Annotated in this window: 53 protein-coding genes and 3 pseudogenes (1 of these 56 running past the window's edge); 22 read left to right on the top strand and 34 right to left on the bottom strand. The window is 37.3% G+C overall.

All coding sequences use genetic code 11. From position 1 onward, the window contains the following. From C9J51_RS07910 to C9J51_RS07900, 3 genes are all read left to right on the top strand, one after another. A protein-coding gene (locus C9J51_RS07910; protein ID WP_045040499.1) for a 2OG-Fe dioxygenase family protein crosses the window boundary here: on the top strand, positions 1 to 48 show its 3' end. It extends 606 nt beyond the left edge of the window; only the last 48 of its 654 coding nucleotides appear in the window; its start codon lies off the left edge, out of view; its stop codon occupies positions 46 to 48. After that, positions 38 to 1,282, top strand: coding sequence for a cysteine desulfurase-like protein (locus C9J51_RS07905; protein WP_107274955.1), 1,245 nt, complete (start codon positions 38 to 40; stop codon positions 1,280 to 1,282). The genes C9J51_RS07910 and C9J51_RS07905 overlap by 11 nt, the downstream gene beginning before the upstream one ends. 226 nt (positions 1,283 to 1,508) lie before the next feature. Next, the gene (locus tag C9J51_RS07900; protein ID WP_107180367.1) at positions 1,509 to 2,081 is read left to right on the top strand and encodes a DUF2913 family protein; all 573 of its coding nucleotides are present in this window, start codon (positions 1,509 to 1,511) and stop codon (positions 2,079 to 2,081) included. Between the two features lie 142 nt (positions 2,082 to 2,223). Here the strand turns inward: C9J51_RS07900 and C9J51_RS07895 are convergent, their stop codons facing one another. Together C9J51_RS07895 and C9J51_RS07890 are read right to left on the bottom strand one after the other, a co-directional pair. Then, positions 2,224 to 2,574, bottom strand: coding sequence for a hypothetical protein (locus C9J51_RS07895; protein ID WP_045037400.1), 351 nt, complete (start codon positions 2,572 to 2,574; stop codon positions 2,224 to 2,226). Positions 2,575 to 2,685: 111 nt separating this feature from the next. Continuing rightward, on the bottom strand, positions 2,686 to 3,204 hold the full coding sequence (locus C9J51_RS07890; RefSeq protein ID WP_045037401.1) for a ClbS/DfsB family four-helix bundle protein: 519 nt from the start codon (positions 3,202 to 3,204) through the stop codon (positions 2,686 to 2,688). A 504-nt stretch (positions 3,205 to 3,708) separates the two neighbouring features. Here C9J51_RS07890 and C9J51_RS07885 point away from each other — a divergent pair. Both C9J51_RS07885 and C9J51_RS07880 read left to right on the top strand, forming a co-directional pair. Next, the gene (locus tag C9J51_RS07885; RefSeq protein WP_045040500.1) at positions 3,709 to 4,179 is read left to right on the top strand and encodes a cell division inhibitor SulA; all 471 of its coding nucleotides are present in this window, start codon (positions 3,709 to 3,711) and stop codon (positions 4,177 to 4,179) included. A gap of 200 nt (positions 4,180 to 4,379) precedes the next feature. Further along, positions 4,380 to 5,798 carry a basic amino acid/polyamine antiporter gene (locus C9J51_RS07880; protein ID WP_045037403.1) on the top strand — a complete coding sequence of 473 codons (1,419 nt, stop codon included), beginning with the start codon at positions 4,380 to 4,382 and terminating at the stop codon, positions 5,796 to 5,798. A 110-nt stretch (positions 5,799 to 5,908) separates the two neighbouring features. On the opposite strand, the gene C9J51_RS19700 is transcribed toward C9J51_RS07880, so the two are convergent. The 7 genes from C9J51_RS19700 to C9J51_RS07850 all read right to left on the bottom strand — a co-directional run bounded on the left by C9J51_RS19700 (position 5,909) and on the right by C9J51_RS07850 (position 12,782). Next, complete coding sequence (locus C9J51_RS19700; protein ID WP_280124465.1) at positions 5,909 to 6,088, bottom strand: diguanylate cyclase domain-containing protein; 180 nt, start codon at positions 6,086 to 6,088, stop codon at positions 5,909 to 5,911. Between the two features lie 28 nt (positions 6,089 to 6,116). Beyond that, the gene (locus tag C9J51_RS19695) at positions 6,117 to 7,235 is read right to left on the bottom strand and encodes a GGDEF domain-containing protein (RefSeq protein ID WP_280124466.1); all 1,119 of its coding nucleotides are present in this window, start codon (positions 7,233 to 7,235) and stop codon (positions 6,117 to 6,119) included. Between the two features lie 211 nt (positions 7,236 to 7,446). Next, positions 7,447 to 8,727 (bottom strand): DEAD/DEAH box helicase, encoded by a 1,281-nt coding sequence (locus tag C9J51_RS07870; protein WP_045037404.1) that lies wholly within the window; start codon positions 8,725 to 8,727, stop codon positions 7,447 to 7,449. A gap of 149 nt (positions 8,728 to 8,876) precedes the next feature. Next, positions 8,877 to 9,788, bottom strand: a complete 912-nt coding sequence (gene nagK / locus C9J51_RS07865) for an N-acetylglucosamine kinase (protein WP_045037405.1) — start codon at positions 9,786 to 9,788, stop codon at positions 8,877 to 8,879. A gap of 162 nt (positions 9,789 to 9,950) precedes the next feature. Beyond that, positions 9,951 to 10,679, bottom strand: coding sequence for a tRNA-uridine aminocarboxypropyltransferase (locus C9J51_RS07860; RefSeq protein WP_045040501.1), 729 nt, complete (start codon positions 10,677 to 10,679; stop codon positions 9,951 to 9,953). Positions 10,680 to 10,779: 100 nt separating this feature from the next. Then, positions 10,780 to 11,805 (bottom strand): sensor domain-containing diguanylate cyclase, encoded by a 1,026-nt coding sequence (locus tag C9J51_RS07855; RefSeq protein WP_082064205.1) that lies wholly within the window; start codon positions 11,803 to 11,805, stop codon positions 10,780 to 10,782. Then, positions 11,802 to 12,782: a response regulator gene (locus C9J51_RS07850; protein WP_107249825.1), complete on the bottom strand. Its 981-nt coding sequence runs from the start codon at positions 12,780 to 12,782 to the stop codon at positions 11,802 to 11,804. Before C9J51_RS07850 ends, C9J51_RS07855 begins: the two co-directional genes overlap by 4 nt. 233 nt (positions 12,783 to 13,015) lie before the next feature. Here C9J51_RS07850 and C9J51_RS07845 point away from each other — a divergent pair, with 233 nt between their 5' ends. The 4 genes from C9J51_RS07845 to C9J51_RS07830 all read left to right on the top strand — a co-directional run bounded on the left by C9J51_RS07845 (position 13,016) and on the right by C9J51_RS07830 (position 17,390). Further along, entirely contained in the window at positions 13,016 to 13,372 is a 357-nt protein-coding gene (locus C9J51_RS07845) for a glutaredoxin family protein (RefSeq protein WP_045040502.1), read from the top strand. A gap of 170 nt (positions 13,373 to 13,542) precedes the next feature. Beyond that, positions 13,543 to 14,232: a DUF3334 family protein gene (locus C9J51_RS07840; protein ID WP_045037409.1), complete on the top strand. Its 690-nt coding sequence runs from the start codon at positions 13,543 to 13,545 to the stop codon at positions 14,230 to 14,232. Between the two features lie 198 nt (positions 14,233 to 14,430). Further along, a complete protein-coding gene (locus C9J51_RS07835) occupies positions 14,431 to 15,453 on the top strand; it encodes an acyltransferase (RefSeq protein WP_107274954.1) in 1,023 nt (340 codons plus the stop codon). 278 nt (positions 15,454 to 15,731) lie between these two features. Next, positions 15,732 to 17,390 carry a chitinase gene (locus tag C9J51_RS07830; RefSeq protein WP_045040503.1) on the top strand — a complete coding sequence of 553 codons (1,659 nt, stop codon included), beginning with the start codon at positions 15,732 to 15,734 and terminating at the stop codon, positions 17,388 to 17,390. 133 nt (positions 17,391 to 17,523) lie between these two features. Here the strand turns inward: C9J51_RS07830 and C9J51_RS07825 are convergent, their stop codons facing one another. The 6 genes from C9J51_RS07825 to C9J51_RS07800 form a co-directional block, all read right to left on the bottom strand. Next, positions 17,524 to 19,065, bottom strand: coding sequence for a GTPase family protein (locus tag C9J51_RS07825; protein WP_107274953.1), 1,542 nt, complete (start codon positions 19,063 to 19,065; stop codon positions 17,524 to 17,526). Next, positions 19,062 to 20,234 (bottom strand): YcjF family protein, encoded by a 1,173-nt coding sequence (locus C9J51_RS07820; RefSeq protein ID WP_045040504.1) that lies wholly within the window; start codon positions 20,232 to 20,234, stop codon positions 19,062 to 19,064. The genes C9J51_RS07825 and C9J51_RS07820 overlap by 4 nt, the downstream gene beginning before the upstream one ends. Positions 20,235 to 20,394: 160 nt before the next feature. Beyond that, complete coding sequence (locus tag C9J51_RS07815) at positions 20,395 to 21,084, bottom strand: potassium channel family protein (protein ID WP_045037414.1); 690 nt, start codon at positions 21,082 to 21,084, stop codon at positions 20,395 to 20,397. Between the two features lie 13 nt (positions 21,085 to 21,097). Further along, positions 21,098 to 22,207, bottom strand: coding sequence for a lipocalin-like domain-containing protein (locus C9J51_RS07810; protein ID WP_045040505.1), 1,110 nt, complete (start codon positions 22,205 to 22,207; stop codon positions 21,098 to 21,100). Then, positions 22,207 to 24,666, bottom strand: coding sequence for an ABC transporter permease (locus C9J51_RS07805; protein WP_045040506.1), 2,460 nt, complete (start codon positions 24,664 to 24,666; stop codon positions 22,207 to 22,209). Before C9J51_RS07805 ends, C9J51_RS07810 begins: the two co-directional genes overlap by 1 nt. Beyond that, complete coding sequence (locus tag C9J51_RS07800; protein WP_045040507.1) at positions 24,647 to 25,318, bottom strand: ABC transporter ATP-binding protein; 672 nt, start codon at positions 25,316 to 25,318, stop codon at positions 24,647 to 24,649. Before C9J51_RS07800 ends, C9J51_RS07805 begins: the two co-directional genes overlap by 20 nt. Positions 25,319 to 25,870: 552 nt before the next feature. Between C9J51_RS07800 and C9J51_RS07795 the strand changes: the two genes are divergently transcribed. Further along, positions 25,871 to 27,331 (top strand): SDR family oxidoreductase, encoded by a 1,461-nt coding sequence (locus C9J51_RS07795; protein WP_045040508.1) that lies wholly within the window; start codon positions 25,871 to 25,873, stop codon positions 27,329 to 27,331. A gap of 112 nt (positions 27,332 to 27,443) precedes the next feature. Here C9J51_RS07795 and C9J51_RS07790 read toward each other — a convergent pair whose 3' ends face one another. Beyond that, a complete protein-coding gene (locus tag C9J51_RS07790; RefSeq protein ID WP_045037419.1) occupies positions 27,444 to 29,018 on the bottom strand; it encodes a BCCT family transporter in 1,575 nt (524 codons plus the stop codon). Positions 29,019 to 29,407: 389 nt separating this feature from the next. Here C9J51_RS07790 and C9J51_RS07785 point away from each other — a divergent pair, with 389 nt between their 5' ends. Further along, positions 29,408 to 30,877, top strand: a complete 1,470-nt coding sequence (locus C9J51_RS07785; RefSeq protein WP_045037420.1) for a C69 family dipeptidase — start codon at positions 29,408 to 29,410, stop codon at positions 30,875 to 30,877. Between the two features lie 135 nt (positions 30,878 to 31,012). On the opposite strand, the gene C9J51_RS07780 is transcribed toward C9J51_RS07785, so the two are convergent. The 5 genes from C9J51_RS07780 to C9J51_RS07760 form a co-directional block, all read right to left on the bottom strand. Then, on the bottom strand, positions 31,013 to 31,783 hold the full coding sequence (locus C9J51_RS07780) for a class II glutamine amidotransferase (protein WP_107236946.1): 771 nt from the start codon (positions 31,781 to 31,783) through the stop codon (positions 31,013 to 31,015). A 225-nt stretch (positions 31,784 to 32,008) separates the two neighbouring features. Continuing rightward, positions 32,009 to 32,626, bottom strand: coding sequence for an HAD family hydrolase (locus tag C9J51_RS07775; protein WP_045040509.1), 618 nt, complete (start codon positions 32,624 to 32,626; stop codon positions 32,009 to 32,011). Positions 32,627 to 32,772: 146 nt separating this feature from the next. Next, complete coding sequence (locus C9J51_RS07770) at positions 32,773 to 33,387, bottom strand: glutathione S-transferase family protein (RefSeq protein WP_045040510.1); 615 nt, start codon at positions 33,385 to 33,387, stop codon at positions 32,773 to 32,775. 15 nt (positions 33,388 to 33,402) lie between these two features. Next, the gene (locus C9J51_RS07765; protein ID WP_045040511.1) at positions 33,403 to 34,431 is read right to left on the bottom strand and encodes an NADP-dependent oxidoreductase; all 1,029 of its coding nucleotides are present in this window, start codon (positions 34,429 to 34,431) and stop codon (positions 33,403 to 33,405) included. Positions 34,432 to 34,535: 104 nt separating this feature from the next. Next, complete coding sequence (locus tag C9J51_RS07760) at positions 34,536 to 35,126, bottom strand: TetR/AcrR family transcriptional regulator (protein WP_045040512.1); 591 nt, start codon at positions 35,124 to 35,126, stop codon at positions 34,536 to 34,538. 200 nt (positions 35,127 to 35,326) lie between these two features. On the opposite strand from C9J51_RS07760, the gene C9J51_RS07755 reads away from it, so the two are divergent. The 3 genes from C9J51_RS07755 to C9J51_RS07745 all read left to right on the top strand — a co-directional run bounded on the left by C9J51_RS07755 (position 35,327) and on the right by C9J51_RS07745 (position 37,986). Next, positions 35,327 to 35,899, top strand: coding sequence for a hypothetical protein (locus tag C9J51_RS07755; protein ID WP_045037426.1), 573 nt, complete (start codon positions 35,327 to 35,329; stop codon positions 35,897 to 35,899). Positions 35,900 to 36,053: 154 nt separating this feature from the next. Continuing rightward, positions 36,054 to 37,289 (top strand): MFS transporter, encoded by a 1,236-nt coding sequence (locus C9J51_RS07750; protein ID WP_107274952.1) that lies wholly within the window; start codon positions 36,054 to 36,056, stop codon positions 37,287 to 37,289. A 10-nt stretch (positions 37,290 to 37,299) separates the two neighbouring features. Continuing rightward, entirely contained in the window at positions 37,300 to 37,986 is a 687-nt protein-coding gene (locus C9J51_RS07745) for a peptidoglycan DD-metalloendopeptidase family protein (RefSeq protein WP_045040526.1), read from the top strand. Between the two features lie 91 nt (positions 37,987 to 38,077). Here C9J51_RS07745 and C9J51_RS07740 read toward each other — a convergent pair whose 3' ends face one another. Continuing rightward, positions 38,078 to 39,244, bottom strand: coding sequence for a PcfJ domain-containing protein (locus tag C9J51_RS07740; protein ID WP_045040513.1), 1,167 nt, complete (start codon positions 39,242 to 39,244; stop codon positions 38,078 to 38,080). A 281-nt stretch (positions 39,245 to 39,525) separates the two neighbouring features. Continuing rightward, on the bottom strand, positions 39,526 to 40,305 hold the full coding sequence (locus C9J51_RS07735; protein WP_045040514.1) for an AraC family transcriptional regulator: 780 nt from the start codon (positions 40,303 to 40,305) through the stop codon (positions 39,526 to 39,528). 190 nt (positions 40,306 to 40,495) lie between these two features. Here C9J51_RS07735 and C9J51_RS07730 point away from each other — a divergent pair, with 190 nt between their 5' ends. Further along, positions 40,496 to 41,659, top strand: coding sequence for a multidrug effflux MFS transporter (locus C9J51_RS07730; protein ID WP_107274951.1), 1,164 nt, complete (start codon positions 40,496 to 40,498; stop codon positions 41,657 to 41,659). Positions 41,660 to 41,749: 90 nt separating this feature from the next. Here the strand turns inward: C9J51_RS07730 and C9J51_RS07725 are convergent, their stop codons facing one another. From C9J51_RS07725 to rsuA, 3 genes are all read right to left on the bottom strand, one after another. Next, the gene (locus C9J51_RS07725) at positions 41,750 to 42,403 is read right to left on the bottom strand and encodes a DUF2913 family protein (RefSeq protein ID WP_107274950.1); all 654 of its coding nucleotides are present in this window, start codon (positions 42,401 to 42,403) and stop codon (positions 41,750 to 41,752) included. A gap of 45 nt (positions 42,404 to 42,448) precedes the next feature. Continuing rightward, entirely contained in the window at positions 42,449 to 43,639 is a 1,191-nt protein-coding gene (locus C9J51_RS07720) for a Bcr/CflA family multidrug efflux MFS transporter (RefSeq protein WP_045040516.1), read from the bottom strand. A gap of 229 nt (positions 43,640 to 43,868) precedes the next feature. Next, a complete protein-coding gene (gene rsuA, locus C9J51_RS07715; RefSeq protein ID WP_045037433.1) occupies positions 43,869 to 44,567 on the bottom strand; it encodes a 16S rRNA pseudouridine(516) synthase RsuA in 699 nt (232 codons plus the stop codon). A gap of 303 nt (positions 44,568 to 44,870) precedes the next feature. Between rsuA and C9J51_RS07710 the strand changes: the two genes are divergently transcribed. From C9J51_RS07710 to C9J51_RS07700, 3 genes are all read left to right on the top strand, one after another. Beyond that, positions 44,871 to 45,365 (top strand): GNAT family N-acetyltransferase, encoded by a 495-nt coding sequence (locus tag C9J51_RS07710; protein WP_045040517.1) that lies wholly within the window; start codon positions 44,871 to 44,873, stop codon positions 45,363 to 45,365. A 138-nt stretch (positions 45,366 to 45,503) separates the two neighbouring features. Continuing rightward, positions 45,504 to 46,058: a LemA family protein gene (locus tag C9J51_RS07705; RefSeq protein WP_107236936.1), complete on the top strand. Its 555-nt coding sequence runs from the start codon at positions 45,504 to 45,506 to the stop codon at positions 46,056 to 46,058. 13 nt (positions 46,059 to 46,071) lie between these two features. Then, complete coding sequence (locus tag C9J51_RS07700) at positions 46,072 to 47,031, top strand: DUF3137 domain-containing protein (RefSeq protein ID WP_045040518.1); 960 nt, start codon at positions 46,072 to 46,074, stop codon at positions 47,029 to 47,031. A gap of 63 nt (positions 47,032 to 47,094) precedes the next feature. On the opposite strand, the gene C9J51_RS07695 is transcribed toward C9J51_RS07700, so the two are convergent. Then, positions 47,095 to 47,688 carry an NlpC/P60 family protein gene (locus C9J51_RS07695; RefSeq protein ID WP_052668165.1) on the bottom strand — a complete coding sequence of 198 codons (594 nt, stop codon included), beginning with the start codon at positions 47,686 to 47,688 and terminating at the stop codon, positions 47,095 to 47,097. A 282-nt stretch (positions 47,689 to 47,970) separates the two neighbouring features. Here C9J51_RS07695 and C9J51_RS07690 point away from each other — a divergent pair, with 282 nt between their 5' ends. Together C9J51_RS07690 and C9J51_RS19790 are read left to right on the top strand one after the other, a co-directional pair. Then, positions 47,971 to 49,716, top strand: a complete 1,746-nt coding sequence (locus tag C9J51_RS07690; RefSeq protein WP_045040519.1) for a DEAD/DEAH box helicase — start codon at positions 47,971 to 47,973, stop codon at positions 49,714 to 49,716. Between the two features lie 91 nt (positions 49,717 to 49,807). Then, positions 49,808 to 49,978, top strand: a pseudogene (locus C9J51_RS19790) (IS91 family transposase); the annotation flags it as partial. Positions 49,979 to 50,138: 160 nt separating this feature from the next. Here the strand turns inward: C9J51_RS19790 and C9J51_RS07680 are convergent. The 4 genes from C9J51_RS07680 to C9J51_RS07665 form a co-directional block, all read right to left on the bottom strand. Then, complete coding sequence (locus tag C9J51_RS07680) at positions 50,139 to 50,669, bottom strand: GNAT family N-acetyltransferase (RefSeq protein WP_045040520.1); 531 nt, start codon at positions 50,667 to 50,669, stop codon at positions 50,139 to 50,141. Beyond that, positions 50,666 to 50,935, bottom strand: a complete 270-nt coding sequence (locus C9J51_RS07675; protein ID WP_045040521.1) for a type II toxin-antitoxin system TacA family antitoxin — start codon at positions 50,933 to 50,935, stop codon at positions 50,666 to 50,668. Before C9J51_RS07675 ends, C9J51_RS07680 begins: the two co-directional genes overlap by 4 nt. 217 nt (positions 50,936 to 51,152) lie before the next feature. Continuing rightward, positions 51,153 to 52,094 carry a putative phage abortive infection protein gene (locus tag C9J51_RS07670; RefSeq protein WP_107274949.1) on the bottom strand — a complete coding sequence of 314 codons (942 nt, stop codon included), beginning with the start codon at positions 52,092 to 52,094 and terminating at the stop codon, positions 51,153 to 51,155. Positions 52,095 to 52,700: 606 nt separating this feature from the next. Further along, positions 52,701 to 53,615: a hypothetical protein gene (locus C9J51_RS07665; protein ID WP_107274948.1), complete on the bottom strand. Its 915-nt coding sequence runs from the start codon at positions 53,613 to 53,615 to the stop codon at positions 52,701 to 52,703. Positions 53,616 to 54,280: 665 nt separating this feature from the next. Here C9J51_RS07665 and C9J51_RS19750 point away from each other — a divergent pair. Further along, positions 54,281 to 54,379: pseudogene (locus C9J51_RS19750) on the top strand (IS1595 family transposase); the annotation flags it as partial. Between the two features lie 38 nt (positions 54,380 to 54,417). Here C9J51_RS19750 and C9J51_RS07660 read toward each other — a convergent pair. After that, positions 54,418 to 55,308: a LysR family transcriptional regulator gene (locus C9J51_RS07660; RefSeq protein ID WP_045040966.1), complete on the bottom strand. Its 891-nt coding sequence runs from the start codon at positions 55,306 to 55,308 to the stop codon at positions 54,418 to 54,420. 206 nt (positions 55,309 to 55,514) lie between these two features. On the opposite strand from C9J51_RS07660, the gene C9J51_RS07655 reads away from it, so the two are divergent. Next, positions 55,515 to 55,967: a DoxX family protein gene (locus tag C9J51_RS07655; protein WP_045040967.1), complete on the top strand. Its 453-nt coding sequence runs from the start codon at positions 55,515 to 55,517 to the stop codon at positions 55,965 to 55,967. 151 nt (positions 55,968 to 56,118) lie between these two features. Here the strand turns inward: C9J51_RS07655 and lepB are convergent, their stop codons facing one another. Continuing rightward, positions 56,119 to 57,000 carry a signal peptidase I gene (lepB, locus tag C9J51_RS07650; RefSeq protein ID WP_045040968.1) on the bottom strand — a complete coding sequence of 294 codons (882 nt, stop codon included), beginning with the start codon at positions 56,998 to 57,000 and terminating at the stop codon, positions 56,119 to 56,121. Between the two features lie 345 nt (positions 57,001 to 57,345). Continuing rightward, positions 57,346 to 57,671 (bottom strand): annotated as a pseudogene (locus C9J51_RS19490) (hypothetical protein); the annotation flags it as partial.

The raw sequence follows: 57,671 nt of genomic DNA, 5'->3' as shown, positions 1-57,671 counted from the left end.
TGGGATGTCTTTGTATTGACCACTAAGGAGATCCAACATGACGTTTGATCCCATGACCATTCGATCATTATTTCCCGCACTCAATCAATGCATTAATAACCGCCCGGTGTGTTTCTTTGATGGACCCAGTGGCTCGCAAGTTCCTCAATCAGTTTTAAATGCCATGAGTCACTATTTAGGTCATTTCAATTCAAACTTAGGTGGCGCTTTTTTCTCTAGCATTGAAACATCCACATTAATGGCAACAGCGCGTCATGCAGCGCAAACATTAGTCAACGCCCCTTCAATAAACAACATGATCTTTGGCGCGAATATGACCACACTGACCTTTCAATTAAGTCGAGCGATTAGTCGTGATTGGCAAAAAGGTGATGAGGTAATTGTTACGGCACTCGATCATTATTCTAATGTTTCAAGTTGGCAACAGGCCGCAGAAGATAAAGGTGCAACAGTACATCAAGTACGCATCAACCAAACTAATTGTGATTTAGATTATGAGCATTTCAACGCCCTACTCACACCTCGTACTAAGTTAGTGGCAGTAACGTACGCTTCAAACGTGACAGGATCACTTATTGACGTGCAACGCATTATCACCGCAGCTCATGCCGTCGGTGCCAAAGTGTATGTGGATGCTGTGCATTACGCACCACACCGATTAATTGATGTACAAGCATTAGACTGCGACTTTTTAGTCTGCTCAGCTTATAAATTCTTTGGCCCTCACCTTGGTATTGCTTATATCGCACCGCAATGGATTCAATCATTACGCCCTTATAAAGTTGAACCCGCTCCAAATAATGGACCGGCACGATTTGAAACAGGTACGCAAAATTTTGAAAGTTTGGCTGGCTTTATTGCCGCCGTTAATTATTTAGCCGCTTATAGTCGTACCTTAGATACACAAATATTGTCATTACGCCAACATTTAAGTCGAAGTTTTGACTATTACCAAGCCTATGAACAAACACTAAGCCACTACTTTATTAATAAATTACGTCGTTATAATAATGTGCAATTGTTTGGCTTACCGCATGAGCAACATCGCACTCCCACCTTTGCTATTCGTATTAACAATACCCAGCCAGCAGACGTTGCTATCGCATTAGGAAAACAAAACATCTGTGTCTGGCATGGTCATTTTTATGCTCAAGGTTTATGCCAACAATTAAACATTTTAGACACGGGCGGAGTTATCCGTATTGGATGTATGCATTACAATACTTTTAATGAAATTGACACATTATTTAAGACGCTTGATTGTCATTTCTCACTTAAATAATAGCGTCCTTTAACAATCAAAAATAAAAAGGAAAAATACACATAACATTTCATCAAGGATTATTAACAAGATAAAGTATACCTAATAGGATTAAAAGGTGTAATATCATGGGACATAAAAAATGATTGCGCTAATTTCTATAATTTACAATTAACGCATTTATCTATTATCTTACATCAGTAATAGTATGATATTATTATCAAACCCGCTCCAACTCGGTACACCAATGAATCAGTCTCAACAGTTACTCGATATTAGTACGAATGCCTTACTACATCTAGAATTTAAAAAACTTGATAAACGGCTAACACTGACTGAGCAAAACAATCTACTTGTTCAGTACCTAAAAAAAATCATCAAGAATGATAGATATCGTACGGTTAAGAAATCAACCAAAAGTTGGTTATTGCGCGGTAGAAAAGCTGGCGTATGTCTAGAATCTATACTTAATAATGATCGTGAGCGGATATTACAAACTAGCTCAACAGACCTTTACCGTTTTGTTGACCTCATTGAAGACATTGAAGCTCAATTGCATACTCAAGTGCAATATTCATTAGCACATAATATCAATCTGAAAGCGCGCTTTGGTAAAGTATTAGTGTGCGTGGTTGATGAAGACTTAACATCTAGTTTTGATGATGATGGACTGATGATCAAATCAACTCAACTTTTATTTATTGGCAGCACTGAACATAAAGATATATTTTCTGCTGCCATTGACCAAAGTGGCTATTTCCAATCTGTAATTGCATATGAAGATGAAAGTCACCTTCGCGTTGAGTTGTTTAGACTATAAAGTCACATCACATTTTTACATTATAAAAATACCAATGAGTAAGTTATGATAATTTACTCATTGGTTAATGAATTCCTCAAGTCGATCACCATTCAAAAACTATGATCCCTTCTTGATAATAACTATACTTTTCATTTAATGCTTATTTAATCAGCATTTCTCTTGCCGCAACAAAAGACACTTCTTCTAATAAATAATCAACGTTATCACAAGCGTCATTAACCATTAGCTTGGTCGTTATTTGTTTTACAACGTAGCATTTAGCCGGTACTTGAGCTTGTTCATGAGTATCGTTAAAAAAACGCAAATCATTGATAGATAAAGAGACAGCTAGCTGACTAGCAATATCAATTTCCACCGCTAAAACATCACCCACTTTAGGTAAATAAGATAAGCTATCACCTGTAATGTACTTTCTTACTGGTAGAATATTTTGATCTGATTGTAAATCAACAAAATTAACCATTAATGAAATCATTGGATTATTTAACATTGTATTACCTTATTTAATTGTTTTTTTTATTATATCGATTTAAAGATAATACGATGCCCTCTAAAACATAATTATTATTTTCCATAAACTAACGATAACTTACGAATATATTTAGCAGTCAGATACCCTAGCGACTTTAAAACGCCTAACTTTAATACGCATATTTTTCATCGGTGATGATGTATTAAATTGAATCATTCGACCTAATGACCATTTTTCATACCATGGTTGATGATATAATTCCTGATTTGTTAAATTCTGAATCAATAACAATACATTATTTGTGGTTTTTTCTAATTCATTTAATAAATCGTTATACGCCCACTGACGGTATTCATCATGGAAGTGTTGAGCTAACTCTCCAAGTTGATTCCATTTATAGCCCGTCTCAGGAAAATCCACATTCTTACCTTGCGCTTTTAAATCATACCATTTAATAATTAACCGTCCCCAGCCAATTAAATACGCAGCAGTATCACAAACACTAATCATAGTACCTTTGATATTTCCGTCAATACCACACTCACGAGAAAGAGATTCAGGAACCGAGCGATAATCAACCATTAATTTCAAAAAGCTATTATTGATCGCTAACACTAATGCGTCTTTAGAAGCAGGAACTGATGACATCATGTTTTCCTTTTACTTACGATAGCAATAACAATAACAATAATACGTTACTAAACAGAAACATCTCACTGGTAAATTGCATAAATGAGCATTCTGTCGTGAAACTTTAACAGTTATAACACGGCATACTCTTCTCCTATCTTATTAATACCCGCTTAAATAGAGTAAACCGCGCTAATAAAAATCCGATTCACAGTACTGTATAAATCATCAAATACTCAGTAAAACCACTGTATATCTTAAACGTGAGATACTGCATATTTTTATAGTGTAACTTTATTAATTTCTAAAAAACGATAAAAAATCACAGTTTTAAAACACAACAAAAACCAACATACCCATTAAATAACAACATGTTATGCTAAATAGATCACCAAATATCATTTGCTAATAACTATACTTTCAATGACCAAACATCGATAAATAATGCTTGCATCCGAACCTAATTAAAACTACTGTATGTACATACAGCATGTATATATAACCACTGTCGGAGATGGCACCATGAAATCACTAATGCATACTCAAGAATCTACTACTGCTTCTGATGTTTATAAAGCAACATTGACTTCTCATGCGAGTACTTGCCAATCTCCGCCAAGGATCATTCCAATTGAAGTAAGTTATAGCGAACAACAACAAGCCCAATTGGCTTATTTCTTACGCTTACTTAAACAAGCGAATCAAGAAAATCGCTGGATAATGTTTATCGGCCAAGATGCATTATTAGATAAACATTTATTAATAAATGCAGGAATTGATATTAATAAAGTGCTATTGCTTAAAAATATGAAAAACCAAAGTAAACATTTACTAATGATTAAAGCATTAGAAATGGGAAATTGCTCTGCCGTTATTGTTTCTGGTGAAATAGAGACCTTTAACACCCCTTTAATTAGAATGGCGGCTGAACAAAGTAAAACATTAGCTTTTGTGCTAAATCAAAACGTTAAAGTGCAATTAACATTCCATTGAGTTAATTTATAAACGATAATGTTATTGTTAGGTTGCAATAACTTCAACATTACATAAAATTAATAATGATATACAAACAAAAAAAGTATTTTTATTTAAAGTTATATTTAATTAATTATTAAAAATAGTAAAAATAGCTTTTACGCATAATAAAAACACATATAATCAAGGAAATTCAAATTTAAATACTAGGTTTCAGAATGGATAATAAGCTCGGATTTGGTGCATTAACTGCATTTGTAATCGGCTCAATGATAGGCGCGGGAGTATTCAGTTTGCCACAAAATATGGCTGCTGTTGCAAGTCCTGCTGCCGTCATGATTGGCTGGACCATTACGGGTGTTGGCATGATTTTCCTTGCAATGTCTTTTCAAATTTTATCATTATTAAAACCAAATATTAATAGTGGCGTCTTTGGCTACGCGCAAGCCGGTTTTGGTGACTTTGTTGGTTTTTGTTCTGCATGGGGTTATTGGCTAAGTGCAATGCTTGCTAACGTTTCTTACTTAGTTATTGTATTTAGTACTCTTGGTATGTTCTTTGATAAACCAGGCCATGTTATTTTTGGCATGGGTAATACTTGGCAATCGATTGTCGGTGCTTCTGTTTTATTATGGCTAGTCTATGCCTCTGTAAGACGTGGTGTACAAACTGCGGCAACAATTAATGCAATAACGACAGTTGCTAAGTTAATTCCACTCGTACTGTTTATTTTTGTTACTTTAATTGCCTTTAAATGGCATACATTTACATTTGATTTTACTGGTTTAGAATTTGGCCCTCAACATGACCTACTAAGCCAAGTTAAAAGCACGATGCTTATTACTGTGTGGGTATTTATTGGTGTAGAAGGCGCGGTTATCGTCTCCTCTCGTGCACGTAATCGTCGTGACATTGGTCGAGCAACAATTCTAGGTCTATTAACCGCTCTTGTTATTTATGTGTTCGTTACTCTGCTTTCTATGGGTGTTATTTCTACCCCCGAACTCGCTAAATTCCAAAACCCATCTATGGCGATTGTACTAGAGCATGTTATCGGTCCATGGGGCTCAATCATTATTGGTTGTGGTTTATTGGTTTCAGTCAGTGGCGCGTTTTTAAGTTGGACAGTTTTGGCGACAGAAGCACCTTTACTTGCTGCACAAAATAATATGTTTCCAAAATCTTATGCAAAAGAAAACAGTGCTGGCACATCAATTAAAGCACTTAACCTAACCATTATCTGTATTCAGATCTCATTGTTTGCTGTGATTTATGCTGGCGGGACTTATAACTCATTACTGATCATTGCCTCTGAAATGATCTTAGTGCCTTATTTCTTAGTTGCTGCATATACCCTTAAATTAGCGATAAAAAATAAAAATAGAGGTCTATTATTATTTATTGGCTTAGGCGCGACTATTTACGGTATCTGGTTACTTTATGCCTCAGGTTTAAGCCACTTATTACTCGCATCGCTATTATACTTACCGGGGCTTTATTTCTTTATAAAAGCAAAGAAAGAATTAAACCAACCTTATTTTATAGGTAAAGAACGTATTTTTGTTGTTCTATTGGTTATATTAGCTATTTTCGCTATTTATATGGTTGCCACAGGACACATTGTTTTAGAAAGTTAATCACATAAAAACATTATATTTATTATTAATATAACAAAGAGACATGCGTATATATGCTTTTACTCAACAAAAGCATATAACATGCATGGCTCTTTTATTATCCAATACTTCTATTTATACTGTTGACGATCCCAACTAATCTCAATCCGATTTCGCCCCATTTTTTTAGCTTTTAATAATGCTAAATCTGCACGTTTAATCAAATCGTCACAAGACTCATCAGCTAATTCTGCCACACCAAAGCTGCATGTTAAGTTAAACTGTTTATCAAAGCCCCATTCTTTAGTCATAATTGTGTCTCGAATACGTTCAGCAATATCAACGGCAAGCCCCCATATTCGTTTCAGGACAAAAGATAATAAACTCTTCCCCACCCCAACGAGCAAACACATCAGATCGACGAATTAACATCTCAATCGTTGCGGTAAATTTAACTAAAACTTCATCACCAAAACTATGACCATGAGTATCATTAACAACTTTAAAATGATCAATATCGATAAAGATCATCGAAAAAGGAATATTATTCAATTTGGTTTGAATCGTTATTTCTTCTAACCATTCTGTTACCGTATGTCGATTTCGAATACGAGTTAATGAATCAGTACAGGCTAAATATTCAAACTTCATACTTTTATTATAAAGCAACCGATTAGCATCTCGTAAATGCTGGCTATGCGCTTCTGATGTTTTTATTTTTTGATTAAGAAGAAAACGTTCAATAAAAATAACAACAACAGCTGTCGTTACCCATAATAGTAATAATAACTTCACCAAAGCGGATTCAGTTATCCAATTGCCGTAAAATACTAAGCGATTTAATTTAATACCATAAGGCGCTTCTTCAATATAACTTCCAGTTGCAATTTCAATGATTGAAATATTATCAAATTGCCGACTCGATTTATCAACCGGAATGTTATTCTCCGCTATCCACCACGATAAAACTTGGAATGAACGTAATGGGAAAATTTGTAATCCTTGATCCATTCCTGGGGAATATTCAATCGCATTAAATTTTAGGGATATTGGATCTGCAATATTGGCATAAACTGGATCAAAATTACGCAAATAAACACGTACTCTTTCCCCTTCAAGAGGACTTGTATAATCAATATCAAGCCCAACAGAATGGTAAGAACTTAAATCAATGCCATTATCAATAGAGTCTGTTAATGAAACCGCTATTTCACAAAAGGGCCATTTTGCCTTATTGATAATATTACATTCTAATAGCACGCTGTTTTTATTAATATTTAACGTTGTTGTTGTTGCACCATTTTGACCAGAATCATCAATAATTTTATATGTACTATTTGTAGGGGCTACAATATATTCCTTTTGTGCACCACCAAGAATAAACCACCCATATGCGGCAATAGTAAAACAGACTAAGAATAAAACAATGAATCGAAGCCCTTTATTTAACCCTGTCATAAATCCCTCTAACAATATCAGAGCTTATAAAAATAAAAGCGAAATATTACAATCAAGAGCGACAAACTAACAGACAACATTAGGTTAAACAACTAATTTTAATAAGGATTTATAGTTAAAATAAAATATTTTGAGTTTGGTTTCATATCCATAAAAAACACCGCTTTATCAGCGGTGTTTATGATCATTTTGAGTTAATAATAACGCTTATTTAACGGCGGCGTTGAGCATTCTTACCACGATTTTGATGTACTTTATTTTTAGCTTTGGCACGACGTTTTTCTGCCGATGCTCCACGATGAACAGATGTCGTTTCAATTAAACTAGGATCCGGTTCATAACCTTCAAGCCATTGCTGTGGTAAGCGTGTATTTAATAGTTCTTCAATCGCTTTTAATGCCCACTCTTCGTCAAGACTCATTAGCGTGATGGCATTACCAATATTACCCGCGCGACCCGTACGTCCAATGCGGTGTACGTAATCTTCAGCATTGAAGGGTAAATCAAAGTTAACAACATACTCTAATTGCTGAATATCCAAACCACGCGCGGCAACATCCGTTGCGACTAATACCCGTACCTTACCTGCTTTAAAATCATCAAGCGCACGCTGACGAGCACCTTGGCTTTTATCACCATTAATGGAAACCGCTTTAATGCCATCTAAACCTAAGCTTTTAGCTAATTGATCTGAGCCTTGTTTAGTTTTAGTAAACACTAATACTTGTTGCCAATTACGTGAACCAATTAAATAAGCCAATAATTCAGATTTACGCTTTTTATCTACGGGATATACCATTTGTTGAACAGTATCAGCCGCAATATTCTCAGGTGTCACTTCTACCATTTTAGGATCAGTCAAAATAGTAAATGCTAATTTTTTCACCTGCTTTGAAAAAGTAGCAGAAAAGAATAATGTTTGACGTTCAACCGGCATACGTCTCATGATACGGTTAATATCAACAATAAACCCCATATCTAGCATGCGATCCGCTTCATCAAGTACAAATGTTTCTACATTTGCTAATGAAACATTGCCAACAAAAACATGATCAAGTAAGCGTCCAGGCGTCGCAATTAGAATATCGACCCCCGCTCTTAATGCTTTAATTTGAACATTCATACTGGTGCCGCCATAAGCGACAGCAACGTTTAAATCACTGTATTTACCATACGCGATAAAGCTATCATAAACTTGTTGTGCTAATTCTCGGGTCGGCGTAATAACTAAAGCACGAATTTTTGCACCTTGTTGAGGCTTAGCGTCTTCAGTTCCCTGTTCAGCTAATGACGGTAATGTCATTAATCGTTGTAAAATAGGGAGCGCAAATGCTGCTGTTTTTCCGGTACCCGTTTGTGCCCCTGCCATCACATCATCCCCGGCTAATGCTAATGGGATCGCTTGCAATTGAACATCTGTTGGTTGTTCATAACCTAACTCTGTCACAACTTGCAATAATTTAGGGTGAAGGCCGAGCGTTTCAAACGACATAATGTATTCCTAGCAATAAATACGCTTATACCAATAAATTGGCATAAGAAAACAAGCGCGAATTCTAACACAAAAAAAAAGCACTTCGTCATGAAGTGCTTTTTGTTACAACATAAATCTTCGTTATTTATATAATAACCACATAATAACTACTGTTTAATATTCAAGAATGCAGCACCACGAACACCACCAGCATCACCATGTTTGGCTTTTACAATTTTAGGCGCTTGTGAAACGGACAATAAATATTTAGGCAAACGCTTTGGTAGTTCATCATAAATTAATTCAAAATTAGATAAACCACCACCTAATACAACCACATGAGGGTCAATACCAGTGAATAAATTAGCAAGGCACATTGCTAACACTTCCATAAAACGATCAACGTGCTGCTGGGCTTTTTTATCACCCGCAGCATTACGTTCAATTATCTCAACCGCTTTTAGTTTTTCACCATAATAATGTGCATAAAGTTGTTCAAAACCACGGCCTGATAAATAATTATCCATACAGCCTTTTTGACCACAACCGCAATCAAACAATGGGGCTTGTTCACCCATGTATAACCATGCATCTAACGGTAAACGCATATGTCCTAATTCACCACCAACATGATTTAAGCCAGCGAAAACTTTACCATTAAATATCATTCCCCCACCAAAACCAGTGCCTAAAATAAGGCCTAAGACTGAGGGTGCATCCTTGTGTTCATCATCCCACGCTTCAGACAGAGCAAAACAGTTTGCGTCATTATCAAGGCTAACACTACGGCCTAGCTTGGCTTCTAAATCTTTACGTAAAGTGCGGCCTTTTGCGGACGGTATATTTGATGTTAATACAGTGCCGTCTCGTGCATCTTCAATACCGGGAATACCCAGCCCTACTGAACCTTCACAGCCAAATTTTATATCTGCTGCTGTAATAATAGAGACAATACTATCAATCAATTTATCGTAATCATTACTCGGTGTCGGTACACGTTCGGTTGCTACGCGTTCGAGTTTCTCATTAAATGCACCAAATTCAATTTTAGTTCCGCCTACATCAAAGCCGTAGTACATCCTCTTCTCCTACAAATAATGTTTAACCACACCGTGAGCTTATAACTCATTAAATATACTGGAAATTATCCTTATTTTGCTCTGAACTGACTGTGACCCACAGCTCAATTTACCAGTTATTATTCAGATTAATATCAATATTATTCAGCAGAGCTCACATCTTTATAATGATGTTTCATCAACCAACATGAATTGTTTCAACAAAGATAACGATGATTGTTCAGGTAATTGGCGGTTCATTTTACCTGCAATATAATTTTCACGGAAAACATCAAACCATAGGTCTAACAATTCAGCATTATGGTGTTCACCAAATAAATCAATAATACGCGCTGCAACTTCAGCCGTGCCTAATTGATTTTCTTTTGATGCTTCACGCATTTTATAACGAGATGGCTTATCGGGATTAATTGATAATAATGGGAAACGATCAAGATATGGGCTCTTACGAAACATTTTCTTCGCTTCTGCCCAGCTGCCATCTAACATAATAAATAATGGGCGTTTTCCAGCCTCAAGTGTCACCGTCGTAACTTCTCTCTCCGGTGCATATTCAGCAGGAAAAACAACATAGGGTTGCCATTGAGGATCATCTAATAATGCTAGCATTTCAGCATTAGGCTCAGTGCGAGACCAAATATAAGCAAACGTATCTTCAAATACATCGGCAATTAAACGCCCCGTATTACTTGGCTTTAGAATCTCATCATCAAACATAACCAACAAAAAAGCCGCATTTGATGTCGCTAATAGACGATGTTCACAAATACACAAATGCGTACGCAACATGCACTGACGACAGCGTTGGACTTTAGAACCTCGAGCAAGAAAAGGACGAGTTGAACGTGCAAGACGTTCCTCATAGAGAGTATGTATAACATGAATGCGCATAGCGACTGACCTAAAAACAGGAAAACGCCAGCATGTTACCGAAACCCCCACTAAACATACAGTCATTATCAGTATTATCAGATTGGCAGCTAACTATTGCCTATTTTATGGGCATATGTTCCTTGTTATTCGATAAAATAAACTCGCCTTTACTGTTTTTATAGCAATTATCACTACTAATAATCGTGGTCGTATTACGGCCTCTTTTCTTTGATTCATATAAAGCTAAATCAGATTTCTCTAACCAAGATTTATAATCAGTTAAGGTCGAATCCCACTCACAGACACCTAAGCTGATCGTAACTTTAATAGCGCCACGTTGATCATCAAATACCGTTTCTTTTTCAATACGATTACGTAATCTTTCAGTAAAATACCCCGCCAAATCAGCAGAAGTACCCGGTAAAATAATACTAAATTCTTCACCACCATAACGGCCTGCAATATCCGTTTGACGTTTAGTTCGGCGTAATACATCCGCAATCACTTTAATGACCCCATCGCCAGCCACATGACCGAAAGTATCATTAACACGCTTAAAATGGTCAATATCAAACATCACTAACGTTGCGGTAATTTGGGTTTGTTGGCAATGTTCAAACGCATCGGCTAAACAATTTTCCCAATGTCCACGATTATAGAGTTGGGTTAAACGATCAGTAATACTAAGATGTGTCAGTTGCTTATTAGATTCATGAAGATGATTTTTATTTTTAGCGATATCAGTAACATCAGTGATTGTTAAACAAATATGAGTGTATTCACCAGACAACGATCGTAGTGGCGTTAATGTCATATTCTGATACATAATATCTGAGCTACCAGAGATTGGACAAAAATTTAAGAAACGAAAGACCCACGGGCGATCTTCCCATGCCGAAAATGATCGCATTCGCAATTTAAACGTCGATTGTATTTTACTCTGTAGCCATAATTTAGGTAAATCAGGTACAACCTCAAACAATGATTTTCCCATTATTTGAACACTAGAAATACCACTATAAGCCTGCATAAAGGTATTCCATGCACAAACATTATAATTTTCATCTAATATCACAACACCAACATCAAGATTATCTAATACTTGCATTGTTAAATGAAAATCAGCTAAAGATATTTCGTTCAATGTAATGATTCCATGACTTTATTATTAATAATTGACAGAGAATGATTATCCATAATAAATAACACCTCACACTCAACATCTAATATTTCTGCTTTATAGGTATATTCAATGGTGAAAAAATTTTGGGTATCACAATGGGTATGATGAAGATTCATATACTCTTCTAACACTATTGGCTGTCGCACAGAAAAAGGAATTAAAATTTGTTCTGATAATGCCACTAAAAAAGAAGAAACCATTAAATTAGCAATATCAATCACGACTTCGTTTTTATACTCATCGGTTTGACTAAATCCCAATGTTTCACCAAATAAATGAATATCTTTACCGTGTAATTCAACCAAGGCTTCACCATGAATACCAGCACCAACAAAACGTTGTGTAATGGCAATTAATTCATGATCATTGCGAATATCTGCAATCGCCATCGATAGATCACTGCTTTTCATAAATGAAACACTTGGTAATGGCATTTTAATAAAATCACCAAGGTGATCAGAGATAATGGCAGCTCCGCGCCCTAATGCAATATTGGCTAACTCGCGCATGATCTCAATAGAATTATTTTCCAGATGAGGATCAACACCAGTAGGTTGGATATTATCAAATACTAATCCTAAACCCTGAGACAGTTCAGTCAGCTCATCATGATTAAAGGGTTTTGATAAAAAATAATCAGCGCCTAACGCTAAACTTCTTTCCATTGCGGTTAATTGAATATCTGCTGATAATACAATGATCGTGGTGTTATATTCACATACAGGTAAGGATTTCATTACATCAAAACCATCCATTATCGGCATGGTTAAATCTAAAAACATAATATCAATATCATTGTTTTTTAGGTAATCAAGACCCTCTTGCCCATTTTCAGCATAGAAAAAAGTCGCATTACTGCACGATTGTAATAATCGCGTAATGGATTTATGTACTAAGACTGAATCGTCACAAATGAGAATATTTATATTGTTAATCATCAGACTATCACTTACCCACTGAACCTTAATGCATTATAAAGCAAAGCAACATTGTGCAGCGACTTAAAAGTATGCATTCAGTGACATACATCTAAATATTGATCTTAGTTCCAACCGATTACCGATAACTATCAAACAATAATTGAAATATATACCTTACAAGATAGTTACCCACTGACTTTTTTATAATAGAATCACAACATAATTTTTATAATCAGCCATTGGATAATAATATGAAAGCACTTCGTTGGTTCGTCGGTAAAATCATTCTTATACTTAACTCACTATTTTCTCCGCGTGGTATAGAGCGATCAGCAACGGCGCAACAAGAAATTGATGCCGCTGTCGCTAATATGCAACTTTATCAATTTGAAACCTGTCCGTTTTGTGTAAAAGTACGTCGCCATGCTAAACGTCTAAATATCCCGCTAGCAACACGTAATGCAAAAATTTCACCATGGGCTCAAGAACTAGTAGAACAAGGTGGAAAACGTACCGTACCTTGCTTACGTATTGAAGAAAATGGTCAGGTTACTTGGATGTATGAATCAAACGATATTATTGCGTATTTAGATAAACGTTTCGCATAAATTTATCGACAACTAACATCATAAAGACAAATAACCATTCAAGTCCTTACCGTATAAGCCGATACGCACTTATTACACGTTAGAGTTGTAGTATAAAAGCGACATCACTATCGGCTTTTAACTACTGAATTTTTATTTACTGGTTATAAATACGTTTTACAGGGCTGTATATGCGAAAAAATCATACGATAACTACCGACGATATTTTAATTAAATTATGTCATTCTCTGGCTGATGTGTTATCACGCGCAACAGAAAGCCATATTAAATATTCGCCAATGGTACAAAAAATCAATAAAACAAGTTTAAAACCTGATATTGGTTGTTTTGTTTTATTTGATGGTGGCTTCACTGGATTAGTTGTCACTAATTTCTCCGCATCAGCTGCAATGGAAATCTATCAAAATTATATGTTACGCATGGGATTTCCTGATACTGATATTGCCATTCATCATACAGCGGATGACGTAGCCAATATTTTAGGGGAGTTAATGAATCAAGTCGTTGGTGATTTCACAGGCAAAATTGGTAGAGAACTAAACATATCGATTACTCAAAACCAACCTAAAATGTTGACACTACACAAACAAATAATCCTCTCTGTTGATACTAATCTTGATCGCCCTCAAGTTCGTAGAGTCAGTTTTACAACGGCAAAAAACAATATTTTCTATCTTGAATTAGCGATGGATAAAACTGAATTTATTCAACTAGAAGACTTTGAAGTCGATGAACAAGATCCAGATACTATTTTTGAAACTGCCTATGATGCTCAACAGCAACAATCGTTAATCTCACCTAATAACAACACGACCAACAATAACGATCATCAAGATTTACTTGATCAACTTGGGTTATAAAAACAACATAACTTTAGATAGTTAGGTAACGTTACTATCGTTACCTCTCTGTTTTATCCATACTACTTAATAATTTGCTCTATCTTGATCATAAATTTAATTCTGTGATCAATAACGTAATTCCCTTTCATAATACAATTTACAACATCCTGAAATCCGTATAATTTCAACACCACTTTCAGTTTGTGGATTTTAGTTATGCCTCAACACCGTATAGCCAGTTTTGAATTTGGCCGAATTATCGCAACGATTGCCATTATTGCTTTGCATAGCCAAATATTCATGCAAGCACCTTTATTTAATGATCAGCCATTATTAGGCATGGGGCTTAATCAAGTCAGTCGATTTGCGGTGCCGTTATTCTTTATTATGGCGGGTTATTTTATTCAGCCACGTTTAACAACTGAGCTCATTCCTTATCTATGGCGCTATGCTCGCCCATTACTCATCATGTGGGTATCATGGAGCATTATTTACTTAATTTTACCGTTTAACTTTCATCTTGTGGCAACTGAAGGATATTTTGCTGAACGTCTTTTTTATTGGCAAAGACTGCTGACAACACCATTAAATACCTTATTTGAAGGTGGATTAGTGCATCTTTGGTATATTCCAGGGCTACTCAGCGGCTTAACTATCATTACCGTTTTACTGCGTTTGAAGTTATCTCAGTTGATTATTCCCGTTGCTACTCTGTTATTTATTTTTGGCTTAATGGCAGGTAGCTATGCTCAAATAACAGAATTAAGTTCACCGATATTTACGCGTAATGGCCCTTTTTTTAGTACCTTCATGATCATGCTTGGATTTGAAGTTCGTCGCCGTAATATCAGTATTAGTCTGAAAAACAGCATAATCATGATGCTCGTTGGATTTTGTCTATTTATCGGTGAAGCGAACTACCTTTCACTGCAAGAAAATGGTTCTTTTTTCCATGACTTTCTCTTTGGTACCCCGTTATGGGCATTAGGTATTTTCTTTATTTTATTAGCCAAACCTAACTTAGGTGACTATAAAATCATTCACTCATTAAGCAAAGATGTTCTGGGTATATACCTCTGCCATTTACTTATTGTGATTTATTACCTCAATATCATCAGTATTTTGAATATTAACCCGATTATTGCCAGTCTTTTTGCAGTACCCGTGGTGCTTATTATCTCAACAATCATTGTTAGAGGCTTACGTAAAACGTCCATAGCCCGATTTTTAGTACGATAACTTAACCACTTCACTCACTACTCTTTAAAAAATCCTTATGGTTATTTGATCATAAGGATTTTTTATCTACATCACATCAGTCCCCTCATCGTCAATTCTCAACAGATAGTATTGATAAAGATCGCATAAACATCATTTTCAATGCAAAAAATGTTTAAGACCACATTAAAACTCAACACACCCACACGCTTTTAAAACTCTGTGATTGCACATTATAGCCACATATCGATAACATAATTAGCAACTATCGTGCACTATATTAATAAGGGTATGAATCAATGGCTAAACTACATCCACTCTCTTTCGTGATTGGCAGTATATTCGCTGCTAATAGCTATGCAATGACCCCTCAGCCAGATCCCGATACTGTGGGTGGTTATGTTATTGAACGCTCTGAAGTTGTTGCCGCTGAAAATGCAAAAACAATGGACCCAATGTACGATGTTTGGGCTAAAGCCTTAGCTACCGCTTCAAATACTATCGTAGATATGATTCTTCCGGGGCTAAGCACTAACCCTGACAATGTAAAACGGGTTGAACGTGTATTTCCTGAAACAGAATGGAATTTCCTCACTCAAATGGCAGCACCTGAATATACCTATACCCGCTTTTTACGTGCTATTGGTAAATTCCCTGCTTTTTGTGGCGATTACACTGATGAACGTGATGCTGATGCTATCTGTAAGAAATCTATCGTCACCGCTTTTGCTCACTTTGCCCAAGAAACGGGCGGCCATATTAGTATTGAGAACGTCTCGGATAACCCATTAGGTCTTGAAGAATGGCAACAAGCATTAGTCCATGTGCGTGAAATGGGCTGGGCTGAAGGTCAACCGGGTTACACGACTGGATGTGGTCAAAATGATTGGCAAAATAAACGCTGGCCTTGCGCTGACGGACAAGGTTACTTTGGTCGAGGTGCAAAACAACTATCCTACCACTTTAACTACGGTGCTTTTTCTGAGGTGATGTTTGATGGTGATGCAACGGTACTATTGAACAATCCAGGGTTAGTTGCTGATTCTTGGTTAAATTTAGCTTCTGCTATCTGGTTTTTCTTAACACCACAAGCCCCTAAACCCGCCATGTTACATGTTATAGATCGTACATGGGTTCCTTCTCAACGTGAAACCGACGCTGGCATTGGCTACGGTTTTGGTACTACCATTAATGTCATCAACGGTGGTATTGAATGTGGCGAGCAAAACAAAGATAAAGGTCAACCTGTTAACCGTATTCGTTATTGGGAAGGTTTAGTTGAAAACTATCAAATTCCAGTAAAGAGTGATGAAACCAACACCTGCTGGCAACAAACACCTTATGGTAGTTTGAATCTAAATGGTGCAACCGATGTGCTTTATACTAACTGGGATGCAAATTGGAAGTACTATCCTGATCGTCCGGGTGGTGTTTCATTTGAATGTGAGTTAGTAGGTTTCCAAACCGCCTATTCGGCTTTAGTTGCAGGCGATTATGAAAAATGTGTGACCAATTTCTATGGCTCCCACGCGAACTGGCCGGCGGTGCGTGTGGTTGATAAATTAGACCCTGACACAGGTGGTGGCACAACAGATCCAACCGATCCACCGATTGATGGCGTGGCGAATTGGGACGAAAACAAAGTCTACACTGGCGGTGAGCAAGTGGCTTATAAAGGCGCAATTTATGAAGCGCAATGGTGGACACAAAGCAACCAGCCTGATTTAGGTGGTCCATGGAAGTTAATCAAGGCCGCAACATCCACAGATGGTGCAATAACGCCACCGACAGATGATAATCCATCAACCACTTTGCCAGCAGATGTTACAACATGGAGTACGACTGCCGTTTATGGTGGCAATGATAAAGTCAGCTTCCAAAACAAAATCTATCAAGCTAAATGGTGGAGCCAAGGTAATACACCAACAGCAGGTGAACCGTGGACTTTATTACCTTAAAGATAACCTTACAGATGATATTAAAAGTACCATCCAATAGCACCACTGATTATTAACACCCAATAAAAATGGCTTTGACGGGGAGTTACACCCTATCAAGGCCATTTATTATCACAAACAAGAACAAGAATAACTACTTAGTAGCAGCATCAAACACCAGTTTACCTAAACGATATAACCGTTTTGCTTGCTCACTATAATCAATGGTTTCACCTTGGGCGCGACGACGGTTTAACTGGGTATTTATCCCATCTTGATACACCTGTTGTAACTGTGATTGCAAGCTATCAAGATTATAAGGAATACGATCGCTACTCACGGAAAACGGCAAAATATACTCAGCCTGCATTACCTCTCGGTTATACTTCACTGCATCACTAATAATTTGCCCTTTGTCCGTTTGTGGTGACTCAAGATCATACGGTGGCAACCATTCATCAACCGGTTTAAGTTTATCAACTTGGTTAACCAATAAGATCACTTTTGGTGCTTTTCGATGTTGATTTGCTGGTTGCTTATAAAACGCATCTAACCCAGCTTTCAATGTAACATCTAATTGGCGTGATGATTGATTGGCTTTTAATACCCAAATAACCACATCACTTTCGGTCATTTGTTTCAGTAATTTTTTCTCAGTCTCAGCACTGCCATCAATGCCGGGTAAATCAATCAGATTGATTAAATCGAGCCCTTCAACTTCACATTTATAGGTTGTGGCTTTATCTGTTGATGGTAACGCGCTTACTTCAGCTGCAATCTCACCCAATAACCCATTAATAACCGATGACTTACCCGCACTCACTTGACCAACAACAGCTACCCGCAATGGTTCTACGGCAATGGCGGTTGCTTGCTGATCGTGATCTTGAAGTTGACTATGTGGAACCGCTGCATCATCAAGCTTAAAACGACCACTGTATAAATCAATCGCTACTGATGCAACTTCTTGTAATAACGTCGCTTTTAATTTGCTTTGAACTTCAGCACTAACATCATCAAACAACTTACCAACAACCAAACCGCGTACTTCGGCTAACCAGCCTGTCGGTGTGGCAATACGGAATAATCGATAGACATCATAAGCACTTTTTGCATACCCCATTTTATCTTTAATCGCGTAACCTTGTTTAAGGCTCGTTAACGTGATCTTCTCAGAAAAAGGAACATGTTGTTGTAGAAAGTGACGATAGCGACGACTCACCTCTTCAACCATCATTAAAAATTCAGGTGCAGTAAACGCTAATTTTTGCGAACTCGATTGTTGATGATACTGCGCAGCAACATCAGCCACCAAAACATAAGCATGTGCTTGTAGGCTTTCCCATGCAGAGTCATCTGCTAGCTGCTTATCAATAACTAGTGCCATTTGTTGCCATACTTGCTGATCGTGCTCACTCCACTGAGGGTTAGCTGCCACATGTAATGGTGCAATATCATCCATAACAGCATCCGCCACGACACGTTTACGACGTAACCACCAATAAGGTAAAAAAGCCAATAAACAACCACCAGCAATAATGGCGAAAAATAATAGCCATTGTCCTTGTTGAATCAGATCAACAACACCAAACCCCGCCAATACTATGATGGGCAAACACACCGCCAACATCAATAATGGCAAGAAACCCTCAGAAAGTTGATTAATTAGCTGATAACTTTTATTCACCCGTTTCATTCGTGATCCTTTTTAGGTGTCGATTTACTTAGCTGTTGTCGATCAGCAACCTGCTTTACCGTCTTAAATGCTTGTTGATAAGCCAGCTTAATTTGGTCTTTTGAAATCGACTCACCTTTACTACGATGATATAAATACATACAAGCCGCACGACCAATCGCATAAGTAGATGAAAAACTCATCGCCGCCGCCGTCGCACTCCCAACCGTTTGACCGTATGCCGGAATAAATTTAACTAACTGGTTAAGCCCCAATTTAGATAAATATTGCAACAAAAAGCCAGAACCTAACATACCCACAAATTCTGCGTAATCTTTTTTATTCCAACTAACGCCATATTGATTCGCAAGGCTATGTAGCATCTTGCCTTGAATAGCCGGCACACTGAATAACCCAACCGCAGGAATGGCATCACTCGCCCCCGCAGCCCCTGCATACCAGAGAACCTCTTGACGTAACTGATAAAAATTTTGTTCTTCGCGATTAGTATGAGCTTGTTGATTAGATAACAAACTCAACATTGGAAGCGCATCGGTTAAAGCATGGTGTAAGATATCAACACCAATAAACTGTTGATCCTCAGGAATAAAATCAACCACAATCGGCTGGTAGATAGTTGCCGTTTCTGATTGCCACTGGGCAGGTTTTATACCCCACACATCCATCACTCGCTGATGATTATATTCAACCGCGCGTTGGCGTTCTTGAGTATCCACAATACTGTTCACGGCAGTATGAATAACCAATAAATGTTTAATCGCACCGCTACGTTTAATCTGTTTTAATGCCGTTAATAACCCAGATTGTTCCGGTTCTTCCGCTTTCATTACCACCATTAATGCATGGCTTTTACCACTACACATTGCAATGTCTTCAACGGGATCGTAATCCGCCTCACCTAATCCTCGTGTATCTAAAAAACACACTAATGGATTTTCTGCGGGATAGAGATAATGATGTGCGGTACGAGTGCATGGCTGAAAACCATTGCCTATTTCAACCAAACTATTTCCAGTAAGCGTTTGGATAATAGTTGATTTACCTGCCCCTGTTTTACCTAACAGCCATAACGTTGGAATATGTTTCTGCCATTCATCAAACGCTGGTGCTAAATCAGGATTCACGGAGGGATTTATATATTCGTAGATTTTCTTAAAGAAGCGATTCATATTACCTTCATATCGCAAATAACAAGCAAGCCATACATCAAATTTTCACATATGGCTATTTAATCAATACTAGCAAAATAGCACTAAATGAAAAAAAGAGAATAACCTTGATGATTATTCTCTTATTTATAAGCCAGTAATCAAAGTCAATGACTACAAATTAATCATCCACATGCTCAATAAAATATTGCTCTCGACTTGAACTCACTAAACTTGAAACCACAATTGCCATATAAAATACGCCAACAATCGCTTCAAGATACGCAAAAACTTTAGCAATAGGCAATATTGGTAAAATATCGCCATACCCTAATGTCGTTAAAGTAACAAAACTAAAATAAGCGGCATCAGCAAAATTTTCATGCCATGCCCCTTTATTAATACCTTGAAATGATCCCGGTAAAAAATGAATTAAAATCAAATATCCAATGGCCCACATTAAACCAAGCAACAAAAACAATGCCATTGAACCAATAATTTTATTGGTCGTAATTGAACCTGTGAACAATATTTGGCGCATAATTGAGCGAAAGGTGCCATAGAAGAAAATAAACATCAATAACAGCATGATAATTTCTATTTCTTCAATACCTAACACCGTTCGAGTAATCACCGCTATCAACCATGCAACCACTAATAATGATAAAAAACGGAACCAATTCTTATCAAAACGTAAGCTCAGTAAACAAATGCCAAAAGTAATAAACGTGAAAACTTCTAGTATATATTGCAAAAAACCAGACGTAATCACTTTGTCTAATGATGCACTAATCAATAAAAAGACCAATGCTAAGGTTAAGTAGAAAAAATTATTTTGATTATTTATACGTTGGGCTTTTTTACTCAACATTTATCAATATTCCTTATTTATCTTCATAACCAGTAAGTTCCATAAACCCTTTTCCACTATGTGACCCTGTCACATTAATCGGGCCTTCCCAATAGGGAAACATAAAACGTAACCACTGGTCTTGGCGTACAACACTTGTTTGGAGTTTTAACCCTTGTGATGGCACTTCAATTAACCAATTTAATGGAAATGAAATTCCACTCACTTTATAAAAGTGCATAGGTTTCATTCGTATTTGATTATTATCTAATTTAACCACTCGACCATCAGGCCATGAACGTGAACCAATAAAATAGGGTCTTTGACCATCTTCGCGCAATTGTGATACCCACAAAGCGCTGCCATCATCAAGGTGAATCGCGAACCAATCCCAACCTTGCTGTTTAGCACTGAGCATACTACTGCTCCACTCACGATCAAACCAGCCACGACCACTGACTTTATATGATTTCCCATCCAATGTAATGATCCCATCAAGATCTAAAAATGGAACGCTGTAATAATAAGAAGCAATACTCAGTAATGGATGTTTTTTGCTATATCCTTTATCACCTTGTAAAACAATGGCCCCTTTTTGCTTGATGTTTAATCGCGCAGACATGTGATCATCTGAAAACTCAAGCCGCCCAGGAAAAGGATCACTGGTCGCTGCATCCCATGACCAATTATCTAACCATGCATGAAAAGGATTAAGACTTACCCCTGCTTGACCTATCCCACCACGAGCAAATCTTTCCGCCGCCCAAACTTTCTCTTTCGTTGTTATTACCGCATGCGCCATGTACATCTGAGGTGTTTTCCAACCACTCAAATCTTCATCATTAGTCGCCATGCGAAATATCGTCCATTGCACCGCAATTTCTTTGCCCGTTTCTGTTTTAAGGTTAGCCGTTAAATACCACCACTCTGCAAGATATTCAGGATGTTCGCCATGATCTTTAGGAAAGGTTATTTCCTCACCTTTAACAACGGGTTCAAACACGAAATTTTGAGATTGCGTTAATATTTTCACCGAATTACTGCGAACAGGTTGCTGATCACAACCACTCAATACCATCGTCCCAAATAACATTATAGTTAAATAACGCAAATACCAACGAGATTGCATAATTAAAACTCTCATTAAAATGACTCTCGTAAAGATAAAATTGCAGATCGATGAACCAAACGCCATACAGGCCACGCTCCAGCAACGAGCAGTGCTAATAAAGCAGTGCCTAACGTCATAAAATAATCGTAAGGAAAGTATTGAACTTGCATTGTCCAACCAAAAGAATATTTCAACACAACATCAATTAATAATTGCGCTAAAAGTAATCCTAATGGCAATGCAATTAATGCTGTCATTAAACCAATAACCAATAATTGCCCACCACCGAGTAACGATAATTCAACCCCGGTCATTCCCATACAACGTAATAATGAAAATTGCCGTTGGCGTGACATTTCACCCGCAACAGTTGCAAAAAACAAACCACAAATCGCAATAAATAACGTTAAATTACCTAAGGTTGAAGTCACAACAAAAGTACGATCAAACACCGTCATCGCTTGTTTCATCAGTGCCGCATTATTACGTATTCGTTCAGGTTGCAGCCGGAATCGCTCCCCTAATTTCGCTAATAATAATTCTGATTTTGCACCCTTTTTCAAATGAATGGCTAACCCTACTTGTCCAGAATGCGGCCAAAAACGTTGCCATTTTTGTTGGGAGATTAAGACTTGTCCGTAAGGATTGCCGTAATCATAATAAATACCAACAATGCGCCATTTATTATTCATTGGTGCAGGAAGATCAATAATATCACCCAGTAACCACTGATGTTTCAACGCCATCGATTCACTGACCATCACCGCACGATCATGATGTAATTGCTGCCAATAATTATTAAGCCCAACCTTCACTGACAATGCTTGTTGTTCACCGACGGTTTGACCAATACTCATGATCTGAATCGTACCATTATGAGATCGGGTAGCCTTATGTCTACTCCACCACACTTGCTCAACTTCAGGTTGTTGTTGAAGCCATTTTGAAATCCGTGGGGCCATATTCATCGATGGTCGAATATAAATATCAGCGGCTAACCGTTGCTCAAGCCAGTTTTCAGTCGTATTTCGAAAACTACCCACCATCGTTTCCATACCAATATTAGAAGCCAGCGCCAACATAAATGCCATCGCAGCAATACCGCGATAACTGAGACTGGCTGCGGCATCAAAGAAAAACCATCGCATACGGGCTTTGCGGCTAATATTGCCTAAAAAATGAAACAGTAACCACAACAAATAAGGCATCATTAAGCCAGAAGCTATCAAAATAAAGGCAATTAACACAAACCCCGTCAACTGCCCGTGAGCTAGCTTATAAACAACAACGGCTCCCACAATAAAGATGCAAGAAAATAAGGCTTGCCACGCAAATTCTTTACCACTAAAACGCACTAACGATAAATGGGTCGCTAACCGTGCTGGTGGTGATTTAATTAACCGTACCAATGGCCATGTACAAGCAAATGCACAACCAAAAATTGCAATCGCTAAACTTGCCGCTCCCCACTGCCAATTCCAATGTACTTGTAAACCAACATTGGCGTTATATAAATCATTCAATGATGCAGCAACAGATGGCAACAATTGTTGTACTAATAACAATCCAATAAGATTACCGCCCACAAGTCCTAATAAGACCCATAAACACAGTTCGCCAATGAGTGCGCCGGCCAGTTGTGTTCCGTTGACCCCTAATTGACGCAATATACCCACTAACGGTTGGCGTTGGGCTAAAGATAGCGACATCGCTTGATAAAAAATAAACAACCCAACCACAAAGGCCAACATGCCCATTGCAAATAAATTCAAATGAAACGCATTGGTTAACGGTTCTAATTTGGCATTTTGTTGACGTTCAAGCGTTAACCCTGGGGGTAAAATATGCGTCAATTTCATCAACTGTTTACTGCTCATTTCACCACAAACAACCGCACTGAAGCCTGAACTAGGTTGTAATTCACGCAACAACGCAATATCTGCAATCATACGAGAGTCATTCATTCGACTGTCATTAACCACTTCCATCGGGCCAATTTTACGTCCCGAATTAAGCGTCAGCATATCTCCACTTTTAAGACCAATATAATTAGCTAATTGCTCACCTAACATAATCGGATATGGTGGTCGCATGAGTTGTAATAATTTAATTTTATTTCCATCAGCGATGCTATTTTTTACAGCGCCAAGAATCGCAACAGGATCGATACCCAATAATTGAAAGTCTCGTTGCTTTTCGGTAACAATACGATGCTCAACTAATGGCGCACAGGTTTTAAGCCCTGCTCTACGCATTTGAATGTAAAAACCTTGCGGGACATTCATACCAATTTGAACATGGCGAATACGATAAGGAAACGGATTAGAAAAAAGTTGCTCACCTTTACGATAACTTTCTTTCGCTTGTTGGTTAACACCCATTACACCAACCAATAGTGCAATGCCTAATGTTAATCCAAGCCACACTAAAACAATTTGTAATGGATGACGGCGATAATGCCCCCAAAGCGCACTAGCTACGGGGCGTAACATGTAACTGACCTCCCTGTAAACGAATACGGCCTTGCATATGTGCAGCCACTTTCTCACTATGAGTTACAACTAATAAGGTGCAATTAAGGTGTTTAGTTAAAGAGATAAGTAATCGAATCACAGCATCAGCATTACGTTCATCTAAACTACCAGTAGGTTCATCAGCCAATAACAATGTTGGCTCCATGTAAATAGCACGCGCAATAGCGGCACGCTGCTGTTGACCACCTGAAATTTCTTCAGGATAACGCGATAATAATGACATCAGATCCAATGCAGAAACCAACTTTAACCATAATTTTTCATCATCTGGCAATCCCTTTAACTGGCGACAAAAACGGATATTATCAGCCACGGTTAAAGTCGGTAATAAGTTATATTGTTGGAAAACAAGACCAATATTCTCACGACGATAAGCCGTTCGCTCACGTTCAGAAATCGCATGTATCGCCGTATCCCCTAGCCATATTTGACCGGACTCAGGTTTATCAAGCCCCGCAATTAAATTCAATAATGTACTTTTCCCTGAGCCACTTTCTCCCATCAGAGCCAATTGTTCTCCGGAATTTAAAGATAAATTAGCGCCCTGAAGCACAGAATGAAACTCGGTACCGTCTAGATACCCTTTGCAGAGTTCAGATAGTCGTAACATGTTCAATCACCAACGTTTGCTTACATGACAAGTTAATCACTATTTATTTTAATCACCAGCTAATTAAAATAAATAATTATTCAATATTACCCATTTTATTCTTCATATAACAGCTTAGCCATATAAGTATTTCCCTTTATCATACTTATCTTATTAAAACATTCCTCTTTAACAACAAACAGCTACCAACTAGGCATAATAAGCCACTATTAAGAAACAATTTTTATATCTTTAATTTGAATTTAATAACTATGAGATAAAATCACATATATAATTTAACCAACAACTATATTCACGGTTTATGCTTTAATTTGATTTAAATAAAGTATATCTGCATTTATTATTATGGAATCATCTTCAGCATATGCATGAAAACCCATAATAAACGTGGTGATAATAATCATATTAACCTGCAAAAACTATCATCTTTTGTAGTTTATTATTGCTTTTAATCAATAAATAGCCATTATCTTTAAAGGCGATACTAAAAAATTTAAGAACGGAATTTTTTGCATCTTTATATCGCAACACGGAATTTAGAGTGGTTATTTAATGAGCAGAAATATTCTTGTCGTCGGCGCCTCTGGTTACATTGGCAGCCACCTCGTGCCTAACTTACTAAACTTAGGCCATCACGTAACAGCAACAGGACGGAACCTCAAGCTATTAGAAAAGCGTGGTTGGGGAAATATTGATAATTTAGAATTAGTTGAATTAGATTTAGAACTTGAACAAGATTTAACTGACTTATTTATAAATATCGATACCGTTTATTTTCTCGTTCACGGTATGAACCATGGACATGACTTTATTGAGTTTGAACTCGATTGTGCAAGGCAGTTTAGCCATTATCTAGGTTTAAGTGCTGTTAAGCATGTTGTTTATCTTGGCGCTTTACAATCTCAAACTAGCTCATCAAAGCATTTAATGGCACGCAAAGAAACAGGGAATATTCTTCGTGACAGCGGAAAGTGCATTACTGAATTACGCGCAGGTATCATTATCGGGCCTGGTTCTGCGGCATTTGAAGTCATGCAAGACTTTGTTTATCACCTGCCTATAATGTTAACCCCAAGTTGGGTTACCTCGCATAATTCACCCATTGCACTACGTAACCTACTTTACTACCTAACAGAGCTTATCGAATGTCCACCAGATCATAACCTCATTTTAGATGTCGCAGGTCCCGAGCAAATGACCTATAAAGATCAAATGGTTCGATTAAGTAAAGTCCATGGCAAAACTATTCGTGTTATTCCATTAAAATGGTTAAGCCCTAAAATGGCCACGTATTGGCTCCGTTTTATTACGTCGGTTCCAACCAATATTGCTCGCGCGCTCATTGGCGGTTTAAGTTGTGATCTTCTTGCTGATGGCAGTGAACTTCAACGTCGAATACCTCAGCATTTAATAAGTTATGAAGAAGCGATTCAAGAAGCCCTTGCGATGAATACTGACGTTGTTAACAGTGAGATTTGGGGATTTGATCCAGATGCACTATTACGCTGGCAGACAGGTTATGGCTACTTTCCAAAACAAGCCGGTTACACGCTTAAAACAGATGCCAGTTGTGAAGACTTATGGCGCCAAGTACAACTGGTTGGTGGTGAAGAAGGCTACTTTTATGCCAATGGATTATGGCGAATACGAGAATGGATGGATGCCATGATTGGCGGTAATGCCCTCAAGCGTTATCGACGTGATCCTCAACGATTACAATTGGGCGATCACATTGATTCGTGGAAAGTGATCAGCCTTGAAAAAAATCATTTCCTATCGTTGTTATTTGGTATGAAAGCGCCGGGTTTAGGCCGATTAGAATTTACTATTGAAGATTGTGGTGATCATCGTACTATCGACATTCGTGCATGGTGGCACCCTAAAGGCTTTATGGGATTACTGTATTGGTTCGCGATGATGCCAGCGCATTTATTTATTTTCCGTGGCATGACCCATGCTTTAGTTAAACGTTGTAAAGCAAAAATACAACAAGGCAATATCGAAACAAAATAATACGGCTTATCTAATTATCAAAATAAAAACATAAAAACATAAAAAAAACCGAAAGCATAACACTTTCGGTTTTTTGTATTACTAACTGAATGTAAAAATCACATCACACACATTAAGCCGCCTTGGCTACTTTAGATGCACATGTCATCTTCCATGCCGCAACAGGACCACTTAATAGTGTTAATCCAATCAGCAATGAAACAGGCACCGCAGTAATAACAATAAAGGATTGCAGTGCATTTAAACCACCATCACCAGCAAGTAATAAAACCGCAGCTACTACACCCATGGTAATCGCCCAGAATAAGCGGTGCTTACTACTAGGTTCATTATCACCCGAAACGACCATCGCAATCGAGTATGCCATTGAGTCACCAGTTGTGACGACAAAGGTTGTGGTTAACACTAAAAACGCAGGTAATAAAATATAACTCATCGGTAAATTAGACAATGTCGCTAATAATACTGAAGGTAAACCACCATCACTTAATGGCCCTGAAATCATACCTGGGTTATTCAGTTCCAATGAAATACCTGTACCACCAAGCACTGCAAACCAAAAGTTAGTCGCAATGGGTGCGCCAACGGCAACACATAAGATTAAACTACGAATGCTACGGCCTTCTGAAATACGAGCAATAAAGATAGCCATCATCGGTGCAAAACCAATAAACCAGCCCCAGAAGAACCATGTCCACCATAAATTCCATTCAGGCTTCGCGGTCGTCAAACTCATTGTGCCCATATTCTGTAGATAACTGCCAAATGCAGATCCAAATTCTTTTAATAAGAACGTTGTTGGACCTAAGATTAACATTGCAGCTAACAGCACGAATGCACCGATAACATTAAGGCGTGATAACCACTGTAAGCCTTTATCCATTCCAGATGCCGCTGAAGCTGAATAAATAGCCACAACAACCGCTAATATAATAAGTTGAGATTGAGTATTGTTTTCTAAGCCAGTTAATAACTCAAGGCTATAACCTAACTGAGACGCTAAAAATCCAATCGGTCCAATAGTACCAGCCGCTACAGCAATAATTGAACATGCATCAATGACACTACCTAGCCAATGATTTTCTAAGCGATGACCAAAAAGTGGAAATAATAAAGCGCGAGGACGAAGTTTAATCCCATGCTCATGATGAGCATACATTAAAACAATCGTTGAAAGCGTACCGAGTACAGCCCAAGCAAGAAAGCCCCAATGTAAAAACGCTTGATCTAATGCTGGTGTTACAGCTGCAAGCGTACCGCCTTCTACACCAGGAAATGAGGGGGATGGTGTCATGAAATGATAAATAGGTTCAGCCGCTGACCAAAAAACGCCGCCACCAGCAAGAAGTGTACACATGATCATTGCTAGCCAACGGAAAGTACCAATGGTTGGTTTAGCAACACTGCCCATCACTTTTTTACCTAATGGACTAATCGCTACAACTAATGCTAGGAAAAAGTTAACAAGCATCAACCACTGCCAACTTGAACCAAACATTTGAGCAGCTGAACTAAATGATGTTTGAATCATTGAAGTAAAAGTGGGCATATCAATTAAAGCAGAAAGAACGAATAAGGTGATAAACCCAATCGTTAGAGCTGGAACGAGTTTATTGTCTAAACCTTTCAGTTCCATAACCATATTTGGTATTACATTGTTACTAATTTGACTTGTATTGCGTCGCATAAATGTCTCACGCTGTGTGTGAGGGAAGACACACTATCAGCATCCAAACTGTAACACCAGTTAAATTTCCCTATGATTTTCAACGAAAAAGAAATTAAACCTACTATTTTATTGGATTGTAATTTGAAAACAAAAACTTATAATTTGTCATACAAAACAACACATCGAGAAATAAAAATAATCATAACCATTAAATATACTCATTAATCTTTAATTAAAGAACATCAAAAAATAGTTACTGAACAAACAATTTCACGATTAACCAATGCAAACTTAGTTACCAATTTACTGTTTCAGTCATTTTAATGAGTGTGATATTTTGCGCAAATTCCCCTCTTTCTATGCCCTATAGTAGTTGCTGATTTTTAACGGTAATGTAGAGGTACATCATGAAGTCGACATTAATTTACGCCACTATGGCAATAACACTTTCGCCATCTGTTTTAGCCTGCACCACTATTTTAGTCGGTAATCAAGCCACAACCGATGGCAGTTATATTATTGCGAGAAATGCAGATCATAGCCCGTTAGTTAACCCACATTGGTTTAATCATCCCCACCAAACAAATACCCAAGGCACATTCAAATCTAACAGCAATGCGTTTACTTACCCTTTACCTGCAATCAGTCTGGCGTATAACAGCTTCTCCAAAGCAAAAACACATGACACTTCTTTTGGTTCAGCGGGCTTTAATGAACTTGGTATTGGAATGTCCGCCACTGAATCTATCTATAATAATCCCGTGATACTTGCGGTTGATCCTTATAATGAACAAACAGGCATTAATGAAGATTCGATTGTTAATGTTATTTTACCGCGGGTGCACTCAGCCAAGGAAGGTGTTCAACTCTTAGGTAACATTATTGAAAAAAAAGGAGCAGCAGAAGGATTTGGAGTGGCTTTTGTTGATAAAACAGGGATATGGTATTTAGAAACAGGCAGTGGTCATCAATGGATGGCAACCAAACTCGATAATAACGATTATTTTGTTTCTGCCAATCAAGGGCGATTACAACATTTTGATGCTAACAATACTGATAAATATCTTTCAAGCCCAACACTGATCAGTTTTGCTATTGCTCAAGGTGTATACAAACCAAAACAAGACGGTGAGTTTAATTTCCATAACGCCTATTCCGTCGATAACAGCAACGATCGTCTTTATAATTATCCACGCGTTTATACCTTACAACACATGTACAGCCATGGCATTAAAACAACCTTAACCAATCCATTAGCTTTCCCCGTCTTTGCAGTTCCAACTCATAAATTATCGGTTAATGATGTAAAACAAGGATTGCGGAATCATTATCAAGGTTCTTCACACGACCCTTATGCTAACGTCAACCCTAAAGAAACTTATCGTCCAATCTCTGTCTTTAGAACCTATCAATCTCATATTCTGCAAATTAAGCCAACATTACCTCAAGCTATTGGAGAAATCGCTTACATCGGTTGGGGAATGACAGATCTCACCCCTTACATCGCGTTTTATCAAGGTGCGAAAATTCCGGCTATTTATAAAACAGGCGTCGGCACCATAGCTGATAATACATCAGCCTATTGGCAGCTACGTAAAGTACAAACCCTTGCGATGACTGACTATAATCAGTTTGCACCAATGGTAAAAAAAGCTTATGCCGAATTTGAAAAGAAACAAACCGCACTCATGGCACAAACGCAAAAAGATTATTTAGCAATCTATAAAACTGATCCTCAAAAAGCACAAACGCTATTAAACAATTTTGAATTAACTGTTACTCATCAAGCAATGGCAACAGCAAGTAATCTCCAAAATAGAATTATTACCAAAATGACATCAGACACCAATGCAACTTACCCATTCAAAGGTGCTTAATTAACGCTATTGATTATTTATAATCGCGAAAAACAGAAAATAGAATAGAACAGCAAACATCGCGGGTTATAATTATCGCAGATATTAAAAAGGCAGCCTATTAAAGACTGCCTTTTCAATATTACACACCACAGGTTAATCAATAATTAAGTCGTACTGCGTACAATGATGATTCACAATATGTGTAATGGTTTGGCGAGGGATTTTTTGCCATGAATCAGAATGATCTAATGGTTCAGAAGCAAGAATCGTTTTATTTGTTGAGCACTGAATAAAAACAGGGGGTGGTTGATGATCAGAGCTATAACGCACCACCCAAAATTGCTCACCATCAGAGATACAAAGCGACGTTTTTAATGGCCCTGTTATCGACTTATCTTCCATTGCTTGTTCAATTTCATATAACGTCTGATTAATCGCCGCAATGGGATCAATTCTTAAACCATTTTTAATCATCATTAAAAAGATTAATTCACTATCGGTTGTTCCAACCCGCTTTAAGAATAATTCTTCAGTTAATTGACGTACTAACGTGAATTTTACCTGATCAAAACCACTAATTTGACCATTATGCAAAAACATCCAATTATCAAGTACAAACGGATGACAATTGACACGTGAAACTTGAGAGCCTGTTGACTGGCGAATATGTGCCATAAAACGATGTGAACTAATATGGTGTGCTAGCGAACGTAAATTCTCATCACCCCATGCAGGTAAAATATCATGATAATAGCCAGGTAATGCACGATGAGAATACCAACCTAAACCAAAGCCATCGCCATTTGCACGAATAATGCGTTTTTTATTCGATTCGACACTTTGCTGAATTAATGAATGTTCAGGTTGATAAATTAATTCATCCAAATAGATACTGTCACCATGATAGGCTAACCATCGGGACATAATGTATTCCTTACTCAAAACAACACAGACTAAATGAGTTTCTTAATTTACCATGTACGACTACTAATCACTATGCTTCGTTTATCACAACCCACTTATTTCAATACATATATTCATTATAATAAAACAAAATAACGCACTCACTGATTTATAACCTAAACATTATATATCTGCGTTATGGGCATTGTTTACAAGTCGCTGATAGCTATTTTTATCACCAGAATGTTATACCATCACTCCAAGTTCATTAAGCGCTAAACGGCATTGATCTACATTTTCAAAATGGATCCCATACAAACCAACGTGTTGTGCACCTTCAATATTTTTTAAAACATCATCGATAAATACACTCTCATTAGCCGTAAGTTGATAACGAGCAAGTAAACAATGATAAATATCTGGATTAGGCTTTAAACAACCCACCTCAGCCGAAATAATGGCACCATCAAATAACGGCCAAAAATTATATCTCTGCTGTAAAGTTTCAACAATTTCAATAACATTATCTGTTAATGCATAGACATTATATCCAGTATCTTTCACTGTTTTTAATAACGCTTGCATACCATATATTTGAATCTGAGTTTCTTTAATATAATAAAATAGAGCTTCAACTTGCTGAAATGAAAATGCTAACTGTTGCTGATATGCCAATTTAGCTTGTGATTCTGTTAGCTCACCCTTATTTAATTGTTGCCACAAATCGGAGAAAAAAATACGTTTCGCATACTCGGTCGTGTCTACTTGCTCACCAAAAGTAAGTTTTACTATTTCCAGTGGTGACCACCTCACTAAAACATTACCGATATCAAAGATAACATTTTTAATCTTGGGTTGATTCATCATATTTCCATATTATAAATAAGTCATTATTACTCATTATCTTATCAATATTTATTAAAGAATAAACAATTATAATCACAGTTCTTGGTAACCATAAAAATAAAAAAGGTCACTCGAAAGTGACCTTTAATAAACCATAATAACGATTAACCTAATTGCTGCTCAATCTGATCCGCTTTAATAAACTTATCATGCGTTGCTAATTGAGCTTGATAACATTGAATATTCGGATAATTAACGATCATGCCGTTATTTTGCAGTATTTCAGCAATAAACGACATCATGATATCAGCACCAGTAAGTCGCTCTTCAACTAAATAGGTTTTGCCTTCAAGGTTCTGCTCAAAATAACCAATAACCTTTTCAGCTTCAACGTCCGCATAGCCTTCTAAGAAATTAGTTTTCGCGCCATCTTTAGCAACAAACATCTTTAATAATAACGGTAAAATAGCCGAACTTTCAGCGAAATGAAGCCATTGTAAATATTCAATATAAGCTGGCGTTCCTGCTTTAGGTGCTAAATTAGGGTTATAGGTCTGAATTAAATATTCAGTAATAGCGCCAGATTCAGCAATCACCGCCCCATTGTCTTCAATAACTGGCGATTTTCCAAGTGGGTGAATATTTTTCAATTCTGGCGGCGCTAAAAAAGTAACAGCGTCACGTAAATAAGGCTTAACCTCATACGCTAAGCCGAGCTCTTCTAATAACCAAATAATGCGTTTTGAACGTGATTTATTTAAGTGATGTAGTGTGATCATTATATACCTGCCGTATTATTGAGCTTGATTGGTTTGAATAACAAGTTTGCCAAAGTTCTTACCGTCTAATAAGCCAATAAACGCTTGAGGTGCATTTTCTAACCCTTGCACTAAATCTTCACGATAATGGATTTTACCTTCCGCTAACCACTGGCTCATCTCTGTTGCGAATTCATCATAACGATCAGCATAGTCATCAAAGATAATAAAGCCTTGCATCTTAATACGCTTAACTAATAGCGTGCCCATTAACATCGACATGCGATCAGGCCCTTGGGGTAATTCAGTGGCATTATATTGAGAAATCAAACCACATAGTGGAATTCGAGCGCCCGTATTAAGTAGTGGTAATACTGCATCAAAGACTTTACCACCGACATTTTCATAATAAATATCAATGCCGTTATCACAAGCAGCTGCTAGTTGTGCCGCAAAATCATCAGCTTTGTGATCAATGCAATCATCAAAACCTAGCACGTCTTTGGCATAGCGACATTTTTCTTCACCACCAGCAACACCCACAACGCGACAACCTTTAATTTTACCAATTTGACCCACCATTGAGCCCACAGCGCCAGTTGCTGCTGCTACAACAATTGTGTCACCCAGCTTAGGTTTACCAATATCAAGCAAACCCATGTAAGCGGTGAAACCTGGCATTCCCATCACACCCAACGCATAAGATGGATGTGTTGGCTGCATACCCAATTTAATTAAGCCGTCACCATTTGAAACGGCATAATCTTGCCAACCTGAATACGATAACACCCACTCACCTTGTGCAAAATCAGCATGATTAGACTGCTCAATTTGACATACCGTACCACCAACCATAATCTCACCGACAGCAACAGGCTCAGCATAAGACTTAGCATCACTCATACGACCACGCATATAAGGGTCTAATGATAAATACACACTACGCAGTAAAATCTCCCCTTCAGCTATCGCTGGAATAGCGGTTTGTTCTAAACGAAAATTATCAGCTGTTGGAGCACCAACAGGGCGAGATGCTAATACGATTTTGCGGTTTACGTTTGTCATTGAGCTATCCTTTTCTTTTTTATTAAATATTAGACCAGTCGTCTAGCGCAGAGTTTTAAAAAATCCCATCATAAAATAATGGGATAATTAATAAGTAACCGTCACTAAACCACGGGTTGTAGCTGAGCTTTCGTTGTTACTAACGCTTGTTGTAATACTGTGATGTCTTGGCTCAGTTTATAAAACAAACTCGCTCCAAGCCATAATTGATATAATGTCTGAGCCGTTAATTGACTGTCTGTTACCGTAATTGAACCATCTTTAATACCATCATCAATGCATGACGCAATTAAATTCACAATGCTGTAAGCCCCTTTTTTTAAGGCCTCGCGCATCGGTTCAGACAAATCAGAGACTTCAGCACTGAGCTTAACCACCACACATTTATTGGCATTACAGGTGCCATTATCAATGATTAACCAACGTGAGAAATAATCAGTTACACGCTCAAAGCCCGTTCCAGTACCTTGTACTAAAATAGCGCTAACGTGTTCTAAATACTGCTCAAAATAGTGTTGAATTAACGCCTCACCAAATTGCTCTTTTGACTTGAAATAATGATAAAAAGAACCTTTTGGTACCGCTGCTGTTTTTAAAATTTCAGACAGGCCAACATTTGTGAATCCCTTGGTCACCACAAGTTGGTAACCAATATCTAAAATATGCTGACGTGTATCGTTTGTTTTTGTTTTCATACAGTAACTATAAACTCAACTAGACCAGTCGTCTAGTCTTGTGGCCTCTTATTTTAAATAGCACGGTTACTGCTGGTAATGAATATCTTGTTTCTATCTCATTTATAACGACGGATATTAATAGACATACAGCGCCGAACACGTATGATCGTCAGTAATTAGCAAAACACCTGTATTACACTGTCAATTGGAATATCGTTTTGATTAGAGAAAATGTTTTTACCCCTTTTGCATCTTGGAGTAAGCCTTTAGTTTCTGAAGTTGCAGAAGCAATTAACCTATTGAAAGATAATGGTTATGATAACAAACAACTTACATTAGCAACTGGTTTACAAGAAAAAAACATCTGTAATTGGACGGCTAAATATAAAAAAGAGCCATTAGATGTTTCTTCAATTCCTTACCCTTGCTGGTGTTTTATTGCCGCACTGATTGGCCGACCAAACATCGCAACCAATGGTAAAGTAATTGAAGTTGAAGAAATCAAACGTGTATTACGCTTATTTAAGCCATCTGCATTTGGCAGTCAAAATACGTTTGTTTGCCCGACTAGCGATCAGTTTGCTAAATTGATCGACAGTGGTTTATTTGCAGAAATGACTACTGAAAATATCGCGGCATTATTTAACTGGAAACCAGAAAACGTCACCGACAGTTTACGTGCAGGTAAATTACCTTACTTAAACTGGTGCCTTATCATGATGATGTTTGGCATTAACATTCAAAAAATGGCGTTAAAAGACTTGGACACTGAGATTACTATTAACCAGTGATCCTCGCTGTTACTCGCTTAAACATACGCCTTGTGATTGGTATTTACTCATAAGGCGTTGTTAATTTATTAATATCCAAACCAGTAATAACTTGATTCATCGTAATACCTGATTAAAATAGTCGATTATTATCGCAGTCAGGATCTCACGACACATGCCAACGACAACCTACCATTTGGCGTTAAAACCTACCACCTTATTTACGCTCTATTGCATTATCTTCCTTGGCTCTGCGGGCTTTTTTATTACGATCCCAGCGTATGTGAGTTTATTTTTAACTGATCACTCACTTGCTATCGCACAAAATATGCCAATCGAACAACGTCGTACTTTATTTGGTACGGTAATGTCAGCCGCTCCTTTTATCTCCATGTTTTTTACCCCACTCATTGCCCGTTTTGCTGACCGCTTTAGCCGTAAAGTAACCATGGTCTTATGTTTGATCATTGCTGCGATTGGTTTTGCGATGCCTATCTATGCCATTGTGATCGGATCTATTGCATTATTATTTGCAGGTAACATGATCAATAGCCTTGGCTCTGCTAGCCAGCCGATTGCACAAGCGATTCTTGCTGATAATAGCCGAGGCAAAACCAAAGCGACATTAATGAGTATGGTGGCGATCGTAATGACAGCGGCTATGTCATTTGGGCCAGCATTAGGCAGTAAATTATCAGCAACCTATGGCACTCAAGCACCATTTTACGCTTGTCTTATTATTGCTATCTTTTGTTTAATACTACTAAATCTTGTTCGGTTACCACCACAAATTACCTTACACAATGAAAATCCACTCTCTTTTGTTGCCCCATTAAAACGTAGCCAACCGGGCTTATTGGCTTGTTTAGCGATCGTTTTTATTTGCCAGTTTAGTTGGAGTTTATACTTTCAAAATATCGCGTTTATTTTCCCTCAAAAATGGGGCATTAGTGTAGAAAGCAGCTTCTACCAATATTTTATGATGGCGATTGGTGTGGTCATGATCTGTTCGTTATTATTTCTTCCTCGGCTGATTTTAGCGCGTATTAACGTACTCTCAGCATTACGGATCACGACCCTATTTGCTGCGATTGGTATGATTTTATTAGCAATAACGCCTACACCCAATACACATATTGCCGCAATGATTTTTACCGCCGTTATGGTGGCGATCTCCTTTCCTTTTTACATTACGGCATTATCAGATAGAGCCAGTGAAGCGGATCAAGGTTGGGTTATGGCAATGTCGAGTGCAATGGTAGGCCTTGCGTGGACATTAAGTGGCTATTTAACCAGTGTATTTGTCAATATTGATTTAATTCTACCGACAGCAATTGCCGCCGTCGGTTATGTAATTGCGATGATTATCGTCCCTAAAAAGGCAGCAACGCTCGTTACAGTGGCTAATTAAGATGATGAATATGACAACAGACATGACACCATTAATCAGTGCACTTCAAGCTCATCAATTTCATGCGGTGATCCCAGAGCCACTTCAATTTGGGCGTGGACTCATTGTTGATCTTTCCCCTACTAGTGCGCTTTGGCAAAGTGTTAGCGCCAATCACAGTTTTGCTGATGAAATAGCCCGTCAGTCAACAGCCATGAACGCACAAATAGTGATTGGGCGTTATGCAGAACAACGGCTAATTTATCAAGATAAAGCGAATTTTAGTGACAGTAAAAATCGTACTGTTCATATGGGAATCGATTTGGGTGTCCCCTCTTTAACCCCCGTATTTGCACCGCTTGATGGTAAAATCCATAGTATGGCTAATCACCAAAATGAAGGTGATTATGGCCCCACTATTATTTTACGCCACCAGCTTAAGGGAATAGACTTTTTTACTTTATATGGTCATCTTCACCAAGCTGCGCATACGCAATGGCACGTAGGCGATCATATACAAGCAGGTCAACAATTTACGGCTATCGGCACCACAGCAGAAAATGGTGGTTGGGCTCCGCACCTTCATTTACAAATCATTGAGAATATGGGAACCAACACTGACGATTATATTGGCGTTGTTGATCCCGCTGAGTTAGATTTTTACTTACGTAACTGCCCCAATCCTAACTTGATATTGAAACGCTCTGATCTTAATTAAAAATTAACGGCTAAAGCTTAAATCGCATATTGATAAATACATGATATGCGATTTAAATTTTATGCTTAATATACCGACAATAATCTCGGCATTATTTTCTAACGCTATCAAGCCAGCTATACACCGTTTCTAAGGTTTCATAAGACGGTAAACGATTATTTCGCGCTTGAATTTGATCGACAGTATACGTTTCACTTGCACGTCCACTGGCTAAATAATGCCGCTTTAACCCTATAGTGACGCGTTCTGGCATATGCATTTTATACACTAAATACTCACCTTTAATAATCCGATGATGGTAAATAGCGACATAGTGATTTTGTTCTATACCTTCAAGCTCAAGCTGCTGATAATTTCGAATCGGTACAATATTACTATTGCCATCATAAGGAATCTCATACTCCTTGTCGCAACTTGGATCTGGTATAACTTTTGCTGTTTTTTGAGCAATTAGCCATCGATCATGTAACTTTTTCAATTCATCATACGATGTAACAGCATGAATACGTCGCACTGAATCAACATCAAGCACACGATAACCTAACTGAAACACATCCGATAATATCTGATTAATTCGCAGTCGTTCTCGCGGTGACGCTTTAATTAAATAAAAGCCTAATTTTGTGCCCGTTAATGTTGGCCACTGTAAATATACTTGCAACGTTAAGGTGGTGATCGCTGAATAATGGCGAAACAGTTTAAATGTCATCATTTCAGGATCGAGCAAACGATGGATCACAATCACCACTGAACGGGTAGAAAAGTCACTTTGAATACGATCAATAAAACGCAATGCTGAACGGCACGATGCTAAGCCTAAATGAGCTAAAATCTTACGTTGACCTAATTCGCATAAAGCTAACACTTGTTCATGATCTAATGGATAACGTTCACACATTAGATAAAGCAACATTGGTCGCTGGGCTAATAAATGGCGGGCTTTATCACTCATTGCCGCCATTTTGAGCATATACACACCAAGATCAGCGTAAGCACGGGCTTTATCAACCAATCCTGCGGGAATGCTTTCAATCCACGCCTTGCCGCCAGCCAGTGATTCAATATGTTCGATATAAAATGAACAACTACCTTCTAATAACTCACGGTGTCCATCACGATAAGCGCGGTACATAATCAAACCATCTCGCCAATCGTAAAACTCCAGTACAAATGGAAAGAAAGTCAATGTCTCATCAAACGATAAGATCAATGGTGTTGAAATATGAGTAGACTGATGTTCAGTACAACAAACAGGCATAGATGTCCCTATTAATCTGTTATTCCTCCCTCATAATAACAATAATGGCTATCTCAGTATTAACAGCATTATTGTTATAATTGCCAAGCCTATCATGACTTATTAATATGAATATTCAACTTAAAAAATATCAAGATGAGAGCTTTGCATAAGATATATATTCTACAATATTACAGGTTATTTAAATGTTTATTTGGCGTTAAATCTTCGCAAAAAATGAGCCAATTATAACAAATATCCATTTTACCGCTGTTATTATAAAAATATAACGTGTTTAAAAATTACGATTTGAATTCAAGCATAAAATTAAGGGGCGTAAATCCTGTTTTTTGACGAAAGAAACTAATAAAAGCACTATCATTCGCAAAACCTAATCGATATGAAACATCAGAAATACGCTGCTGTTGTGATAATAATTCAATGGCGGCTAACAACCGCCATTGTTGACGCCAACTTTGATATGGCATTGCCGTTTCTTTATTAAAAATACGGGTAATGGTTTTCTGGCTCGCCCCTACCAACAGGCTAAGATCAGCTAACGTCGGTGCGATAAAATCGGGACAGTTAATCCCTTCAAGCCACTTAGCCAATCTAACATCACGAGGTAACGGCAGATTTAAATGACTTTCAGTAGCAAAATTAATCTCTTCTATCAATAGGTTAACTGCGTTTAATTGTTCATTATTAGGTTTATCAAACGACCACATCGACATTCTTTCAAGCAGTATCGCCATCAATGGATTAATATCAATAATCTTCATTTCACGACTAAGTTGTGACTGTAATGATGAGTCAAAATACAACGAACGGTAATGCGTAACATTGGTCATCTGCGCATTATGCAACATACCCGCTGGGATCCAAGCTGCGCGCATGGGGGGTAAAACACACTTAACGTCTTCAAGGGTGATCACCATACAACCATGATGCGAGAATAATAGTTGATCTTTATCATGCCGATGCTCGCCAGAATTATGATCACCGATATTCGCCGCTAGACCGATCACTAACCCGTCAAAGTCATTGGGACAAAATTGTTGACCATTTTCAATATATGCCATTACTGACGCCACCTGTCCTTAATTTAATATATATAGTCTTTATATTAATATAAGTTCAAAAATGAGCACCTTATAATAATTACCATGATGAAACAATACGTATATTCACGATAGCTATATTACGCATTAATAAAAAGAATAATTTTATCTTCTATTTTTAGAACAACATCATGGAATGTATAAAAATCATATGAATAACAATATTAATAAAATTTCTATACCATTAGCAGTGACATTATTAATGTTTCCGCAAATCATCGAAACTATGTATAGCCCAGCACTAACCTCCATTAAAACCCATTTTGGCGTCACGGGTTCAACCGCAGCACAAGGCATGTCAGTGTTCTTTATCGCGTTTGCTATTGGGGTCGTTTTTTGGGGCAGAATGTGCGACATCATTGGTCGACGTTATGCAACGCTTATTGGGTTAATCCTTTTTATTAGCTCAGCCATTATCACTTTATTTGCATCAACATTTACCTTGCTTCTGATCGGCTTTGGTTGTTGTGCCTTTGGAGCGGCAGTTGGCTCAGTCTGTACCCAAACTATCCTTCGTGATTGTTATCAAGGTGCAGAGCTCGGACGGGTATTTTCTATTATTGGGACATCCATAGGTATCAGCCCTATTATTGGCATGATAACGGGCAGTTGGTTAACCGTTAATGGCGGCTATAAATGGGTGTTTATCGGCATGATAATACTAACCAGTGGATTACTCTGTTGGAGCTTATTGCAATTACCCGAAACAAAACCGACTCAAACCCAACGAGATAGTTTGCTCTCTGTTGGCACCAAAATGCTGAAAGATCTTCATATTTGGTACATCATGTTAATGGTGGCTATCTTTAATATTGCATTATTTTCCTATTACAGCCTTGCCCCTTTTATGTTTGAAAAGTTACATGTCAGCATTAAATTATTCGGCTATACCAGCGCTGTACTGGCGTTAGGCTCAATCCTTGGCGCAATGCTTAATATGCGATTACTTCGTCGACACGTCATGTCACAAACTATCATCACCGCTGCATCTATCATACTGCTTATAAGTAGTGTTGGTGTTTATCTATTACAAACCTCAATTTGGTTTTTCTTACCGATGATTTTTATATCATTGTCATTTGGTTTAGCTTTACCTAACTTGTTAAGTACCGCATTAAATAACTACCGTGATCATTTAGGCACTGCTGGCGCATTACTGGGGTTATTTTATTATCTCATCATTGGGGCGGGTTTACATAAAGCGGCAATCGTGGGCGATCTTGGTATCACACTTATCGTCTGTGCCATCCTTGCGATAACACTGACACTCTTTCATTACATTAATAAGACGGTTTCAATAAGACCAACACGATAACCACCTAACGCTATTTACCCTCTCTTTCTTCGTTTATCTCACAGACAACTAAGCCGCAATAATGCGGCTTAGTTGTAAAATTAATTTACTTTATAGTATTCGAGTCGGTAGCTCTGGCAAATGAGTTCCCGTATTTAATGGGTAAATAATATATTCCCCATGAAATTTAACTTTCGATTTATAGTCAGTGATTTTAAACAACAAAATACTGTGTTGGTAAGCAATATCAATAAACTGTTGCACATTACCACGGATGTATAATGATAACGGTTTAACTAGCTCACCTTCATCATTGATTGCTGCTGCATATTGCGTAGAACAAACAACTAACGATGCTTTACCATCTGTGTGGTGACTCACTTTACGATTCACTTCGTATTCATTAGTCACTAGCCAATCTTGCTGCTCTAACGCGGTATAAAACGTTGTCATTACTGCTGATGTAATAGCAATTGATTGCCCTTGCTCATCAGTCACTTTAGCGTAAGTTTCAGCTAAACGTTCAAAATGCAGTTTTAGCTGTGCATTTTTACCCATTGTTCGTGATTGTTGCTGCCATTCCTGCAATGTTTTCACTACACAGCGATCAAAACTATGTTGTTTAAGTACTTTTGTTACCCAAGCACTTAAAAATATACTTTCACTGACAGGGTTCTTCTGTGCTTTACCTGTTGCTTGCGCTGCTTGTAAAGCGGTTAACCCACTACTAACTACATTGTAAATTTCATTAAAAAAAATGGTCATGATTTATTTCAAACAATCCAAAAATATCAAACCACAACACAGCCTCTAAGCTGTGCGTGCAAGGAACCAATAAAAACCAGCCGATAATATAGCACATGATGTCATGGTCAATGCCATTGGCCATGCATTACTATCAGGCATTAATGCAACAAGGCCACCGACAATAGAGCCAATACCAAATCGGAACGTTCCACCTAAAGAAGATGCAGTACCCGCCATTTGCGGATAACTTGATAATAAACACGCCATGGTGTTACTACCAATAGTAGAAAGTGTACCGATAAATAACGCAACAGGAATAACAACGCCCCATAACCCTAAACCTAGCCATTGCCCAATAAATAACAACACGCCAGCGGTCAATTGTATCGCTAACCCAAACCGTAGCATCCAATGGGTACCTTTGCGCTTCACAAAACGACCGTTGATGCTAGTAAATAGAATCATGCACAGAATGTTTAAACAAAAGTAATAACCGAAATTCTCAACACTAACACCATAAATATCAATATAAACGAAAGAGCCTGCGGTTAAGAACGTAAACATACCAGCAAAAGAAAAACCACTGCAACACACTAAGCCAAACGCAACCGGATTAGATAACAGCCGTTTGTAATTTTTAATAATTGATGATAAATGAAATGGGATCCGCTTTTCTTTCGGCAGTGTTTCTTTAATTTTAAATAAAATAGACACTAAAACGATGACAGCAAAAATCGCTAACGCCCAAAAAACAGCACGCCAACCAAACCACACAGAAAGATGACCACCCAAAACAGGGGCTATTAACGGTGCGATGGTCATCACTAACGTCACAAACGACATGGTGCGAGAGAACTCTTCGCGCTCAAACATATCACGCACAAGCGCACCAATAATAACCGCCGCCGCCGCACCCGCAAAACCTTGCGCCACACGCACAATGGTTAACTCAGTAATATTAGTACTTAATGCGCCTAAAATAGTTAACACTAAAAAGCTCACCGTTCCTGCAATAAGCATCGGACGGCGACCATAGCTATCAGCTAACGGGCCATGAATTAACTGACCAAAAGCAAAACCTGCGGTATACGCGGTTAAAGTAACTTGAACGGCACCAGAAGAAACTAAAAAATCTTTGGCAATATTTGGCATTGCCGGCAAATACATATCAATAGCAAAAGGTGTTAAAGCGGCAATTGCACCGAGAATGAGAATGAGCTGTAAACTCAATTTAGATGAGGCTTGTTGAGTCATAAAAGGTCTTTTTATAAAAATAACAACGATAGGCCAAATATAATTGCTATTAACGAGATAATAGCGTCATTGTACGCTAAAAAATGCGGATCATTCTTTCCTAATAGGAAATAAAAAAAGTCTAACTTGTCTTAATTAAGAGAATAATAATCGTTGGGTATCTAATTATAAAAAAAAAGCATAAATAATAATATTTATGCTTTTTTAACAATGAAAACAATCCGTAATATTATTTAGCTAAAAAAGATGCAACTTCTTCAGCTGTTAATGGACGGTATTGACCAGGTTCAAGATCTTCATCTAATTCAAGTGAACCAACACGGTCACGATGTAAGCCAACAACACGGTTACCTACCGCTGCAAACATACGCTTCACTTGATGGTACTTACCTTCAGTGATGGTTAAAACACCTTCACGTTCACCTACAATTTCTAATTTTGCAGGACGAGTAAGCCCTTCTTCACCGTTTAATTGCACACCCGCTTCAAATTGTGCAATATTTTCAGCAACAATAGGATCGGCGGTTTCTACCAAATACACTTTCTCACACACATGGCGTGGTGACGTAATACGGTGTGACCATTGGCCATCATCCGTTAATAACGTTAAACCGGTTGTATCACTGTCTAAACGTCCAGCCACGTGCATTTTTTCAGGGCTAACTTCATCAAACAATACAAAAACAGTCGGATTGAAATCATCAACATGTGAACACACAAAACCTTGTGGTTTATTCAACATGAAGTAACGAGGCCCTTGCAGGCGAAGTGGACGACCATTAAATTCTACATTATTATCGTCACCGACAGAGAAAGAAGCACTGCGAACGATTTCGCCATCAACTTCAATCATTTTATCACGAAGAAGTTTACCGGCTTCTCTACGGGTGATACCTAAAGTGGTACCTAAGAATTTATCAAGCCTCATTGACTGGCTCCGCTACTTACAAAAGATTTGGTATTATAGGAAGCAAATCACAGATATGCATTAAAAACTTCATTTTCGAACACATTCATGCTTTAAACACATTGAAACGGCAACGAACAAAAATAAAAATAGTTAACGCTGCCGTTATTTAATTAAAAATATGAACATTTCTATGACTCAATTGTCATATATCTGCTAGATTACAAATTAAAAAAACATCCACTCTATGCAAATACAACAACTTACTCACACGTTGTAACCAATAAAGCTTTCAATGGTAAAGCTTTAACTTAGGGACTCAGTATGAACATTTCTCTTCGCACACCAATACTTTCTTCATTAGATAAATTTCTTCAGTTAATCGATGAATTATTTGATTACGAAGCTTTACCTCAGAAAGCAGAGCAAACCATGGTCGCGGTAAAGCAGCTGTTAAGTAATCCAGCATTAGGACAGGCATGGTTCATTGAAGTAGAACAACACGGCATTAAACATATTGCTGGGCATATTATTGTTAGTTATAGCTTCAGTCTTGAGCATGGCGGAAAAATTGGTTTAATCGATCAATTCTATTTAAAAGCGAATTGGCGTCAACACGGCATTGGAACAGAGCTATTACCACAACTTGAAACATTAGTTGTTCAAGATGGGGTTAAAGCGTTATCGCTTGAGGTCAATATCGGTAATGCAGGTGCACGTAATTTCTATGAAAAGCATGGCTTTACGCCTCGTCGTCAATTTTGCATGATAACAAAAAACTTAACAGAATCCCCAGTCGCTGCCACTATCGCCTCATAAATAAACTTAATAATAACGATTAATCTAAATTTAAGCCTTGTTTTAACAGGGCTTTTTTCGTTATAACTAAAGGGTCACCTGAATACGGGCAATCACACCCCCTGCTCCTCGCCACTGGTTTATATAAAGGAAATAACAATGTTAATAAGTATAATCGTCTTTATAGCACTGGTTGCTGGGCTATATATTGCAATGCGCAACAGCCTTATTGGTAAGAAAAATCAAGTCGCAAATGCAGAGGCAAGCATTGATGTCATGCTTAAAAAACGGTTTGATTTACTCCCTAACTTAATTGAAACCACCAAAGCGTATATGAAACATGAGCAATCAGTATTAACCGAGTTAACCGCATTACGACAGCAATCATGCAATATCGATACAGCAAATAAGCCTCAGTTAGATAAACAACTATCAGATGCCGTTTCTCACTTTAAAATTGCGGTTGAAGCCTACCCTGATTTAAAAGCGAACGAAAACACAATCTTTTTGATGCGATCGATTAATGAAACGGAAGAACAAATTTCAGCCGCTCGTCGTAGTTTTAATGCCGCAGTAACACGTTATAACAACGCCATTGAAATGTTTCCATCAAGCTTTATCGCCAACCAAATGCTGTTAACCACTTTACCGTTATTTGAAATTTCAGACGTAGAACGCACCAACATTGATGCAGCACATTTATTTAAGCAGTAGGACATAATTATTCATGGATAGTAAACTGACTGTACTTTACGAAACCCATCTTAAACCTCAGCTTGAAGCGCTTGATCAGGATCGTAAACAAGTCATAAAACAATATTGGATCTCATTACTGCTTGGTATCGGTTTTGCCGTGACGATCATTCCATTAAGCTTTATGTATAACTTTCAGGCGTTTGGTATCATTTTTTCAATTATCATTGCGATCGTTATGCACCGTTTATACAGCAAACGCTGGGATCAATATAAAAAAGATTATAAACATAAAATTGTCACCAAATTAATAAGTTCAATTGATAACAGTTTTAATTACAAACCGACACAATGCATTGATAAACAAGATTATAAAAATAGTGCCCTTTTTGGTCGTCATTATGATCGTTATCGAGGTGAAGATTTTATTGAAGGTCACATAGATAAAACATCGTTACGTTTTTCTGAGTTGCACACGGAATATAAAACCCAAGGTCGAGATAACAATGGTAAAAGCCAAGACCAATGGCACACTATTTTTAAAGGGCTCTTTTTCGTTGCTGATGCAAATAAGCATTTCTCCGGTCAAACGACCATCATGCCAAAGAATCACAGTATTTTTTCCGCAATGGGTCAGAAACTCTCTGACATATTCAGTAATAACCAACAACAAGTTATTCTTGAAGATCCTGAGTTTACGCAACTGTTCAATGTGTACAGTAACGATCAAGTTGAAGCCCGTTATCTATTATCACCCGCCATGATACAACGACTAATTAATTTCAGTAATCGCTCGGATCATACAATAGCCTTCTCATTTGTTAATGATCATCTGTATATCGCGATTTCAAGCTCTAAAAATTATTTTGAACCTAAATTATTCCAACAAGCCGACTCATTAACGTTTATTGCTTCTATTTATTATGATCTAAAATTTGTGATTAATATTGTGGAAGAATTAGATTTAAATACTCGAATCTGGACAAAACCATAACACCCCGGCATAGATTTCAGCCATAAAAAAACGGAAGCTCAAGGCTTCCGTTTTTATTACATATTATATGGCGACTAATCGTCTAATCTGCCAAAAATGCCGCTTCCAAAAAGTATGATGTAAATTTGAAATAGACACCCCCCGCGAGCTTGCTGAGTTCATAAAATCACCATTAGAAAGATAAATCCCCACATGACGTTCATTACGACCCGTCTTAAAGAAAACTAAATCGCCCAACTTGGCTTGATTCTTACTAACTCGCCGACCTAATTTCACTTGCCCTAATGTTGTTCGAGGCAAATCACGATGAAATACCTGACGATACATCTTCATCACAAATGCAGAACAATCAATCCCTCGATGGCTTGAGCCACCAAAATGATAAGGTGTCCCTTTCCATCCATAATATGCATGAAAAATTTTATTCCTTACCAATCGCACGTGTCGTCGCTCTTGCAACTTTGTCAGGTGATGGCGCTTACGTACATGGTGTTTATGGTGTAATATATGTTCATGTCGTTTACTTTTATGTAAGTAATGACGATGAATACGTGAATGATGCACCGTCACATGAGCAGTCGTTCGCGTAGTAGACGCAGCGGCATACCATGATAAAAATGCCGATAAAACGATAATAATTCTGAGAATATAAAGCATTGGTCGTCGTTTTTAAATTATAGGTAAAATCATAGCTAAGTTACAATGTAACATTATTATTAATACTACATTGCCCTATTTATGCAATATATAAATTCAATAACGACCATAGCGATTACCGCAAAATAAAACTTATTTCCTTGACAAGTTTTATTTTACAAAACCAACCTAATTCAATGTTAATTCAGTAAATTATTGCTCTCTGTTTAGCTGCTGTTAACACTTGCCAAAATACTGGTTAAATGTACACTAGTAGCAGTTCATTTGTCATAGATTTGCTGTATGTATACTTTACGTCCTTACCAACAAGATAGCGTTAACGCTACCATTCATTATTTTCGCAAACATAGCACACCCGCCGTTCTTGCTCTGCCTACAGGCGCAGGAAAAAGCCTCGTCGTCGCAGAATTAGCACGTATTGCTAGAGGCCGCGTTCTAGTACTCACTCATGTAAAAGAGCTGGTGGAACAAAACCACGCTAAATATGAAAGCTATGGTCTTAAAGCAGCTATTTTCTCTGCGGGATTAGGCCGTAAAGAAACCGATCAACAAGTGGTGTTTGCTTCCGTTCAATCAATGGCAAACAGTCTTGATAAATTTCATGAACAATTTTCATTACTCGTTATTGATGAGTGTCATCGCGTACCTGATGATGAAAATAGCGCTTACCGCAAAGTTATTACACATGTACAAACCGTTAATCCCAATATCAAAGTGCTTGGATTAACTGCCACCCCTTATCGATTAGGTACAGGCTGGATTTACAAATACCATACTCGTGGTCAAGTAAAAACGGAAACTGAACGCTTCTTTCGTGATTGTATTTTTGAATTACCCATTCGTTACTTGCTTGATGAAGGCTTTTTAACTGAGCCTAAAGTGATGGATATGGCGGTATTAGGCTACGATTTTTCGTCGTTAACACCATCTAATACCGGTCATTATAAAGAATCAGAACTTGATAGTGTAATCGAGCAATCAGGGCGCGCTACACCAATGATCATCGAACAAGTCATCGATTACGCCAAAGATCGTCGCGGTATTATGATCTTTGCCTCTACCGTTAATCATGCTCAAGAGATCATGGGCTATCTCGCACATGAAAATGCCGCACTTGTTATCGGCGATACTCCCCTTGATGAACGCGATCGGATCATTAATGATTTTAAAGCACAAAAAATCAAATACCTTGTTAACGTATCTGTATTAACAACGGGGTTTGATGCGCCTCATGTTGATCTTATTGCCGTATTACGCCCAACAGAATCAATTAGCCTTTATCAACAAATTGTCGGCCGTGGTTTACGTTTATTTGAAGGTAAAAAAGACTGCCTTATTCTTGAATATGCGGGTAACTGTTACGATCTCTATCAACCTGAAGTAGGTGATCCTAAACCGAATGGCGACAGTGAAGTGATAATGGTTCCCTGCCCTGCATGTGGTTTCAACAATAGCTTTTGGGGCAAGCTTGATCCTGCTGGCTTCCTCGTTGAGCATTATGGTCGTCGTTGCCAAGGCTATTTTGAAGATGACGATACGGGTGAGCGTGAAGAATGTGGCTACCGTTTCCGCGCTAAATATTGCGAAGAATGTGGCGCAGATAACGACATTGCCGCCCGCCGCTGTCATCAGTGCAATGCAGTGATGGTTGACCCTGATAAAAAGCTACGCGAAGCATTAAAGCTCAAAGATGCAATGATAATGAAATGCACCGATATGCGTTTAGAACCGGGTAAGAATAAGTTTGGTAAGCCACAACTTAAAGTGGTTTATATTGGCGAAGAAGACAATGAAATTAACGAGATTTGGCAGTTATCAACCAAGACTCAAAAAAGTGACTTTCTCACCAAGTTCATTAATCCGCACTTAGTGGATAAGCATCGCCCCTTTATCGATACCGCCCCGACAAAAGTGGCGAATAACGAACATCGGTTAAGACCGCCAGAGATCGTCATTGCCCGTAAAAATGGCCGCTTCTGGGCGATACGCGATAAACTTTTCGATTTGGATCAGTATCAGAAAGGCTGAAGCAATAACTGATTAGCTGTACTGACTTTTACTCGTCTTACAGCTAAGTTACTGGTTTTGAAGTTTATAGTTAGCTAGAAGTTAGTTAGTGATATTACGAGGGCATGAGAAGAAACAACTTCAACTGATCCAATATGCCTTTATGTTATCAAGGAAACTGACGTTGCCCTCACAACAAAAAGTTATCCGTTTAACGGCACAACCCTTTTGTCCATGCTGTCAGCATGTCATGCAATTGGCGGGGATTTTTCGACCCAGATAAAAACGTAAAACAATAAGGATAATGTTCGACTTCTTTTCAGCACCACACTTCATGATATTCGTAATATTTACTTATATAAAGCCGCTCGGGCTTGTCCAACACTTCGGATAGGTATCGGCTGCGCGACACATATCCTTATCTGTTATATTCACTCTTACGTCTAAGTGAATAACTGGCCGACTGTTTTCATTGGAATGAACATTCTTACTCGACCATTGATTTCACAAAGAACCTCGAAACCATATTTTGCATAGAATGACTCCGCTTGTTCAGTTAAACAATCGACAACAATGGCATAAGCTCTCATGTGGGAGTTAATTTCCCAAAGATATTCGAGAGCTTTGATTAAACTAACTTTACCTAACCCACTTCCATGAAATTCTTTATGAACCGCAAGTTGAGCTAAAAGGAAAACAGGAATTGGATAGCGTGGTAATTTTTTAGCCATCGCTTGTGGCAACGTATCACGGCTAATCGAACTTGGCGCAATACTATAAAATGAACAAATTGGATATTTCTGATTTAGTAGTGGCACTGAAGCAGGCAAAACCATTGTGCGGCTAATACCTGCTTGCATATGTTTAGCAGCTTGAGTTTGGATAAAATCATTTAACTCTTTTTCCCCACAGTCAAATGATGCTCTATCATGCTGTGATTTATCCAATTCTTTGAAAGTTTTGGAATAACTCACTTAAACTCACCACTTTTAGTAAATGCTGCAGCTTCAAGTAATGCGTTATTCGGAGCCTTAGCCTCGTCACAAGCAAGCATGAATTGGTCAAATACATTTGCTTCAACAGTGATGCTTTCATGCTCAGAAATTACCTGAGTTGAATTTTCGTCCATTAGACGAACAACATATTCAGTTAAGCTTTTTAAACCAAGTAAAGCTGAAGCTTTCTCAGCCTTAGCTTTGATTTCTTCATCCAAACGGATATCAAGTCTTGCAGTAGCCATAAAACCTCCAATCGTACGGAGTAACTCCGTAATTAACCTGAGTATAAGATTTAAACAACCAAAGCGCAACTTGTACGGAGATAATGCGGATTCAATTTTTAAGCTTTGTGAATATAACGTCGCGCTAAGCGGACTAAAATTGTGGGTTAAAATGTGTAGCGAAGCGAAACGTAACCCACTGTTTTAGTTCCGTTTAAGCGCCTTGTTAGCAGTTTAATCAATTTAAAAGAGCTAAATCTTTTTTTAAATCATCAGGTTCAGGTTTATAGCAAACATCCCAATTATATAAACCATTAAGAATGTTATATTTAACTAATAGAGTATTAAATTTGGTTGACCCATACTTGCTCAATGCATTGTAAAATAAAAGGTTCAATTCATATCTTGATAGCTGCGCTCTTAATATATTTGCATATGAATCGTTCTTATCTGAAGCGTCTGCTAACTGAAGAGTGTAATAAAGATTTCTAAAATAATGCCCTAATATATGACCATAATCGTGGTAAAAGTTATTATAGATATCCCCTATTATTTTAACCCGCTCATCTGGTTTCATTTGCCTTATCAGAGTATCTCCAATAGCTTCAATTCTAGATTTTTCATCATCAATAATACTTGCGTCAAATAGACCTTTAAATAATTCATTTTTATTTTCACTTAGCCCAAAATAGTAAATAACTAAATCTCTCCCAGTACCTTCAATTAATGGAGAACGCTCTTTAATAATACGAGATAGAAAATCGTATCCAAAACTTGGAAGTTCAGACGGATCTTCCTGAATTTTTCTTCTGGCAATAGAGAAACAAAAATCATTATAGCTAATATCAAATTGTTCCGATAAAGCTTTGAAAGCATCAAAACCAACAGAATCTTTATATACAGTTTGGTTAGTCTTTGAATGATGAAAATTTAGTAAAGAATAAAAGGAGTTTTCTTCACTTTGTTGTTTAAACTGTGCTTTAGTTTGGTCCATAGAATACAGAAGACCGATAAATGCAAGAACACTTACTATCGGGCTTAGAACACCACCAAAAAAAGAACCAAACTCTCCCCATACTGAATGTGAGTCGGATAACCCACCATGGAACTCTGTAACATATAAAAGTAAAATTATTACGGCAAAAATACTAAATATTGAGATTGTAAATTTATATTTCACTCTATAACTACCTATTCTGGATACTGCAATGAGACTGCTAACAACTTATTATATTAACAACTTGCCCGAATTTGTTCTTTGAACCTGCGCCCGTATTTTATTCGTCATTATGCAAAAAACATTATAAATCAAAAACATTATTACATTGATTGCCCGATAGAAGTCACAAAATCGGGCATCTGCCTTTTAGTTGCTACTTTTTTACTAAGACTAATTGCTGTATGTATTAACAGTATAAAAAGTGCGATATGACTTCTCTCTTTCTAACTTACATAAAAGAATACATGTATCAAAAAACACGCAAAACGTACCGTTGAAAGTTATTTATATTGAATAAAAAGCTATATTTTTTTCAAAAATAAAAACATCCTGATAAATTAAATAATAATATTAAACAATTTCTTTCTTATTTAAATAACTAATCACATTCAACAAATAATAATTTTCACTAACTTTAAATATATTATCATTTAAAATTCCAACAAACTTTTTCAGCACCACCCTTTAAGATATTTTCAATATTTACTTATATAAGGTTGCTCGGGCTTGTCCAACACTTCGGATAGGTGTCGGCTGCGCGACACATATCCTTATCTGTTATGTTTTCTATTCTAATTGCAAAGTATCTTTAGCCTGAGTGCATTTATTATGTTCAATAAGTGTAGACGTATGACTTTTCTTAACCTGACCATCTTCATGTAAATTTACTATAATAGCTTCTATTGTTTTAAATGGTTTTTCATATATTTCAGGACTAATAGTTTTCAAATCCGCAGTAAAACCAAAAATGACAAATAATGTTGAAAATATAATTCCCCAATGAGGTTTTCTTTTATTAATTTCTTTTTCAACACTATTTAGTTTTTCCAACAATAAATCAACATTTTTGTCTTTATTTAAACCTTCCAACTGTGATTTAAACAACGAAACTAATGATAATATTTTATTTTTATTAATGATTTCTGGATTATAATTATCTGAAAAATCCTGAAATAATTCAGGATTATAATAATCATTATCAACTTTAGATGCTGCAAATTTAACCATTTGAGATAATCGATTTAGTGCTATCTTCGCATTTATTAATCGTTTATTTGAGATATTTTCATAAGCTTCTGGTGTGGATATTGTTATCTTCAAGTTGAATACTGACTTTAAAATACCCTGGTAATTTTCTCGTTCTTTTTGTTTATAAAATTTATCAAGATCATCGATGTCTAAACTAAACAGTACTGCAAATAAAGTGGAAAGCTGATTCTCATCATGTATTTTTTTAATTTGCATACTTAAAGATTCTGGCAAATATGTAAATTGCTCTTCTAACCAAAAATATACAGCTTCAAATTCACTTAACAAATCCCTATCACTTTTGATTATTACTGGATTAATTAAAATTGAGCTAGATATATATTTGTAATATTTTGATATAACTAACATTTTATCTTTATTTGATGGGTATTCTCTATTTTCCACAGTATACAAGATATCTTTTTTTAGTTGTTCTAATTCTTTTTCTATCATAATAATTTTTAACTATCCTCCAAAACATAACAACTTATTATATTAACAACTTGCCCGAATTTGTTCTTTGAACCTACGCCCGTATTTTATTCGTCATTATACAAACAACATTATAAATCAAACATATTATTATATTTACCACCCGATATAAGTCACAAAATTAGATATATTCCTTTTAGCTTTATTCCTAATACTAATTCGGGTATCTATTAACAGTATAAAAAGTGCAATATAGTTTATCTTTCTCTTATTTAAATAAAGAAACACATCTAGCAAAAATAATAACACTACAACATGCTGTAAGTAGATTCCCTATCTCGTTCGTAACCTCACTGTAGGGAATGACGGGGTAAGTTTTGCATTTACTATTGGACTTTTCAGTAAAATATTGGCATCAAATAAAACATTGGACAGCCATATATTTTGTTCTTAAATAGCGCCCTAAAAATAAACCATTCCACCAGCAACAGCTTTTTTTACTGTGAAAATTACTGCTTATTTTTACATTCTTGGTTAAATCGATTCTATTTCTATATTTCAAGATCACCAAAAACCACAATATTAACCGTTATTGCGGTATTTTTATCTCATTCTAAGAAGCTATAACTCACTGACTTTCATTTACACTTAAAAGCTCAAAATTATGGCTATTCTATGTTTTTTTCTTGATTTCTGATAGGTTAGCTTGCTTCAAAGACGTTGAGAAAGCCAATGTATTTCATCATACCATCGTCGCTGAAAACGGTGGCAATCAGGTACATCTACTTATCAATGCTTGCGGTGATAGTTATAAAACAAACCATTACAACCATGCCTTACTGATTAATTCATTGGTTAACCATTCGCACGCTTTACCATCGTTATCTTTATGCCAAGCAATGAATAAAGGCGGGTTAACTCTTGGCACTGTGCATTTTTTCTCAATCAAAATACCGTCATGTAGTTGCTGTTTAATTAAATGACGAGGTAAAAAACCGACACCAAGCCCCATTGTCTGAGCCTCAATTTTAGCCTGCATGGTTTTAAAGCGGATTTGTTGTTTGCTTTTAAACAAACCCATGTCTCTGGTGGGCAGTAATACAGAAGAATCAGATACAATTAAAGAGGGATAAAGCAATAAATCACTGGCTTCGATAGATCGTTCTATAAGGGCTAAGGGATGACTCTGGCTTACTACAAATAGAAAATCGACTCTACCAATCTCTTTTATTTGATACTCGCCTTTTGGTAAGTGATCTGAAACGCCAATGGCGATATCGGTACGATTACTATGCAGCGCATCCCACCCTCCACCAAGTGATTCTTCAGAAATGGTAATATTGGTATCATGTTCTAATTTATTGAACTCAAGAACAGACTCTAGTAATGGAGCTAGCGGGATAATGGTATCTCTTGAGATGATAATATTTCTTTCCCACCCAGAATCAAGTTGCTTTACTGCCGATTCTAATTTATCGGTAGCTATCAGAATTTCTCGTCCTTGATCTAAAATTAATCTGCCTGCTGAAGTTAACTGCGCTTTTTGTTTTGAACGATCAAACAAAACCACATTAAGGTCGTCTTCGAGCTTTTTAATGGTATAAGTGAGTGCAGAAGGGACTTTAAATAAGGATTTGGCTCCAGCGGCAAAGCTGCCTTTTCTATCAATGGCATCTAATGCTCTTAGTGCATCAAGAGTAATGGGTGATTGCATGACGATCCTCATTTTAAAGATATTAAGCCATAATATGACAGCATATAGTGAATTCAAGTTCACGTACCCTACCATGTCTATTTATACATTCAAAAAAATTGAACTATAAACTCAAATACTTCCAATTTTCTTTGAGAACCAATTATCTATAATAATTTAGCAGCAGAGAGGGAAATCCTCTTACATTGAATTAGCAAGGACATAAAATGAAACAGAAAATCGAGCAACTATTAACGTCAAATGCAGGCTTTAGCACGTTAGCACTTCGTATTCCTGTGGGTATTATATTTATGGCTCATGGTTCTCAAAAACTGTTTGCGTGGTTTGGTGGTTATGGTTTAGCTGGAACCGGACAATTCTTTGAATCTATTGGACTAGCACCGGGTGTCGCTATGGCATTTTTAGCAGGCAGTGCTGAGTTTTTTGGTGGTCTATTTATTATTCTTGGTTTATTGACTCGACCATCCGCGCTGGTATTAGCCTTTACTATGTTGATTGCGATTGTAAGTGTTCATTTACCTAATGGGTTGTTTATGTCTAATGGTGGTTATGAATTTGGGTTAGCACTATTAGCGGCAAGTGTGTCTTTGATGTTATCTGGTGGCGGTAAAGTAGCTGTAGATAATTGGTTAGCAACTCGACTTTCTGCACAAAAGTAATTTTTAGTCCGGACTAACATTGGACCGACTATTGGACCGACTAACATTGGACAGCCATATATTTTTATTTGAAATAAAATAGAATCAAAAAAAAACCGACGAGTTATTTGCACGTCGGTTTTATTATTTGAGCTTACTGTTTGTCGTCGTTCTAATGAATACGACCAATACGGTTGAAGCGAACACCATTAGGTAACCAACTTGGCCACATTGAACCTGCATCATGATTGAAGGTAAAGCTGATCCAAATAAAGGTCGCTTTACCAACTAAGTTCTGCTCTGGCATAAAGCCCCAGTAACGGCTGTCTAAACTGTTATCTCGGTTATCACCCATCGCAAAGTAATGACCTTTTGGTACAACCCATACGCCCATTGGTGAACCTGGCTGTTGGTAATAACGGTAAAGTTGTTCAGGTAATGCAGGATCTCGCAAAATGTGATGATTAACTTTGCCTAGTTGCTCGTTGTATTCATCTAATCGCACCCCTTGCTCAGTAAAGTTAGTTAAACCAACATATTGTTTAGGTACTTCTTGCGCAACAGGGCAGACTTTTCGACCATCACAAGCCGGTTTAATATACAGCGTTTTGTTTTGGTAAATAACGGTGTCACCCGGTAAACCAACCACACGTTTAATTAAATCGATCTTTGGGTTAGACGGATCAATAAATACGGTAATGTCACCACGTTGTGGCTTACCCGTTGGAATTAATGTTTTATGGAAAATAGGATCGCGTAGTCCGTAAGCAAACTTTTCTACGCCAATAAAATCACCAGGAAGCAAGGTTGGTTGCATTGAGCCACTTGGAATTTGAAAAGGTTCGATAATAAATGATCGAATAATCAAAATGGCAAACAATACAGGGAACAATGAGCGTGCTTGAGCAACCCAACTTGATGTACTCTCCTTTGTCAGCCCCTCTCTTTTAGGTTGCCATACGAACTTATCTAATGCGAAAACAAGGCCTGTAATCAAGGTCGCGATAGTAAGAATAAGTGAGAACAATTCTGCTGCGTTGAATACTGAAAGCATGTTCAATCCCAAAAACTGTGTAAATAGAATAATCTATGAATAATAATACGCCTTATTAAACATGATTAATGTACTAAATAAAACGGCTAGATTTCGTAAACTATGATCTCACTGTGTTAGTCATTACTTTAATGGAACAATTTGGACAGCCATATATTTTGCTTTTAAATTGAACCGCAAAAAAAGCAAACCATTCCACCAGCAACAGACTCTTTTACTGTAAAAATTACCGCTTATTTTTTACATTCTTGGTTAAATCAGGCTTATTCCCATATTTCAGGATCAACAACGCCCACAATCCTGATGATTATTGCCGTATTTTCATATGATTATAAGGAGCTATATTTAATTAGGATGTAACTGATAACTCGCTGACTTCCCTTTACACCAATGTCCACCAATACGTTGTTTGAAGGCACACATTTGAGACCATTTACCACTCACGTTGGCATAATGTTCCATAAACTGTTCACTGTGTTCAAGCCAAGCACCTGCTGTTATTCCCATTTGTTGTAAAATCTTGGGTTGATTAGGTGCAATAAAACCTTTTTTATCATTTCGAATACAGCGACCAGTCCAATCAATAAGTTCGAGGTAATCGGCAAAAGCAAAGTTTATTCCCGCTTTTTTAGCTTGATGTTCTGCGCCAACAAAGGGTAATAATTGGAAAT

The sequence above is a fragment of the Photobacterium iliopiscarium genome (genome assembly GCF_003026395.1).
Lineage (GTDB): Bacteria > Pseudomonadota > Gammaproteobacteria > Enterobacterales > Vibrionaceae > Photobacterium > Photobacterium iliopiscarium.
Note: the sequence above shows the minus strand (reverse complement) of the source record. Positions and strands in the feature narration are given on the sequence as shown.

What these genes read in the sequence shown, in the direction of transcription:
- C9J51_RS07850 (WP_107249825.1), bottom strand. Translation starts at nt 12,782, where the DNA reads ATGATTAACAATATAAATATTCTCATTTGTGACGATTCAGTCTTAGTA.
- C9J51_RS07760 (WP_045040512.1), bottom strand. Translation starts at nt 35,126, where the DNA reads ATGAAAACAAAAACAAACGATACACGTCAGCATATTTTAGATATTGGT.
- C9J51_RS07780 (WP_107236946.1), bottom strand. Translation starts at nt 31,783, where the DNA reads ATGTCCCGATGGTTAGCCTATCATGGTGACAGTATCTATTTGGATGAA.
- C9J51_RS07790 (WP_045037419.1), bottom strand. Translation starts at nt 29,018, where the DNA reads ATGCGACGCAATACAAGTCAAATTAGTAACAATGTAATACCAAATATG.
- C9J51_RS07890 (WP_045037401.1), bottom strand. Translation starts at nt 3,204, where the DNA reads ATGTCATCAGTTCCTGCTTCTAAAGACGCATTAGTGTTAGCGATCAAT.
- C9J51_RS07765 (WP_045040511.1), bottom strand. Translation starts at nt 34,431, where the DNA reads ATGACAAACGTAAACCGCAAAATCGTATTAGCATCTCGCCCTGTTGGT.
- C9J51_RS19695 (WP_280124466.1), bottom strand. Translation starts at nt 7,235, where the DNA reads ATGACAGGGTTAAATAAAGGGCTTCGATTCATTGTTTTATTCTTAGTC.
- C9J51_RS07870 (WP_045037404.1), bottom strand. Translation starts at nt 8,727, where the DNA reads ATGTCGTTTGAAACGCTCGGCCTTCACCCTAAATTATTGCAAGTTGTG.
- C9J51_RS07730 (WP_107274951.1), top strand. Translation starts at nt 40,496, where the DNA reads ATGAATAACAATATTAATAAAATTTCTATACCATTAGCAGTGACATTA.
- C9J51_RS07840 (WP_045037409.1), top strand. Translation starts at nt 13,543, where the DNA reads ATGCGAAAAAATCATACGATAACTACCGACGATATTTTAATTAAATTA.
- C9J51_RS07835 (WP_107274954.1), top strand. Translation starts at nt 14,431, where the DNA reads ATGCCTCAACACCGTATAGCCAGTTTTGAATTTGGCCGAATTATCGCA.
- C9J51_RS19700 (WP_280124465.1), bottom strand. Translation starts at nt 6,088, where the DNA reads ATGACTAAAGAATGGGGCTTTGATAAACAGTTTAACTTAACATGCAGC.
- C9J51_RS07660 (WP_045040966.1), bottom strand. Translation starts at nt 55,308, where the DNA reads ATGCAATCACCCATTACTCTTGATGCACTAAGAGCATTAGATGCCATT.
- C9J51_RS07770 (WP_045040510.1), bottom strand. Translation starts at nt 33,387, where the DNA reads ATGATCACACTACATCACTTAAATAAATCACGTTCAAAACGCATTATT.
- C9J51_RS07690 (WP_045040519.1), top strand. Translation starts at nt 47,971, where the DNA reads ATGTATACTTTACGTCCTTACCAACAAGATAGCGTTAACGCTACCATT.
- C9J51_RS07880 (WP_045037403.1), top strand. Translation starts at nt 4,380, where the DNA reads ATGGATAATAAGCTCGGATTTGGTGCATTAACTGCATTTGTAATCGGC.
- C9J51_RS07655 (WP_045040967.1), top strand. Translation starts at nt 55,515, where the DNA reads ATGAAACAGAAAATCGAGCAACTATTAACGTCAAATGCAGGCTTTAGC.
- C9J51_RS07805 (WP_045040506.1), bottom strand. Translation starts at nt 24,666, where the DNA reads ATGTTACGCCCCGTAGCTAGTGCGCTTTGGGGGCATTATCGCCGTCAT.
- C9J51_RS07740 (WP_045040513.1), bottom strand. Translation starts at nt 39,244, where the DNA reads ATGCCTGTTTGTTGTACTGAACATCAGTCTACTCATATTTCAACACCA.
- lepB (WP_045040968.1), bottom strand. Translation starts at nt 57,000, where the DNA reads ATGCTTTCAGTATTCAACGCAGCAGAATTGTTCTCACTTATTCTTACT.
- C9J51_RS07700 (WP_045040518.1), top strand. Translation starts at nt 46,072, where the DNA reads ATGGATAGTAAACTGACTGTACTTTACGAAACCCATCTTAAACCTCAG.
- C9J51_RS07725 (WP_107274950.1), bottom strand. Translation starts at nt 42,403, where the DNA reads ATGACCATTTTTTTTAATGAAATTTACAATGTAGTTAGTAGTGGGTTA.
- C9J51_RS07720 (WP_045040516.1), bottom strand. Translation starts at nt 43,639, where the DNA reads ATGACTCAACAAGCCTCATCTAAATTGAGTTTACAGCTCATTCTCATT.
- C9J51_RS07820 (WP_045040504.1), bottom strand. Translation starts at nt 20,234, where the DNA reads ATGAATCGCTTCTTTAAGAAAATCTACGAATATATAAATCCCTCCGTG.
- C9J51_RS07795 (WP_045040508.1), top strand. Translation starts at nt 25,871, where the DNA reads ATGAGCAGAAATATTCTTGTCGTCGGCGCCTCTGGTTACATTGGCAGC.
- C9J51_RS07745 (WP_045040526.1), top strand. Translation starts at nt 37,300, where the DNA reads ATGACAACAGACATGACACCATTAATCAGTGCACTTCAAGCTCATCAA.
- nagK (WP_045037405.1), bottom strand. Translation starts at nt 9,788, where the DNA reads ATGTACTACGGCTTTGATGTAGGCGGAACTAAAATTGAATTTGGTGCA.
- rsuA (WP_045037433.1), bottom strand. Translation starts at nt 44,567, where the DNA reads ATGAGGCTTGATAAATTCTTAGGTACCACTTTAGGTATCACCCGTAGA.
- C9J51_RS07785 (WP_045037420.1), top strand. Translation starts at nt 29,408, where the DNA reads ATGAAGTCGACATTAATTTACGCCACTATGGCAATAACACTTTCGCCA.
- C9J51_RS07775 (WP_045040509.1), bottom strand. Translation starts at nt 32,626, where the DNA reads ATGAATCAACCCAAGATTAAAAATGTTATCTTTGATATCGGTAATGTT.
- C9J51_RS07735 (WP_045040514.1), bottom strand. Translation starts at nt 40,305, where the DNA reads ATGGCATATATTGAAAATGGTCAACAATTTTGTCCCAATGACTTTGAC.
- C9J51_RS07900 (WP_107180367.1), top strand. Translation starts at nt 1,509, where the DNA reads ATGAATCAGTCTCAACAGTTACTCGATATTAGTACGAATGCCTTACTA.
- C9J51_RS07810 (WP_045040505.1), bottom strand. Translation starts at nt 22,207, where the DNA reads ATGAGAGTTTTAATTATGCAATCTCGTTGGTATTTGCGTTATTTAACT.
- C9J51_RS07825 (WP_107274953.1), bottom strand. Translation starts at nt 19,065, where the DNA reads ATGAAACGGGTGAATAAAAGTTATCAGCTAATTAATCAACTTTCTGAG.
- C9J51_RS07710 (WP_045040517.1), top strand. Translation starts at nt 44,871, where the DNA reads ATGAACATTTCTCTTCGCACACCAATACTTTCTTCATTAGATAAATTT.
- C9J51_RS07895 (WP_045037400.1), bottom strand. Translation starts at nt 2,574, where the DNA reads ATGTTAAATAATCCAATGATTTCATTAATGGTTAATTTTGTTGATTTA.
- C9J51_RS07860 (WP_045040501.1), bottom strand. Translation starts at nt 10,679, where the DNA reads ATGCGCATTCATGTTATACATACTCTCTATGAGGAACGTCTTGCACGT.
- C9J51_RS07800 (WP_045040507.1), bottom strand. Translation starts at nt 25,318, where the DNA reads ATGTTACGACTATCTGAACTCTGCAAAGGGTATCTAGACGGTACCGAG.
- C9J51_RS07675 (WP_045040521.1), bottom strand. Translation starts at nt 50,935, where the DNA reads ATGGCTACTGCAAGACTTGATATCCGTTTGGATGAAGAAATCAAAGCT.
- C9J51_RS07905 (WP_107274955.1), top strand. Translation starts at nt 38, where the DNA reads ATGACGTTTGATCCCATGACCATTCGATCATTATTTCCCGCACTCAAT.
- C9J51_RS07705 (WP_107236936.1), top strand. Translation starts at nt 45,504, where the DNA reads ATGTTAATAAGTATAATCGTCTTTATAGCACTGGTTGCTGGGCTATAT.
- C9J51_RS07815 (WP_045037414.1), bottom strand. Translation starts at nt 21,084, where the DNA reads ATGTTGAGTAAAAAAGCCCAACGTATAAATAATCAAAATAATTTTTTC.
- C9J51_RS07885 (WP_045040500.1), top strand. Translation starts at nt 3,709, where the DNA reads ATGAAATCACTAATGCATACTCAAGAATCTACTACTGCTTCTGATGTT.
- C9J51_RS07695 (WP_052668165.1), bottom strand. Translation starts at nt 47,688, where the DNA reads ATGCTTTATATTCTCAGAATTATTATCGTTTTATCGGCATTTTTATCA.
- C9J51_RS07750 (WP_107274952.1), top strand. Translation starts at nt 36,054, where the DNA reads ATGCCAACGACAACCTACCATTTGGCGTTAAAACCTACCACCTTATTT.
- C9J51_RS07830 (WP_045040503.1), top strand. Translation starts at nt 15,732, where the DNA reads ATGGCTAAACTACATCCACTCTCTTTCGTGATTGGCAGTATATTCGCT.
- C9J51_RS07845 (WP_045040502.1), top strand. Translation starts at nt 13,016, where the DNA reads ATGAAAGCACTTCGTTGGTTCGTCGGTAAAATCATTCTTATACTTAAC.
- C9J51_RS07665 (WP_107274948.1), bottom strand. Translation starts at nt 53,615, where the DNA reads ATGATAGAAAAAGAATTAGAACAACTAAAAAAAGATATCTTGTATACT.